This is a genomic window from Cellulophaga fucicola (assembly GCF_900119145.1).
Lineage (GTDB): Bacteria > Bacteroidota > Bacteroidia > Flavobacteriales > Flavobacteriaceae > Cellulophaga > Cellulophaga fucicola.
Genome location: NZ_FPIY01000001.1, coordinates 1,326,444 through 1,384,114 on the forward strand (window position 1 = coordinate 1,326,444; position 57,671 = coordinate 1,384,114).

Annotated in this window: 57 protein-coding genes and 1 other RNA gene (2 of these 58 cut by a window edge); 32 read left to right on the forward strand and 26 right to left on the reverse strand. The window is 32.0% G+C overall.

Annotated elements, in window-relative coordinates; all coding sequences use genetic code 11:
• From BT107_RS05805 to BT107_RS05830, 6 genes are all read left to right on the forward strand, one after another.
• Positions 1-244, forward strand: the 3' portion of a protein-coding gene (locus tag BT107_RS05805; protein WP_072302795.1) for a LacI family DNA-binding transcriptional regulator. 794 nt of this gene lie to the left of the window's left edge; only the last 244 of its 1,038 coding nucleotides appear in the window; its start codon lies off the left edge, out of view; it ends in the stop codon at positions 242-244.
• 135 nt (positions 245-379) lie between these two features.
• Entirely contained in the window at positions 380-1,756 is a 1,377-nt protein-coding gene (locus BT107_RS05810; protein WP_072302796.1) for an MFS transporter, read from the forward strand.
• A 1-nt stretch (position 1,757) separates the two neighbouring features.
• A complete protein-coding gene (pgmB, locus tag BT107_RS05815) occupies positions 1,758-2,414 on the forward strand; it encodes a beta-phosphoglucomutase (protein ID WP_072302797.1) in 657 nt (218 codons plus the stop codon).
• A 59-nt stretch (positions 2,415-2,473) separates the two neighbouring features.
• Complete coding sequence (locus BT107_RS05820; protein WP_072302798.1) at positions 2,474-4,780, forward strand: glycoside hydrolase family 65 protein; 2,307 nt, start codon at positions 2,474-2,476, stop codon at positions 4,778-4,780.
• Positions 4,781-4,795: 15 nt separating this feature from the next.
• On the forward strand, positions 4,796-6,712 hold the full coding sequence (locus BT107_RS05825; protein WP_072302799.1) for a glycoside hydrolase family 13 protein: 1,917 nt from the start codon (positions 4,796-4,798) through the stop codon (positions 6,710-6,712).
• A 1-nt stretch (position 6,713) separates the two neighbouring features.
• Complete coding sequence (locus tag BT107_RS05830) at positions 6,714-8,150, forward strand: alpha-amylase family glycosyl hydrolase (protein ID WP_072302800.1); 1,437 nt, start codon at positions 6,714-6,716, stop codon at positions 8,148-8,150.
• A 69-nt stretch (positions 8,151-8,219) separates the two neighbouring features.
• Here BT107_RS05830 and BT107_RS05835 read toward each other — a convergent pair whose 3' ends face one another.
• From BT107_RS05835 to BT107_RS05850, 4 genes are read right to left on the reverse strand one after another with little or no spacing between them, the layout of a single operon-like run.
• Complete coding sequence (locus BT107_RS05835) at positions 8,220-9,767, reverse strand: acyl-CoA carboxylase subunit beta (RefSeq protein WP_072302801.1); 1,548 nt, start codon at positions 9,765-9,767, stop codon at positions 8,220-8,222.
• A gap of 1 nt (position 9,768) precedes the next feature.
• Positions 9,769-11,247, reverse strand: coding sequence for an acetyl-CoA carboxylase biotin carboxylase subunit (gene accC, locus BT107_RS05840; RefSeq protein ID WP_072302802.1), 1,479 nt, complete (start codon positions 11,245-11,247; stop codon positions 9,769-9,771).
• The gene (locus tag BT107_RS05845; protein ID WP_072302803.1) at positions 11,244-11,729 is read right to left on the reverse strand and encodes a biotin/lipoyl-containing protein; all 486 of its coding nucleotides are present in this window, start codon (positions 11,727-11,729) and stop codon (positions 11,244-11,246) included. The genes accC and BT107_RS05845 overlap by 4 nt, the downstream gene beginning before the upstream one ends.
• A 46-nt stretch (positions 11,730-11,775) precedes the next feature.
• On the reverse strand, positions 11,776-13,812 hold the full coding sequence (locus tag BT107_RS05850) for an HD family phosphohydrolase (protein ID WP_072302804.1): 2,037 nt from the start codon (positions 13,810-13,812) through the stop codon (positions 11,776-11,778).
• Between the two features lie 129 nt (positions 13,813-13,941).
• On the opposite strand from BT107_RS05850, the gene BT107_RS05855 reads away from it, so the two are divergent.
• Positions 13,942-15,117, forward strand: coding sequence for an acetyl-CoA C-acyltransferase (locus BT107_RS05855; RefSeq protein ID WP_072302805.1), 1,176 nt, complete (start codon positions 13,942-13,944; stop codon positions 15,115-15,117).
• Between the two features lie 22 nt (positions 15,118-15,139).
• Entirely contained in the window at positions 15,140-15,892 is a 753-nt protein-coding gene (locus tag BT107_RS05860; protein ID WP_072302806.1) for a C40 family peptidase, read from the forward strand.
• 76 nt (positions 15,893-15,968) lie between these two features.
• Here the strand turns inward: BT107_RS05860 and rny are convergent, their stop codons facing one another.
• The 4 genes from rny to BT107_RS05880 all read right to left on the reverse strand — a co-directional run bounded on the left by rny (position 15,969) and on the right by BT107_RS05880 (position 18,356).
• Complete coding sequence (gene rny / locus BT107_RS05865; RefSeq protein ID WP_072302807.1) at positions 15,969-17,540, reverse strand: ribonuclease Y; 1,572 nt, start codon at positions 17,538-17,540, stop codon at positions 15,969-15,971.
• 46 nt (positions 17,541-17,586) lie between these two features.
• A non-coding RNA gene (gene ssrS, locus BT107_RS05870) (6S RNA) lies at positions 17,587-17,696 on the reverse strand.
• 56 nt (positions 17,697-17,752) lie between these two features.
• Positions 17,753-18,049 carry a cell division protein ZapA gene (locus BT107_RS05875; protein ID WP_072302808.1) on the reverse strand — a complete coding sequence of 99 codons (297 nt, stop codon included), beginning with the start codon at positions 18,047-18,049 and terminating at the stop codon, positions 17,753-17,755.
• A 16-nt stretch (positions 18,050-18,065) separates the two neighbouring features.
• On the reverse strand, positions 18,066-18,356 hold the full coding sequence (locus BT107_RS05880) for a hypothetical protein (RefSeq protein WP_072302809.1): 291 nt from the start codon (positions 18,354-18,356) through the stop codon (positions 18,066-18,068).
• 195 nt (positions 18,357-18,551) lie between these two features.
• On the opposite strand from BT107_RS05880, the gene BT107_RS05885 reads away from it, so the two are divergent.
• Genes BT107_RS05885 through BT107_RS05895 form a run of 3 tightly spaced genes read left to right on the forward strand, consistent with a single transcriptional unit; the run spans position 18,552 to position 23,375 of the window.
• Positions 18,552-20,243: a M23 family metallopeptidase gene (locus BT107_RS05885; protein WP_072302810.1), complete on the forward strand. Its 1,692-nt coding sequence runs from the start codon at positions 18,552-18,554 to the stop codon at positions 20,241-20,243.
• A 6-nt stretch (positions 20,244-20,249) separates the two neighbouring features.
• Positions 20,250-22,712, forward strand: a complete 2,463-nt coding sequence (locus BT107_RS05890) for a TonB-dependent receptor (protein ID WP_084639136.1) — start codon at positions 20,250-20,252, stop codon at positions 22,710-22,712.
• Between the two features lie 9 nt (positions 22,713-22,721).
• A complete protein-coding gene (locus BT107_RS05895) occupies positions 22,722-23,375 on the forward strand; it encodes a hypothetical protein (protein WP_072302812.1) in 654 nt (217 codons plus the stop codon).
• On the opposite strand, the gene BT107_RS05900 is transcribed toward BT107_RS05895, so the two are convergent.
• Positions 23,372-24,520 carry a cysteine desulfurase family protein gene (locus BT107_RS05900; protein ID WP_072302813.1) on the reverse strand — a complete coding sequence of 383 codons (1,149 nt, stop codon included), beginning with the start codon at positions 24,518-24,520 and terminating at the stop codon, positions 23,372-23,374. The two genes, BT107_RS05895 and BT107_RS05900, sit on opposite strands and share 4 nt — an antisense overlap.
• A 112-nt stretch (positions 24,521-24,632) precedes the next feature.
• On the opposite strand from BT107_RS05900, the gene BT107_RS05905 reads away from it, so the two are divergent.
• A complete protein-coding gene (locus BT107_RS05905; RefSeq protein ID WP_072302814.1) occupies positions 24,633-25,139 on the forward strand; it encodes a hypothetical protein in 507 nt (168 codons plus the stop codon).
• A 6-nt stretch (positions 25,140-25,145) separates the two neighbouring features.
• Here the strand turns inward: BT107_RS05905 and BT107_RS05910 are convergent, their stop codons facing one another.
• On the reverse strand, positions 25,146-25,691 hold the full coding sequence (locus tag BT107_RS05910; RefSeq protein ID WP_072302815.1) for a Smr/MutS family protein: 546 nt from the start codon (positions 25,689-25,691) through the stop codon (positions 25,146-25,148).
• Positions 25,692-25,803: 112 nt separating this feature from the next.
• On the opposite strand from BT107_RS05910, the gene BT107_RS05915 reads away from it, so the two are divergent.
• From BT107_RS05915 to BT107_RS05925, 3 genes are read left to right on the forward strand one after another with little or no spacing between them, the layout of a single operon-like run.
• Positions 25,804-26,103, forward strand: coding sequence for a DUF2752 domain-containing protein (locus BT107_RS05915; RefSeq protein WP_072302816.1), 300 nt, complete (start codon positions 25,804-25,806; stop codon positions 26,101-26,103).
• Between the two features lie 16 nt (positions 26,104-26,119).
• The gene (locus BT107_RS05920) at positions 26,120-26,446 is read left to right on the forward strand and encodes a CCC motif membrane protein (RefSeq protein ID WP_072302817.1); all 327 of its coding nucleotides are present in this window, start codon (positions 26,120-26,122) and stop codon (positions 26,444-26,446) included.
• Between the two features lie 16 nt (positions 26,447-26,462).
• A complete protein-coding gene (locus BT107_RS05925; protein WP_072302818.1) occupies positions 26,463-26,780 on the forward strand; it encodes a CCC motif membrane protein in 318 nt (105 codons plus the stop codon).
• A 74-nt stretch (positions 26,781-26,854) separates the two neighbouring features.
• Here BT107_RS05925 and BT107_RS05930 read toward each other — a convergent pair whose 3' ends face one another.
• Entirely contained in the window at positions 26,855-29,056 is a 2,202-nt protein-coding gene (locus BT107_RS05930) for a RecQ family ATP-dependent DNA helicase (protein ID WP_072302819.1), read from the reverse strand.
• A gap of 197 nt (positions 29,057-29,253) precedes the next feature.
• Between BT107_RS05930 and BT107_RS05935 the strand changes: the two genes are divergently transcribed.
• From BT107_RS05935 to lptB, 4 genes are all read left to right on the forward strand, one after another.
• A complete protein-coding gene (locus tag BT107_RS05935; protein WP_072302820.1) occupies positions 29,254-30,219 on the forward strand; it encodes a KpsF/GutQ family sugar-phosphate isomerase in 966 nt (321 codons plus the stop codon).
• On the forward strand, positions 30,219-31,061 hold the full coding sequence (tatC, locus tag BT107_RS05940) for a twin-arginine translocase subunit TatC (RefSeq protein WP_072302821.1): 843 nt from the start codon (positions 30,219-30,221) through the stop codon (positions 31,059-31,061). Before BT107_RS05935 ends, tatC begins: the two co-directional genes overlap by 1 nt.
• Positions 31,042-31,398: a carboxymuconolactone decarboxylase family protein gene (locus BT107_RS05945; protein ID WP_072302822.1), complete on the forward strand. Its 357-nt coding sequence runs from the start codon at positions 31,042-31,044 to the stop codon at positions 31,396-31,398. Before tatC ends, BT107_RS05945 begins: the two co-directional genes overlap by 20 nt.
• Before the next feature lie 63 nt (positions 31,399-31,461).
• Positions 31,462-32,202 (forward strand): LPS export ABC transporter ATP-binding protein, encoded by a 741-nt coding sequence (gene lptB, locus BT107_RS05950; protein WP_072302926.1) that lies wholly within the window; start codon positions 31,462-31,464, stop codon positions 32,200-32,202.
• A 16-nt stretch (positions 32,203-32,218) separates the two neighbouring features.
• On the opposite strand, the gene BT107_RS05955 is transcribed toward lptB, so the two are convergent.
• A complete protein-coding gene (locus BT107_RS05955; RefSeq protein ID WP_072302823.1) occupies positions 32,219-32,977 on the reverse strand; it encodes a CDP-alcohol phosphatidyltransferase family protein in 759 nt (252 codons plus the stop codon).
• Between the two features lie 178 nt (positions 32,978-33,155).
• Here BT107_RS05955 and BT107_RS05960 point away from each other — a divergent pair, with 178 nt between their 5' ends.
• From BT107_RS05960 to secA, 6 genes are all read left to right on the forward strand, one after another.
• Positions 33,156-34,340 carry an Lnb N-terminal periplasmic domain-containing protein gene (locus BT107_RS05960; RefSeq protein WP_170854702.1) on the forward strand — a complete coding sequence of 395 codons (1,185 nt, stop codon included), beginning with the start codon at positions 33,156-33,158 and terminating at the stop codon, positions 34,338-34,340.
• Positions 34,341-34,343: 3 nt separating this feature from the next.
• Positions 34,344-36,218: an ABC-F family ATP-binding cassette domain-containing protein gene (locus tag BT107_RS05965; RefSeq protein ID WP_072302824.1), complete on the forward strand. Its 1,875-nt coding sequence runs from the start codon at positions 34,344-34,346 to the stop codon at positions 36,216-36,218.
• A gap of 12 nt (positions 36,219-36,230) precedes the next feature.
• Positions 36,231-36,713, forward strand: coding sequence for a hypothetical protein (locus BT107_RS05970; protein WP_139254277.1), 483 nt, complete (start codon positions 36,231-36,233; stop codon positions 36,711-36,713).
• Positions 36,714-36,915: 202 nt separating this feature from the next.
• Positions 36,916-37,491, forward strand: coding sequence for a cob(I)yrinic acid a,c-diamide adenosyltransferase (locus BT107_RS05975; protein WP_072302826.1), 576 nt, complete (start codon positions 36,916-36,918; stop codon positions 37,489-37,491).
• 134 nt (positions 37,492-37,625) lie between these two features.
• On the forward strand, positions 37,626-37,850 hold the full coding sequence (locus BT107_RS05980; protein WP_013551418.1) for a DUF2795 domain-containing protein: 225 nt from the start codon (positions 37,626-37,628) through the stop codon (positions 37,848-37,850).
• 201 nt (positions 37,851-38,051) lie between these two features.
• Positions 38,052-41,420 (forward strand): preprotein translocase subunit SecA, encoded by a 3,369-nt coding sequence (gene secA / locus BT107_RS05985; RefSeq protein ID WP_072302827.1) that lies wholly within the window; start codon positions 38,052-38,054, stop codon positions 41,418-41,420.
• A 215-nt stretch (positions 41,421-41,635) separates the two neighbouring features.
• Here the strand turns inward: secA and BT107_RS05990 are convergent, their stop codons facing one another.
• The 5 genes from BT107_RS05990 to BT107_RS06010 all read right to left on the reverse strand — a co-directional run bounded on the left by BT107_RS05990 (position 41,636) and on the right by BT107_RS06010 (position 44,203).
• Positions 41,636-41,878, reverse strand: a complete 243-nt coding sequence (locus BT107_RS05990; RefSeq protein ID WP_072302828.1) for a hypothetical protein — start codon at positions 41,876-41,878, stop codon at positions 41,636-41,638.
• Between the two features lie 234 nt (positions 41,879-42,112).
• Positions 42,113-42,349 (reverse strand): hypothetical protein, encoded by a 237-nt coding sequence (locus BT107_RS05995; protein WP_072302928.1) that lies wholly within the window; start codon positions 42,347-42,349, stop codon positions 42,113-42,115.
• 261 nt (positions 42,350-42,610) lie between these two features.
• The gene (locus BT107_RS06000; RefSeq protein ID WP_072302829.1) at positions 42,611-42,847 is read right to left on the reverse strand and encodes a hypothetical protein; all 237 of its coding nucleotides are present in this window, start codon (positions 42,845-42,847) and stop codon (positions 42,611-42,613) included.
• Positions 42,848-43,099: 252 nt separating this feature from the next.
• Entirely contained in the window at positions 43,100-43,336 is a 237-nt protein-coding gene (locus BT107_RS06005) for a hypothetical protein (RefSeq protein WP_072302830.1), read from the reverse strand.
• A 183-nt stretch (positions 43,337-43,519) separates the two neighbouring features.
• Positions 43,520-44,203 carry a peptidoglycan DD-metalloendopeptidase family protein gene (locus BT107_RS06010; protein ID WP_072302831.1) on the reverse strand — a complete coding sequence of 228 codons (684 nt, stop codon included), beginning with the start codon at positions 44,201-44,203 and terminating at the stop codon, positions 43,520-43,522.
• Positions 44,204-44,290: 87 nt separating this feature from the next.
• Between BT107_RS06010 and msrA the strand changes: the two genes are divergently transcribed.
• Entirely contained in the window at positions 44,291-44,956 is a 666-nt protein-coding gene (msrA, locus tag BT107_RS06015) for a peptide-methionine (S)-S-oxide reductase MsrA (RefSeq protein WP_072302832.1), read from the forward strand.
• A gap of 7 nt (positions 44,957-44,963) precedes the next feature.
• On the opposite strand, the gene BT107_RS06020 is transcribed toward msrA, so the two are convergent.
• The 3 genes from BT107_RS06020 to BT107_RS06030 are packed head-to-tail and all read right to left on the reverse strand — an operon-like array spanning position 44,964 to position 47,419.
• On the reverse strand, positions 44,964-46,334 hold the full coding sequence (locus BT107_RS06020) for a hypothetical protein (RefSeq protein ID WP_072302833.1): 1,371 nt from the start codon (positions 46,332-46,334) through the stop codon (positions 44,964-44,966).
• Positions 46,315-46,893, reverse strand: coding sequence for a hypothetical protein (locus BT107_RS06025; protein ID WP_072302834.1), 579 nt, complete (start codon positions 46,891-46,893; stop codon positions 46,315-46,317). Before BT107_RS06025 ends, BT107_RS06020 begins: the two co-directional genes overlap by 20 nt.
• The gene (locus BT107_RS06030) at positions 46,877-47,419 is read right to left on the reverse strand and encodes an RNA polymerase sigma factor (protein WP_072302835.1); all 543 of its coding nucleotides are present in this window, start codon (positions 47,417-47,419) and stop codon (positions 46,877-46,879) included. Before BT107_RS06030 ends, BT107_RS06025 begins: the two co-directional genes overlap by 17 nt.
• Before the next feature lie 213 nt (positions 47,420-47,632).
• Here BT107_RS06030 and BT107_RS06035 point away from each other — a divergent pair, with 213 nt between their 5' ends.
• The 4 genes from BT107_RS06035 to BT107_RS06050 all read left to right on the forward strand — a co-directional run bounded on the left by BT107_RS06035 (position 47,633) and on the right by BT107_RS06050 (position 50,707).
• Positions 47,633-48,193: a DUF2911 domain-containing protein gene (locus BT107_RS06035; protein ID WP_072302836.1), complete on the forward strand. Its 561-nt coding sequence runs from the start codon at positions 47,633-47,635 to the stop codon at positions 48,191-48,193.
• A 2-nt stretch (positions 48,194-48,195) separates the two neighbouring features.
• Positions 48,196-49,233, forward strand: coding sequence for a methylmalonyl Co-A mutase-associated GTPase MeaB (meaB, locus tag BT107_RS06040; protein ID WP_072302837.1), 1,038 nt, complete (start codon positions 48,196-48,198; stop codon positions 49,231-49,233).
• A gap of 13 nt (positions 49,234-49,246) precedes the next feature.
• Positions 49,247-49,969 (forward strand): glycosyltransferase, encoded by a 723-nt coding sequence (locus BT107_RS06045; protein WP_072302838.1) that lies wholly within the window; start codon positions 49,247-49,249, stop codon positions 49,967-49,969.
• 75 nt (positions 49,970-50,044) lie between these two features.
• The gene (locus BT107_RS06050) at positions 50,045-50,707 is read left to right on the forward strand and encodes a hypothetical protein (protein WP_072302839.1); all 663 of its coding nucleotides are present in this window, start codon (positions 50,045-50,047) and stop codon (positions 50,705-50,707) included.
• Here the strand turns inward: BT107_RS06050 and BT107_RS06055 are convergent, their stop codons facing one another.
• The 6 genes from BT107_RS06055 to BT107_RS06080 form a co-directional block, all read right to left on the reverse strand.
• On the reverse strand, positions 50,708-51,277 hold the full coding sequence (locus BT107_RS06055) for a phosphatase PAP2 family protein (protein WP_072302840.1): 570 nt from the start codon (positions 51,275-51,277) through the stop codon (positions 50,708-50,710).
• Positions 51,278-51,286: 9 nt separating this feature from the next.
• Positions 51,287-51,514: a hypothetical protein gene (locus BT107_RS06060; protein ID WP_072302841.1), complete on the reverse strand. Its 228-nt coding sequence runs from the start codon at positions 51,512-51,514 to the stop codon at positions 51,287-51,289.
• Between the two features lie 2 nt (positions 51,515-51,516).
• A complete protein-coding gene (locus BT107_RS06065) occupies positions 51,517-52,890 on the reverse strand; it encodes an MATE family efflux transporter (protein ID WP_072302842.1) in 1,374 nt (457 codons plus the stop codon).
• 53 nt (positions 52,891-52,943) lie between these two features.
• The gene (gene mazG / locus BT107_RS06070; protein WP_072302843.1) at positions 52,944-53,720 is read right to left on the reverse strand and encodes a nucleoside triphosphate pyrophosphohydrolase; all 777 of its coding nucleotides are present in this window, start codon (positions 53,718-53,720) and stop codon (positions 52,944-52,946) included.
• Between the two features lie 99 nt (positions 53,721-53,819).
• Entirely contained in the window at positions 53,820-54,044 is a 225-nt protein-coding gene (locus BT107_RS06075; protein WP_072302844.1) for a VF530 family protein, read from the reverse strand.
• Between the two features lie 5 nt (positions 54,045-54,049).
• Positions 54,050-55,318 (reverse strand): DEAD/DEAH box helicase, encoded by a 1,269-nt coding sequence (locus BT107_RS06080; protein ID WP_072302845.1) that lies wholly within the window; start codon positions 55,316-55,318, stop codon positions 54,050-54,052.
• Positions 55,319-55,594: 276 nt separating this feature from the next.
• Between BT107_RS06080 and BT107_RS06085 the strand changes: the two genes are divergently transcribed.
• Complete coding sequence (locus tag BT107_RS06085) at positions 55,595-56,239, forward strand: GDSL-type esterase/lipase family protein (protein WP_072302846.1); 645 nt, start codon at positions 55,595-55,597, stop codon at positions 56,237-56,239.
• A 9-nt stretch (positions 56,240-56,248) separates the two neighbouring features.
• Positions 56,249-57,671 carry the 5' portion of a family 20 glycosylhydrolase gene (locus BT107_RS06090; protein WP_072302847.1) on the forward strand. It continues 188 nt past the right edge of the window, so only the first 1,423 of its 1,611 coding nucleotides appear in the window; its start codon is at positions 56,249-56,251; its stop codon lies beyond the right edge, outside the window.

Sequence of the window (57,671 nt, forward strand, 5' to 3'; positions counted from 1 at the left end):
AGAAAAAGATTTACAAATACCAAAGGACCTTTGTGTTGTTGGATTTACAGATGGTTTAATCTCTTCCTTCTCTACCCCTTCTTTGTCTACAATAGACCAACACGGAATAACAATTGGTGAACATGCAGCAGAATTATTATTAGACAGAATACAAAATAAAGAAGTGTATAGAGAGTACCAACGTAAGGTAGTTTCAACCGATTTAATTATTAGAAAATCATCAGAAAAAAATACTGATTTGTAATCCGTATTAAAATTTTTATATCTTTACCCCATCAAAATATTAAACTTAACACTTAATATTTTTATACTTCGCACCATATACACGCCACACTGATACTAATCTTGGCGCTGTATTTTTATATTAAATATTTACATTATGGAAAAACAGAAACTTGGTTTCTGGCAGATCTGGAACATGAGTTTCGGATTTCTGGGAATTCAATTTGGATTTGCCTTACAAGGAGGTTTTATGTCCAGAATTTTTCAGACGCTAGGTGCAGAAAAAGATGCTATACCCCTTTTATGGATTGCAGCTCCTTTAACAGGGTTGGTTGTACAGCCTATTATTGGGTATTTAAGTGATAGAACTTGGAGTGTACGCTGGGGAAGAAGAAAACCTTATTTTTTAATTGGTGCTATTTTAAGCTCTTTAGCTTTATTTATTGTGCCACACTCACCCTCATTATGGGTTGCTGCTGGTTTTTTATGGATTTTAGATGCATCTATTAATGTTTCTATGGAACCTTTTAGAGCACTTGTAGCAGATAAATTACCAGACTCTCAACGTTCTTACGGTTTTGTTATACAAACTTTAATTATTGGTATTGGTACGTGGGTTGCTAGTAACTTACCTTGGTTAGTTTCTAAGCTTGGTGTTAGTGACGCTGCACCATCTGGTATAGTTCCTATGTCTGTTAAAATTGCATTTGCTATTGGTGCATTCATTTTTTTAATAAGCATATTATATACCGTTTTTACCACATCTGAATATCCTCCGGAGGATATGGATGAGTTTAAAAAAGAAAAAGCTAAAAAGAATCAGTTTATTCTAGACATTGTAAATAACATTGGAAATATGCCTTCTACAATGAAAAAACTAGGAGTTATACAATTCTTTAGCTGGTTTGCCTTTTTTACAATGTGGAGTATGGCTAACCCCGCTTTAACAGAGCACGTTTTTAACGCCCCTGCTCCTATAGAAGCAAATTACAATATGGAGATCCCTGCACAACTGCAAGAATTTAATACGGTTAATGAGTCTTTTCAAAAAGCATCTAACCTTGTTGGTTCTTATATGGGTACTTATGGTTTGTCTTCAATGGCTTTTGCTTTAATTCTTGTTTTATATACATCTAAACGAAGAATTAATAGAAAAATAGTTCATATGTTTTCTTTAATCATAGGCGGTCTTGGATTTATACTTATGTATTTTATTCCGTCTCCAGAATACTTAACAGTTTGCTTTATTCTTATTGGTTTTGCTTGGGGTAGTATTTTATCTATGCCATATGCAATGCTTTCTAGCTCTGTAGACCCAAAACGAATGGGCGTATTTATGGGAATATTTAATATGTTCATTGTTATTCCCCAAATAATTGCTGCTATTGGCGGCATAAATATCATCTCTAAATTACTAGGAGAAGATGCTATAAACTCAATGATTATTGCTGGTATTAGCTTAATTATTGCTGGTTTATGCAATTTTTTAATTACTGAAAAAGGTGCAATTTCTTATCAAACAATAGAAGAATAAAATGAAAAGAAAAGGATTCATATTTGATCTAGACGGCGTTATTGTAGATACTGCCAAATACCATTTTTTAGCATGGCAAAAGCTTGCTAATTCTATTGGTGTAGATTTTACAAAAGAACAAAACGAGCAACTAAAAGGTGTAAGCCGAGTAAAGTCGTTACAAAAAATATTAGACTGGGGTAACATAACACTAGAAACAGAGGAGTTTAACAACTTAATGTCTAAAAAAAATGAAGATTATTTACAACATATAAAAAAAATGGATGCTTCTGAAATTCTACCAGATGTACCAAGAATACTAGAGTTGTTAGAAACAGAAAATCAAGGTATTGCCTTAGGTTCCGCTAGTAAAAACGCAGAAGTTATTTTACAAAAAGTAAACTTAATACAAAAGTTTAGCGCCATTATAGATGGTAATGGTGTTACAAAAGGAAAACCAGATCCAGAAGTATTTTTAAATGCTGCTAACGCACTTTCTATAGCTCCAGAAGATTGTATTGTTTTTGAAGATGCAACTGCAGGTATTAAAGCTGCTAATGCTGCAAATATGATTAGTATTGGTATAGGAGATGCTTCAATTTTACACGAGGCAGATTATGTTTTTACAGATTTTACAGAAATTTCATCAGACTTTATACAAGAATTAATAAAAAAATAAATGTAGATAATAGCTTACTCAAAAAGTAACATCTGCAAGAATCAATAGCATAAGAAATTATGAATCAAGATTATATTATACCAAACAACTGGTCTATCATAGAGGAAGGTTTTAATACAGACAGAGTTAAATCTTCAGAAAGCTTATTTAGTATTGGAAACGGTGCTATGGGACAAAGGGCTAATTTTGAAGAACATTACTCTGGTCCTACTTTTCAAGGAAGTTATATAGCCGGAGTTTATTACCCTGATAAAACAAAAGTTGGCTGGTGGAAAAAAGGATACCCTGAGTATTTTGCCAAAGTACTAAATGCTCCAAATTGGATAGGCATAGACGTACAAATTAATGGGGAAACATTAGATTTATTTACTTGTGCTAACGTAAGCAACTTTAAAAGAGAGCTTAATATGCAAGAAGGTTGGCTGTCTAGAAGTTTTACAGCAACCCTTAAAAACAAAGTTACCGTAACTGTAGAAACAAAACGTTTTTTAAGTCTAAACTTAGATGAAATTGGTGCTATTGCATTTACAGTTACACCAATTAACACAAATGCAAGGGTAGTTTTAAGTCCATATTTAGATGCTGGCATTACCAATGAAGATACTAATTGGGACGATAAGTTTTGGGAAATAACCAACATAAGTAAAGAAAATAATAAAGCATTTATAGAAGCACACACGTTAAAAACTGAATTTAGCACCTGTACTTTTATGGAGTCTGAGTGCTTTTTGAATAATGAAAAGGTTCAACTTACTCCCTCTATTCAAAAAGAAAGTAACAAAATTACATTTGAGTATTCTACAGATGTAGATGCAAATTCTTCATTTACTATTCACAAATTTGCGGGCTATACAGTTGATAGAAATCACGCTAAAGAAAACCTTATTTCTGCTGCCTCACAAACACTAGATAAAGCAACAAAAACAGGTTTTAATGCTTTATTAAAAGAGCAAAAAGAAGCTTGGGCTACTATTTGGGAAACATCAGATATTACAATAGACGGCGATGTTAAAGCGCAGCAAGGTATACGTTTTAATATTTTTCAATTAAACCAAACGTATTTAGGTACAGATGCTCAATTAAATATTGGCCCTAAAGGTTTTACAGGTGAAAAATACGGAGGTAGTACTTATTGGGATACAGAAGCATATTGCTTGCCTTTTTATATGGCTACTAAAGATCAAAATGTTGGTCGTAATTTACTTTCTTACAGATACAATCATTTAGAAAAAGCTATAGAAAATGCAGAAAAGTTAGACTTTTCTAACGGTGCTGCACTATACCCTATGGTAACTATGAATGGTGAAGAGTGCCATAACGAATGGGAAATTACCTTTGAGGAAATTCACAGAAATGGAGCCATTGCTTTTGCTATTTATAACTACTACAGGTATACTGGAGATTATAGTTATATTCCTGAAAAAGGTCTGGAAGTTCTTATTGGTATTGCCCGTTTTTGGTATCAAAGAGCTACTTTTTCTACCAATAAAAATAAATACGTAATTCTAGGTGTTACAGGTCCTAATGAGTACGAAAATAACATAAATAACAACTGGTACACCAACTATATGGCACAATGGTGTATTAACTACACAGCAGAAACTATTGCCAATGTAAAAGAAAATTATACAGAAGACTATAACAGAGTTATGGCTAAAGTTAATTTACCAAGTACAGAAATTGATAGTTGGAAAGAGGTAGCTGATAATATGTATTTTCCGTTTTCTGAAGAGCACAATGTGTTTTTACAACAAGACGGATTTTTAGATAAAGAGTTAACTCCTGTTTCTGATTTAGACACATCTCATCGTCCTATAAACCAAAAATGGTCTTGGGATAGAATTTTACGTTCTCCATACATAAAACAAGCAGATACATTACAAGGTTTTTACTTATTTGAAGATAACTTTAGCAATGAAGATATAGAACGTCATTTTGATTTTTATGAGCCTTTTACAGTACATGAAAGTTCTCTTTCTCCTTGTGTACATAGTATTTTAGCAGCAAAGCTAGACCGTATGGATCAGGCTTATAATTTTTATTTAAGAACTTCTAGATTAGATTTAGATGATTACAATAAAGAGGTAGAAGAAGGTTTACATATTACATCTATGGCAGGTACTTGGATGAGTATTATTGAAGGCTTTGGCGGTATGCGAGTACGTAACCACAAACTCTCTTTTAGCCCTAAAATACCTAAAGAATGGGAAGGTTATTCATTTAAAGTTAATTTTAGAAACCATACAATTAAAGTAAGTGTAACTCAGTCTAAAAATACTTTTGAACTATTAAAAGGTGAAGAACTAACTATACTAGTAAATGGTAATTCTATTACTATTAAACAGAATAATTTAATTACTGCTTAAAATACTATTTTAGTTATGAAAAAAGGATTTTTAAGTGTATTTGTTTTTGCTCTTTTTGTTTCTTGTTCTTCTAAAAAAGAGCAGAAACAAGAAGAAGCACTTATTACAGTTACTAATGATATAGAGCGCATAGAACCACCAAATTGGTGGGTTGGTTTTAAAAACAACAATCTACAACTACTGGTTAAAGATCCTAATATTGTAGAAGCTACCGCTACTATTTCTAAAACAGGTATTTCTATAAAAAAAGTGACTAAAGGTGATAGTCCTAACTATTTGTTTATTGATTTAGAGATTAATGAAACAGCAACCGCTGGCAAGTTTAATATTACTTTTACTGCTAAAGATAATTCTAAAAAAGTTCAGACATATGAACTTAAAGATCGAGATAAAAAAGCTGAAGATTATGTAGGCTTTTCTAGCGCTGATGCCGTTTACTTAATTACTCCAGACCGTTTTGCAAATGCTGATAGCAGTAATGATATAGACAGTACTTTAAATGAAAAAGCAATAGACCGAACTAATGATTATGCCAGACATGGAGGCGACATTAAAGGCATTACAAAAAATTTAGATTATATAGATAAATTGGGTTTCACCGCTATTTGGCCTAGTCCGTTACTAACTAATAATATGCCACAAGCATCTTATCACGGCTATGCAATTACAGATTTTTACGGTGTAGACCCACGTTTTGGAACTCTTGATGAATATAAAGAGCTTGCTGTAAAAGCGAACAAAAAAGGAATAAAAATTATTATGGATCAGGTAGCTAACCATTGCGGATTAGAACACTGGTGGATGAAAGATTTACCTTTTAAGGATTGGGTTAATTACCAAGATGAGTTTATAAATAATAAACCTGTAAAAATCTCTAACCATAAGAGAACTAGCAACCAAGATATTTACGCGTCTAAAGCAGATAATAAAATAATGACTCACGGTTGGTTTGGTAATCATATGCCCGATTTAAATCAGCGTAATTCTTTTTTAGCAGCCTATATTATTCAAAATAGCATTTGGTGGATAGAAACTTTAAAGCTTGGAGGCATACGCCAAGACACCTATCCTTACCCAGATAAAGACTTTATGGCTAATTGGGCAGGTTCTATAATGGAAGAATATCCAAATTTTTCAATAGTAGGAGAAGAATGGAGTTACAATCCTTTATTAATTGCATATTGGCAAAAAAACAACCCTAACAAAGATGGTTATGAGTCTAACTTAACTTCTACAATGGATTTTGCTATGCAAAAAAATATTGTAGACGCTTTAAATGAAGATGAAACTTGGGGAACAGGATTTGTAAAAGCTTATGAAGGTTTAGCAAATGATTTTGCATACCAATCTCCTAAAGACATTATGGCTTTTTTAGACAACCATGATATGGATCGTGTTTTTACACAGTTAAATGAAAACGTAGAAAACACAAAAATTGCTGTTACTTATTTAGCTTTATTGCCACGTATTCCTCAGTTTTATTATGGCACAGAAATACTAATGCAAAACACAGCAAAACCAGGAGATCACGGATTAATACGTACAGATTTCCCTGGCGGATGGGAATCTGATTCTTCAAATGCATTTACTGGAGAAGGCCTAACCTCTAATCAAAAAGAAATGCAAAATTTTATGAGGACTCTGCTAAATTTCAGAAAACAAAGCAAAGCCATACACAATGGTAAAACAATACATTTTGCACCACAAAATGGCGTTTATGTGTTATTTAGAATTTTAAATGATGAAATAGTTACCATCATTCTAAATAAAAATGAATCACCATACCAATTAGATCTTTCTTCTTTTTCTGAAATAGGATTATCAAATAAAAAAGTAACTAATATAAGTACAAAGCAATCTTTTATCTGGAAAGACAGTCTTCTTTTACCTACAAAAGGAGCTACAATACTAACAACAAAAATTAATCAATAAAATGAAAAAAATAATTACAATTTTATCCTTATTTGCAGTAGTACTATCCTGCAAGGAAAAAGTAAAAAAAGAAGAAAACAATGTAATTGTAGAAAAAGAACCAATTGCTATAACAGAAGTTATGGAAGATGGTGTTATTTACGAAGCCAACATTCGTCAATACTCACCAGAAGGTACGTTTAATGCTTTTACAAAAGACATTCCTGTACTTAAAAAACTTGGAGTTAAAGTTATATGGGTTATGCCAATTAACCCTATATCTAAGGTTAAACGTAAAGCTACAGATGGTCAATTTACTAGCGATATTAAAGACGAAGAAGAACGTAAAAAATACTTAGGTAGCTACTACTCTGTGTCCGACTATAAAGCTATAAACCCTGAGTTTGGAACGTTTGATGACTTTAAAAATATGGTAACCACTGCGCACGAAAATGACATTTTAGTTATTGTAGATTGGGTACCAAACCATACAGGTTGGGACCATCCTTGGATTAAAGATCACCCGGAGTATTATACTCAGAATGAAAAAGGAGAAATTATAGACCCTATTAACCCAGAAACAGGAGAATCATGGGGATGGACAGATGTTGCAGATTTAAATTACGATAATGAAAATATGCGTAAGGAAATGATTAGTGATATGAAATTTTGGGTAGAAAAAGCAGACATTGATGGTTTTAGAATGGATGTAGCGCATAAGGTACCTGCAGACTTTTTTAATATAGCTATTAAAGAAATGAAAACTGTAAAACCTGTTTTTATGCTGGCAGAAGCAGAACAACCAGATTTACTACAAAACGGTTTTGATATGCAATACGGCTGGGAAGCACATCATATTTTAAATGAAATTGCAAAAGGAGAAGCTAACGTTGCTAAGTTTGATGCCTATATGGTTAAACTAGATAGCATTTTAGAAGCTGATGATATTAATATGAATTTTGTTACCAACCACGATGAAAACTCTTGGAATGGCACACTTTTAGAAAGAATGCCTAATAATAAAGAAGTATTTACTGCATTAACATATGCAATGCCTGGAATGCCACTAATATATTCTGGTCAGGAATATGATATGGAACACAGATTACGCTTTTTTGAAAAAGACACAATTCCTAAAGCAAAAGGAGAATATTTTACTTTGTTAGAAAAACTAGGCGAATTAAAGAATACTAATCCAGCTTTAAATGGAGGAAAAGACGCCGCTAAATACACAAGAATTTCTACTTCTAACAACGAAACTACATTAGCATTTAAAAGAGATAAAGATGGAGAAACTGTTTATTTTATTGCTAATTTAAGTGATAAAGAGCAAGAAGCAACTATTGCTATAACAGGAGATTTTACAGATTACATCTCTAATACAGCTTTTAAAATTGATGAAAAAGTAGCCGTAAAATTGGCTCCTTGGGAATATCATATTTTGACTGCTAAAAAATAGAAAATAACACTCATTAAAAAAGCGCCAATTTTAGTTTAAAATTGGCGCTTTTGTTTTTTTGTATAAAACCTATAACGGAATATTACCGTGTTTGCGCTTAGGTACATTTACAACCTTATCCTCTAACATAGCCATAGCTTTTATAAGTTTTTTACGGGTATCTTTTGGCAAAATAACCTCATCTATAAAACCTCTTTGTGCTGCACTGTATGGATTTGCAAATGTATCTGCATACTCTTGTTCTTTTTCAGCTAGCTTAGCCGCAGGGTCTTCTGCTGCATGTATTTCTTTTCTAAAAATTATTTCACTAGCACCCTTGGCTCCCATTACTGCAATCTCTGCTCCTGGCCAAGCATAATTCATATCTGCACCAATGTGTTTAGAGTTCATAACATCATAAGCACCACCATAAGCTTTACGAGTAATAACTGTTACTTTGGGCACTGTAGCTTCACTTAATGCATATAACAATTTAGCTCCGTTTGTAATAATACCATTCCATTCTTGATCTGTTCCTGGTAAAAATCCTGGTACATCTACCAATACCAATAACGGAATATTAAAACAATCGCAAAAACGTGTAAAACGTGCTGCTTTTTTAGAACTATCTACATCTAATACACCAGCTAAACTCATTGGTTGGTTGGCAACTATACCTATGCTTCTACCAGCCAAACGAGCAAAACCAACAACAATATTATCCGCGTAATCTTTGTGAATTTCAAAAAAAGAATCTTTATCTATAATTCCGTTTATAACATTACGCATATCATATGGCTGATTTGCGTTTGACGGAACCATAGTTTCTAACTCTTCTCTAATTTCATCACCCAAAGTAAAAGGAAGCTTAGCAGGTTTATCCTCGCAATTTTGAGGCATATAGCTAATCATCTGTTTAATTTGGTTAATACACTCTATATCATTTGCAGCAGTTACGTGCGTAACACCAGATTTTGTTGCGTGTGTTTTTGCTCCTCCTAATTCTTCTGAGGTCACCTCTTCATTAGTTACTGTTTTTACCACATTTGGTCCAGTTACAAACATATAACTAGAATTTTCTACCATAAAAGTAAAATCTGTCATTGCAGGTGAATATACAGCACCACCAGCACAAGGTCCCATTATTGCTGAGATTTGAGGTATAACACCAGAGGACATTACATTTCTATGAAAAATATCTGCATAACCACCTAAAGATCTAACTCCTTCTTGTATTCTTGCTCCTCCACTATCATTTAAACCAATTACAGGTACACCTATTTTCATAGCCATATCCATAATTTTACATATTTTTTCTGCGTGCGTTTCAGACAGAGCTCCACCAAAAACTGTAAAATCTTGTGCAAAAACACAAACTTGTCTTCCGTTTATTGTTCCGTAGCCAGTTACAACACCATCTCCATAAAACTTCTGTTTGTCCATTCCAAAATCAGATGTTCTATGTGTTACTAAAATTCCTAACTCTTCAAAAGAACCTTCATCAACTAAAAAATGAATACGTTCACGAGCTGTTAATTTTCCTTTCGCATGCTGTTTTTCTATACGTGCCTTACCGCCACCTAATTTAGCTTGCTCTATTTTTGAGTGTAATATATTTTCTTTGTTTTGCTCTTCCATCTTACTTAGTGTTTCTATTAGTTCTCCAATTGGAAGTTTCTTGTTTTGGTGTTTTAACTATTTTGTTATGCTCGTTAAACAAATGCACACCTAATAGTGCTGCTACTTTATGTTCTGGCAAACGAGCCTCTATCAACTTATCTGAAGAATAATATTTTTTCACAAATTGAGTGTCAAAATTTCCAGATACAAATGCAGGATGTTCACAAACAAATTTTCCAAAAGAAAGTGTTGTAGACGCTCCTTCTATTTTATAATCTTCAATAGCAGAAATCATTAACTGTATAGCTTCTTCTCTTGTTTCGCCATACGTAATAAGCTTAGAAAGCATTGGATCGTAGTAAATAGGAATTTCCATACCCTCCTCAAAACCATCGTCTACTCTAATACCTTTACCTTCTGGTCTTTTATAGGTTGATAAAGTCCCTATACTCGGCATAAAGTTATCTAATGGATCTTCTGCATATACCCTAACTTCTAAGGCGTGACCTTTTATAGCCAAGTCTTTTTGTGCTATTTCTAATTTCTCGTTTCTTGCAACTTTAATTTGTTGCTCTACCAAATCTACCCCTGTAATAAGTTCAGTAACAGGATGCTCTACTTGTAAGCGCGTATTCATTTCTAAGAAATAGAAATTTTTATCTGCATCTAATAAAAATTCTACGGTACCAACACCTACGTAATCACAAGCCTTTGCAACCTTAATGGCTGCATCTCCCATTGCTTCTCTAATAGCAGGTGTAAGCACAACAGATGGTGCTTCTTCTACTACTTTTTGGTGCCTACGTTGTATGCTACATTCGCGCTCAAATAAATGAACTACATTTCCGTGGTTATCTGCTAAAACCTGAATTTCTATATGCCTTGGAGATGCAACATATTTTTCTATAAAAACAGATCCGTCTCCAAAAGCAGCTACAGCTTCACTAATGGCACGTTTCATTTGTTCTGGTAACTCTTCAATATTTTCTACAACACGCATTCCTTTACCTCCACCACCTGCAGCAGCTTTAATAAGAATAGGAAAACCTATTTCTTTAGCTATTTTTATAGCTAAATCAACATCTGTAATTGCTTCTTCTATACCAGGAACCATAGGAATATTATAATCTTTAACGGCTTCTTTAGCTGCTAATTTATTACCCATAATCTCTATAGCATGTGGTTTTGGCCCTATAAATGTAATGCCTGCATTTGTTACTTTTTTAGCAAATTCTGCATTTTCACTTAAAAAACCATATCCTGGATGTATACCATCTGCGCCTGTATCTAAAGCTGCTTTTAGTACTTTATCCATTACCAAGTAAGACTCTGAAGACGGAGCATTACCTAAGCACACAGCTTCATCTGCAAATTTAACGTGCGGTGCTTCTCTATCTACTTCAGAAAAAACAGCAACAGTTTTTATTCCCATTTTTTTAGCAGAACGCATTACTCGTAATGCAATTTCTCCTCTGTTTGCAACTAGAATTTTCTTCATCCTAATGATATTTCTATTAATAATTGTCCTTTTTCTACAGCATCGTCTTTTTTAACTTCAATCAATTTTACAACACCATCACTAGGCGCAGTAATAATGTTTTCCATTTTCATTGCAGACAATACTAGTACTTGCTCTCCTTCTTTAATTTCTTGGCCTTCAGTAACCAAAATATCTAGAATAAGACCAGGCATAGGAGCATTAATATTTTTTTCTTTTTTTGTACTAGCAGTCAGTAACCCCATTTGTTTTACCATTTGGTCATACTCATCTGCTATGGCAATAGTGTAATTATTACCATTTACCTCTACGGTAAGTTTTTTGGCCAAGTAGTCTGTGTGTAACAGTTTAGCGCTGTATTTTTTATTATCTTGTAATATATGATATTCTGTATCTGAATGTTTAACAATATCTAGCTCAGAGACTTCCTTGCTATTTAAAGCTATTTCTTCATTATTTACTGAAACAACGTATGTTTTCATAATACAATAGTTTATAAATTTTTATGGTTAGACAGAACAACTTTAATTATTCTGGATACTCTATTCTAAGATGATAAATATTGGTAAGCTTTAACTTTAGAACTTTTTTAATCTCTACTATTTCTTTAAAAGTAATATTTGCATTAGAATATTGATTGGCTCTCATTTGTCCGTCTATAATCTTATCTACAAACTCATCTATCATTAAAAACGTAGGATTTTTTAAACTTTTAGAAGCTGCTTCTACAGCATCTGCCATCATTAAAATTGCAGTCTCTTTAGAAAAAGGTAATGGGCCAGGATATCTAAAGTCGTCCTCGTTTACATTGTCGTCTATTTCTGTTTGCTTTTTATAAAAGTAATATACTTTAGAAGTACCATGATGAACTCTAATAAAATCTATGACTCTATCTGGTAAATTATTTTTTCGTGCTATTTCTATACCATCTATAACGTGGTTTATAATAATTCTTGCACTATCTATTGGCGTTTGTTCGTTATGCGGATTTACGTTTGTTACTTGGTTCTCTGTAAAGTACGTAGGGTTTTTCATTTTACCAATATCATGATATAAAGCCCCTACCCTAACCAACATTGCATTTGCACCAATCTCTTGTGCTGCTGCTTCTGCTAAATTAGCTACTTGTAAAGAATGATGAAATGTACCTGGTGCCTTGTTAGACAATTCTTTTAAAAGCTTAGAATTAGTATCTGATAACTCTAACAAAGAAACATCTGAAACTAGTCCGAATATTTTTTCATAGATATAAATTAATGGCTGCACAAAAAGTGTAATCATTCCGTTTAGTAAAAACACACCAAACGTAATAGCGCGCATATTGTTTAAATTACCCTCATGAATTATATGAAAAGCAAAATAGCCAACAATATATATTAAAGTAATTTGACCTACTGATATAAATAAATTTGCTCTTTTATATAACTGAGATACTGTAAGTATAGTAACTATACCTGCCATTATTTGCAAAAAGATATACTCAAAACTATTAGGAACAACAAAGCCTAAAATTAACAATGTTAGTACGTGTACAAAAAGCCCCAGACGTGCATCAAAAAAAGTTTTTAATATCAATGGCAAAATACATAACGGCACTACATAAACATAGGCTTCGTTATATTTTATAACCATGGTAGTTACAAAAACCATTAATAATATATTAAAAAAGATAAACGTAACTTTAGTATTATTTTTGTAAACAGACGCTCTATATTTATTTAAAAATAGCAGTAGCATTAACAATACTAACGCTACCAAAATAGTATACCCAGATACTATAACATAGTAATTATTTTCAGTCCAAAGTTCCGACTCAAATTCTTGTTTTAAGGAGTCTAAAATTTTATAATTTTCAGCCTCTACAACTTCTCCTTTTACTATAATAAGTTTACCTTCATCTACAGTACCGCGAGTTACAGATATTTTTGCAAGCTCTTCGTTTAAAGATTTTTTAGAAATATTATCGTTGTAAAAAACATTAGGCTTTACAATATCAAAAAACAGTTGTTTGTATTTAGCGGTATAACTAGTTAATTGCTTTTTTCTTAAAACAGAAACTATTGTTTTATCTATGCTTTGTAAGCTTGTAACATTTTTAAATTCTAATTCTTTTGCTTCATTATTACGTAGTAAAAAAAACGTTTTGGTTTTAGAAGTAACTTTTGCCTTTTTAATTATTCCGTTAGCATAAAGTTCCTTTAAGATTTCTTTTCCAACTGATTTTAGATAAGAATATTTATCCTCATCTAAGTTTAAAGAATTAAAAGTTTTTTCAAAATCAGCATAAAAACTATTAGACACAGCTTTAACCACTTCTTGATCATAGTTATAATAATCTACATGATTGTTTTTAACTACTTGCTTTTCAGCTTCAATTTCTGAAACATCCTTTTTTATAGAAAAATCAAAAGGCGCATACAAATTTTCATACTGCCATGGTTTTCCTTTTTGAAACTCATATTTAAACTTACCGCCCTTAGGAAAGAAGAATACGATTAAAAAGATGGTGCCCACATAGAGAAAGCACTTGTATATTAACGATTGATTTTTATAAATTTTCTCCAATATCTTTTTCTAGTTAAAATAACTTTTTCCAAAAATAGAAAATTATGCGCTTAAAAAATGGTTTTGACAAAAGAACCCTGCTCTATGTGCATTTATTTATTAATTTTGCAATATTAAAATTTAGAATTTATGAAAGATGTTGTTATAGTTTCTATGGCAAGAACTCCAATTGGGAGTTTTTTAGGATCATTATCTAGTGTTGCTGCTCCAAAATTAGGTGCAATTGCCATAAAAGGTGCGTTAGATAAAATAAAACTAGAGCCATCTCAGGTTCAAGAAGTTTTAATGGGTAATGTAGTACAAGCTGGCGTTGGCCAGGCTCCTGCAAGACAAGCTGCAATGTTTGCTGGCATACCCAATACAGTTCCTTGTACAACTATTAACAAGGTTTGTGCTTCTGGTATGAAAACTATTATGCAAGCTGCACAATCTATTGCTTTAGGTGATAATGATATTGTAGTTGCTGGTGGTATGGAGAACATGAGTATGGTACCACATTACGTACACTTAAGAAACGGACAAAAATTTGGACCAACATCTCTAGTAGATGGTTTACAAAAAGATGGTTTAGTAGATGCTTACGACCAAAACGCAATGGGCGTTTGCGCAGATGCATGTGCTACAGAATATGAGTTTAGTAGAGAAGATCAAGATAACTTTGCAATACAGTCTTACAAAAGATCTGCTGCTGCTTGGGAGCAAGGTAAATTTAATGATGAAGTTGTACCAGTAGAAGTTCCACAAAGAAGAGGTGAACCAGTTATTGTTTCTGAAGACGAAGAGTTTAAAAACGTTAAATTAGAAAAAATACCTGCTTTACGTGCTGCTTTTACTAAAGACGGTACTGTAACAGCTGCAAATGCATCTACAATTAATGATGGTGCTGCTGCACTTGTTTTAATGAGTGCAGAAAAAGCAAAAGAATTAAACTTAAAACCTTTGGCAAAAATTAAAAGTTATGCTGATGCTGCACATGAGCCAGAATGGTTTACTACTGCACCTTCTAAAGCTTTACCAAAGGCATTAGATAAAGCAGGAATTACTATTGGAGATGTAGATTACTTTGAGTTTAACGAAGCTTTTGCAGTTGTAGGTTTAGCTAATATGAAAATATTAGGGTTAACAGATAAAAATGTAAACGTAAATGGTGGTGCTGTTTCTTTAGGCCATCCGCTTGGATGTTCTGGAGCTAGAATAGTAATTACACTATTAAGTGTATTAGAACAAAATAACGCAAAAATTGGAGCAGCTGCCATTTGTAATGGTGGTGGTGGTGCATCTGCAATTGTTTTAGAAAAAGCTTAATATAGCAGATCAAAACAATTGTATGCAATACGGTATTTGTAATCTTAGTATAGTTCCCATAAGGTTAACTCCAGAAGAAACTTCAGAAATGGTCGCACAGCTTTTGTATGGCGACCATTTTAAGGTTCTAGAGCACCGTAAATTTTGGAGTAAAATAAGAATTGCTTTTGACGGTGTAGAGGCTTGGATTAGTAATAAACAATTTGTTTTTATTAAAGAAGAGCAATACAACACTTTAGACAGCAACAAAGAAGCTCCACTAAGTTCTGACTTAGTGGCATTTATATCGTCTACCAAAAACGATTTAATGCCTATTTTAGTTGGTTCTTGTATTGAAGGCGCTGCTTTATTAGATCACTATTTTGATGGTAACTATACGCATGGCATACAAAATAAGCCTCAGCTTATTGCTACGGCCTTATTGTATTTAAATAGCCCATTTTTATCTGGTGGAAAAACTCCTTTTGGTATAGATAGTTCTGGCTTAACACAAATGGTTTATAAAATTAATGGTTATAAATTATTAAGAACAGCACAAGAACAATCTGCGCAAGGCGAAGCTTTAAGTTTCATTGAAGAAAGTCAACCTGGAGATTTAGCCTTTTTTGACAATAAAGAAGGTGTAATAGACCACGTAGGTATTATTATGCAAGACAATTATATTATTCATTGCCACGGAAAAGTACGTATAGACCGTATTGACCATACCGGTATTTTTAATACAGAACTTAAAAACTACACTCACCAACTTAGAGTAATAAAAAAGATTATTTAAATAAAATAATTTTTAATGCATAAAAAAAGCCTTCATTTCTGAAGGCTTTTTTTATATCCAATATTGAATTAACAACCTATTTAGCAACGTTAACTGCACGTGTTTCACGAATTACAGTAACTTTTACTTGTCCAGGATATGTCATATCCGTTTGTATTTTTTGTGATATCTCAAAAGACAACTCTGCAGCTTTATCGTCAGTTACTTTTTCGCTCTCTACAATAACACGTAATTCTCTACCTGCTTGTATTGCATATGCTTTTTGTACACCTACAAAGCCAAAAGCTACTTCCTCTAAGTCTTTTAAACGTTGTATGTAAGAATCTAACACCTGTCTTCTTGCTCCTGGTCTTGCGCCGCTAATTGCATCACAAACCTGTACTATTGGTGCTATTAAAGTTTTCATTTCAATTTCATCGTGGTGAGCTCCAATTGCATTACAAACATCTGGTTTTTCACCATATTTCTCTGCCCACTGCATACCTAATATTGCATGAGGAGTTTCTACCTCTACTTCTGTATTTGGTACTTTACCTATATCATGCAACAAACCAGCTCTTTTTGCTGTTTTAGGATTTAATCCCAATTCGGCAGCCATTACACCACAAAGTTTTGCAACTTCTCTTGAGTGTTGCAGTAAGTTTTGTCCGTAAGAAGAACGATACTTCATACGACCTACAGCTCTAATTAATTCTGGGTGTAAACCGTGAATTCCTAAGTCTATAATTGTACGCTTACCAACTTCTACAATTTCTTGTTCTATTTGCTTTTCTGTTTTACGAACCACCTCTTCAATACGTGCAGGGTGTATACGGCCATCTGTGACTAATTTATGTAAAGACAAACGTGCTACTTCTCTTCTAACAGAATCAAAACAAGAAAGTATAATTGCTTCTGGTGTGTCATCAACAATAATCTCTACTCCTGTTGCAGCTTCTAAAGCTCTAATGTTTCTTCCTTCTCTACCAATAATACGTCCCTTAACATCATCAGATTCTAAGTTAAAAACAGAAACACAGTTTTCTACTGCTTCTTCTGTTCCTATACGTTGTATGGTATTAATTATAATTTTCTTAGCATCTTGCTCCGCAGTAAGCTTAGCTTCCTCCATTGCAGTTTGCATAAACGCCATTGCGTCTGACTTTGCTGTTTCTTTTAAAGAATCTACCAATTGAGCTTTTGCCTCTTCAGCAGAAAGTCCAGATATAACTTCTAGTTGCTGTACTTGGTTCTTGTGTAACTTATCTAATTCAGATTGTTTTTTCTCTAAGTAATCATTCTTATGATCTACAGATTGCATTTTAGATTGCAACTGATCATTTAACTTTTTACTCTTAGCTAGCTCATTACTTATTTGAGACTCTTTATCTCTAGTACGTTTTTCTGCTTCAGACATTTTTTTGTCTTTCGCATTTATTACTTTTTCGTGTTCTGCTTTAAGCTCTAAAAACTTTTCTTTTGCCTGTAATATTTTATCTTTTTTAATGCTTTCTCCTTCGGTCTTAGCATTTCTTAAAAAAGACTCTGCTTCAATTTTAGCTGATGCAACTATTTTAGAGGCTTTTCCTTTTTCTAAAAATTTTGCTATTATAAAGCCTATTGCTAAGCCCACTATAGCTCCTACTATTATAAATGTAATATTATCCATGGTTGTTTATATATATTAAAAAACCCACATTGGGGGTGTTTTGTACAAACTCCTATAAAACAGGATTAGGGCTAACAGCATGATCAAGGATCCTTATACTAGTAAGGCTTGCTTTTACAAACTAAACTCACCCTTTAAAACAAATTAATGTTGAGTTTGTCAAAAAAATACCAATGTGGGCAGTAACTTAATGTTATGTAATGAACGTTTTTTTATATAGTGCTAAGCTTAGAATCTACTATATGTTCTAGAGCTTTTAAACGCTCCGTAACTTCTGAAGTATCTTCTTGTTTATCAATACTCTTTTGTTCTATTTTAGAGGCAAACTGTAAGGCACACATTGCCAAAACATCTTGTTTATCTCTAACAGCATAATTTTGCTCAAACTTTTTTGCAAGCTGCTCTATATTTTTAGCTGCTTTACGCAAACCCTCTTCCTGACTAGGATCTATGGTTAAAGGATAAACCCTGTCTGCAATAGAAAGTTTAATTTTTAGCTTTTCTGCCATAAGTATTAATGCTACATTATTCAGCTAGTTGTGCAATGCAATGATCTAACTCTCTAATTAATGTATTTATTTTAAGCTTTGCTTCTGTTTTATTTGTATTACTGCCAAGCATAGAATTTGCAAGTTTAAGAGCATTGTACTTTTCTTCCCATTCTAAAACTAAATTAGAATTTGCTCTTTGCTCTGTTTTAAGCGAAACTAGTTCTTCTTGTAATTTTATATTAACCTGCTTTAACAACTCCATTTTATGAAGTAGCTTGCTAACTTTATTCTCTAAAGAATCAACAATTTCAACTAATTCGCTCATTTACAAAAATCGATGCATTTATCACAAAGTTAACATAGAATAAACTAGTTCGCAATACTTTTTGCAATTATTCTTGCAAAGAATTAAATCTCAGTTGTTAACCTATTGTAATGTCGACTTTTGTAATTTTAAAAACAGATTAGTTTTTTTCAATTAAACGGATTAGTTATTTTCGTATCAACTTTAAAAATACTTATGAGAGTTTACGCATTTATAGCTGTTTTATTTTTACTTAATTCAGTAAAAGGACAAGAAAAACATCCCCAGAATACTTTTCAGTCTCCTTTAGATATCCCTTTAATATTAGCAGGTAACTTTGGAGAGTTACGATCTAACCATTTTCATTCTGGTATAGACATTAAAACACAGCAAAGAGAGGGCTTAGCAGTACACGCAATAGAAAGTGCTTCTGTAACTCGTATTAAAATATCTCATTGGGGTTATGGTAAAGCTTTATACATAACTCACCCTAACGGATACACTTCTGTTTATGCGCATTTGCAAAAATTTTCCCCTAAGATTGAGGCTTATATTAAAAAATTACAATACAAAAAACAGTCTTACCAAGTAGAAGCTTTTCCTGATTTAGGAGAGCTAAAAGTTGAAAAAGGAGAAATTATTGCATATTCTGGAAATACAGGTGGCTCTTCTGGTCCGCATTTGCATTTTGAAATTAGAAGCAATACATCTAGCAAACCTACAAACCCGTTATTATTTGGGTACAACATTAAAGATGCTACAGACCCTACAATACTTAATTTATATGCATATCCTTTAAGTAATGATGCACAGGTTAATAAAAGCGAAAACAAAACTCAATTAAAGTTTAAAAAACAACCAGACGGGTCTTATTTAGCTGAAAAAGTATACGCCTTAGGTACAATTGGTTTTGGTTTTAATGGATACGATAGGCAAGATTTGGCTGCAAATAAAAACGGCATCTACTCTATTGAGCAACTTGTAAACGGAAAAACGTATTCTAAATTTAATTTTGATTCTTTTTCTTTTGCCGAATCTAGATACATTAACACTTTAATAGATTATTCTCATTTTGGCAGATACAACCAACGTATTGTAAAGCTTTTTAAAGAACCTAGTAATAAACTAAGTGTTTACTCTAAAATAAACAACAATGGTAAAATTGAAGTTAACAATGGCTTAAGCTATAAAGTAGAATTACTTTTAAAAGATTTAGAAAATAATACTACCAGAATTATTATACCTGTTGAAGGTAAAAAGCAAGAATTAAAGTCTACCAAGAAAGCAACCATTACAGACAATTATCTTATTGCTAAAAAACCAAACAATTACAACTTAGGTGGCGCAAAAGTATATTTCCCTGCAAATACATTTTATAACGACTTTTATATTGATCTAGAAAAAGGTGCCGACACGGTAAAAATACACAACAACCAAGTTCCTGCCCATCGTAATTTTACTATAACTTTTGATGCTTCTAAATATTCTGCTGCAGAGAAAAAGCAATTATTTATAGCTAGGTTTAATAGCAAAATGCAACCTATACACGCAACCACATATAAAAGAGGAAATACCTTTACAACTAGAACAAAAAACCTAGGAACTTACACCTTAGCAAAAGACACTGTTGCACCTGTAATTACTCCTAAAAACTTTAAAGACAAGCAGTGGCTTAATAATTACAAATATTTAAGCTTAAAAATTGTTGATGATTTAAGCGGAATAGACACATACAACGCTTATTTAAATGGTGAATGGATTTTAATGAGTTACGAGTATAAAACAAATACAATTACTTATGATTTTGATGATAAAATTCTAAATAAAAAAGAATGCAACTTAAAAGTGGTTGTAACAGATAACGTTGGCAATTCTACTACGTATGAATCTACTTTCTTTAGAAAATAAATAATTTTGAAATGTACTGTATACTTCTTTATAATTACACTTTTAAGTTCTTTTAATTTATTATTAGGACAAACAGCTACAATTACCGGTGTTGTATTTACAGAAAATAATAAACCTCTAGAAAACGTAAACATAAAAACAGAAACTAAAGGAGCCGTTAGCAATAGTAACGGCTTTTTTGCTTTAGAAGTTTCCGCAAACACAGAAATAACAATTACATTTTCTCATATAGGTTACAAAAACGTAGTTGTTAAAAACCTAATTCTTAACAACGCAGAAAGTTACGAGCTATACCCTGTTTTACAAACTACAACAGAACAAATAACCGAGGTTGTTATTACTGCCAACGGAGAAAGAAAAACACCTAACTTAACTACAATTTCACCCAGCATTGCTCGTAAAATTCCAGGTGCAAATGCAGGTGTAGAGAACACTCTAAAATTACTACCCAGCGTAATATCTAACAATGAGCTTAGTACACAATATGCAGTTCGCGGTGGCAATTATGACGAGAACCTTGTATATGTAAATGAAATTGAGGTGTACAGACCTTTTTTAATTAGATCTGGACAACAAGAAGGATTAAGTTTTGTTAATACGAACCTTACGCAAGAAATAAACTTTTCCGCTGGTGGTTTTCAAGCAAAATACGGAGATAAACTTTCTTCTGTTTTAGACATCACCTATAAAAAACCTATCAGTTTTTATGGCACGGTAAACCTTAGTTTTTTAGGTGCAGATTTAGCGCTAGAGACAGCATCAAAAAATAAAAAACTTACCACAATTTCTGGCGCTAGATACAGAGATAACAACTTATTTTTGAACAGCAAACAAACAACTGCAAATTACAAACCTACTTTTTTTGATCTACAAACGTATGCTATGTATAAATTTTCAGACAGGTTTCATCTAAACTTTTTAGGTAGTGCTTCTCTAAATAATTATACAAACGAACCACAAACTAGACAAACAAATTTTGGCACATTAAACAACCCTAAATCACTTACTGTATACTATAACGGACAAGAAAAAAATAAATTTAATACTGTATTAGGAGCATTAAAAGCAGAGTATTTTGCGAATAAAAATTTAAGCTTAAAGTTAATTTCATCACTATACCACACTACAGAAGAAGAATACTCTGATGTTTACGCACAATATGCTATTGGAGGTGTAAATACAGATTTAAGCAGTGATTCTTTTGGCAACGCTACTACACCTAAAATACTAGGATCACAGTTTAAGCGCACAAGAAACGATTTAGACGCATTGTTATTTAACATACAACACAAAGGAAAATACAGTAAAAATAAAACTACCATAGAATGGGGAATTGGTTACAAGTTTGAAAACATTCGTGATCAACTAAGGGAATCTGAATTTATAGATTCCGCCGGATACTTTATAAGACCTCCTTTAAAAGAGTTTCAAAATAATGAACCATATGCACCTAATACATCTCCCTTAGTAGCCTACTCTAGTTTGTTTGCTAAAAATAATGTTACCATTAACAAGTTAAACTCTTATGTACAGTTTAGCAAGCAGACTAATTACAAAAGCAATGCATTATACTACAATTTAGGAATACGTTTTCAGTATTGGAATGTAAACTCGGCCCCAAATAGCAATTCTTATGTAATAGTAAGTCCAAGAGCACAGTTTGCATTAAAACCTAATTGGAAAAAAGATATGCTTTTTAAAGCATCTATAGGAGTTTACCAACAAGCACCTTTTTACAGAGAGCTAAGAGATACAAACGGTACAGTACAAACCAATGTTAAAGCGCAAAAAGCAATACATTATGTATTAGGGAATGACTATAGTTTTCTACTATGGAAGAGACCATTCTCCTTAAAAACAGAAGCATACTATAAAAACATTGGTAATGTTAACGCCTATACATTAGAAGATGTACGTATACGCTATTTGGCAAACAATAATAGTACTGCATATGTATATGGTTTAGAGACTAGACTAAACGGAGCTTTTGTACCTGGAACAGAGTCTTGGGTTAGTATTGGTTTTTTAAAGACCGAAGAAAATCAAAATAACAAAGGTTATATAGCAAGGCCAACAGATCAACGTTTTAAACTAGGAGTTTTGTTTCAGGATTACTTACCAACAAACCCTAACGTAAAAATGTATTTAAACCTAGTTTACAACACTGGTTTACCCGGCGGATCACCAAATTATGCCGATCCTTATAAATATAACAATAGATTAAAAGATTATAAGCGTGCAGATTTAGGAATTTCATATATTTTTGCAGACAGAAACTCGGACACCAAAAAAGGTTGGTTACGCAGGTTTAAAAATTTTACTGTAGGAGCAGAAATTTTTAATCTTTTTAACACACAAAATGCAATTACCAATACTTGGGTTAGAGACGCAGATAGCAAACAGCAATATGCAGTTCCTAATTATATGACAAGTAGAGTTTTAAATTTAAAAATAGGAATGCAATTTTAGATACTAAAAATGAAAAAAATATTACCCTTAATACTTCTATTATCTTTTTGTACAATACAAGCACAGAAAAACATTTACGAAAATCAGCATTTTGACGCTATAAGTAAAGATCACAAAGTACTAGCTGTTATACCTTTTTTAGCTAATTTGGAGTTAAAAGACAATATTACAAATGAAGAACTTACAAAATTAGAACAAAAAGAAGGCTACGCAGTACAGAACGCTTTAGAATCTTACTTTTTAAGAGGTAAGAAAAAGAAAAAATACGCTGTAGAATTTCAAAACGTAAAAAATACAAATGCATTATTAGCAAAACATAACATTACGTTTAAAAATATAGATATACACACTACAAAAGAACTTTCTAAAATATTAAATGTAGATGGTATTATTAGTGGTAATATAGATTTAAATGTTTTATTATCTGATGGTGTCTCTACAGACTTTAACTTTTTTGACTATTTTGATGGTAATGCAAATTACGGTCGTATTGGTATAAAAGTTAGTGATGGCGACACAGGAAAATTACTTTGGAAATACGAAAAGGAAATTAACAAGAAGACTGGCAAAAACACCATTGACCTAATAGATGGTATGATGAAGAAAGCTGCTCGTAAATTTCCTTATGATAAAGAAAGAACTAAAAAGAGTAAAAAAGACTAACTCTCTATAAACTCTTTTAGTACTTGTATTGTATAATCTAACTCTTGTTTTGTATTAAACTTAGAGAAAGAAAAACGCATAGATGGTTTTTGTAAATCCTCAGCAGATAATACTTCTGTTAATACGTGAGACCCCATACTGCTTCCAGATTGACAAGCACTACCTTTAGAGCACGCAATACCTTTTAAATCTAAATGAAATAAAAGCATTAAAGCTTTTTTCTCATCTACAGGTAAATTAACATTTACCAATGTATATGTACTTTTATCTATATCTCCAGAAAGACCATTAAACTTAACACCTGGAACTTCTACTTGTATTTTATCAATAAAATATTGCTTTAAATCAGTAACATAAGCTTTTTCTTTAGCTAAGTTTTCATAAGACGTTACAAAAGCCTCTTCTAAACCAACAATATTATGGTATGGCTCAGTACCAGCTCTAAAACCACGCTCTTGAGAACCCCCAAAAATAAGTGGCTTAATAATTTTATCTCTTTTAATAAAAGCAAAACCAATACCTTTTGGTCCGTGAAATTTATGCGCTGCGGCAGTTAAAAAATCTATTGGTGTTTTTTGTACATCCCACTCATAATGACCAACAGACTGTACTGTGTCTGAATGAAAAAGAGCACCATACTCTTTACACAAAGCACAAACAGCATCTATATCTAATTTGTTTCCTATTTCATTATTAACGTGCATAAGACTTACTATTTTTTTAGTATCGTCTTGTGCTAATAATACTTTTAAATGGTCTAAGTCTGGGTTGCCATTGGCATCTAAATTTACATAATGCAATGCAACACCGTATTCCTTTTCTAATTCTTCAACGGTATGTAAAACTGCATGATGTTCTATTTTTGATGTTATAACTGTACGTACACCTAAATCCCTAACAGCACCACGCAATACCATATTATCTGCTTCTGTACCACCAGAAGTAAAAATAATTTCGGATGGATGGGCATTTAAGTATTTAGCAATTGTTTTACGTGTTTTTTCTATTGCAGTTTTAGCTGTTCTACCAAAACTATGTGTAGAAGATGGGTTCCCGTAACATTCTCCTAAAGCGTCTTGCATTTTTGCAATAACTTCTTCTCTTACCTGTGTTGTAGCTGCGCTATCTAAATAAACTTTTTGCATCAGAATTTATCAAAAATTATAATCCCCCAAAAATAGGGGATTTAAAATTAAATAAATCTAAAAAACGTTAAAATCTATATCTAATCAAAAGAAAAACTTTTACATTTGGAGTATGAAGAAATTTTTCCTTTTTAGCTCGCTTTTTACCTTATTATCTTGTAGTGATGGTGACTTGCAAATTGAAACTTTAGATTTTAGCGCTGTAACAGCCCAAAACTGCGGTACACTTACAGTAGATACAGAATTGTTTTTTAAAATAAATGATAATGAAACTCTAATTCTAAACTTACAAGATGGCGTTTTAAAGAATGAAGTTTCTACTGAAGAAATAACAAGTGCAATACCAGAATCATCTCAGTTAACATACCGCACCTTTTCTGGAACTGTAACAAGTAGTTATTTTTGTGATTCTCCACCACCTGCTACACCTTCAGTTTTAGAGGAAATTGAAGCAGCTGAAGGAATAGTAACAATCTCTACAGTTGCTGGTGAAACCGAAGGAACCTTTGTACACACTATAAAACTTAGCAATGTTACCCTACTTAATAATGATGATACACGTATTACAGATTTAAATATTGAAGATTTTGCAGTGATAACAACTACAATTGCTCAATAGTATTTTTTAACTCTGATAAATATAAACTTCTGTAGCGCCTAGTCCGTATTTTTGGTAATCTGCATCATAAAACTTTAAGTTATCGTATTTATTAAAAAGATAATGTAACTCTTCTTTTAATACACCCTCCCCTACTCCATGGATAAATACAATTTTTTGTATTCTTTTCTGAATAGCAAAGTTTAGCTTATGTTTAGCTGTCTCTAGTTGCAAATTAAGCATATCAAAATTACCCATTCCTTTACTAGATTTTACTAGTTGGTTAATGTGTAAGTCTACTTCCATTTTAGGAACATTTCGTTCTTTAGCCTTAACTACCGGTCTATTTTTACGCTTTGGCTGTTCTTTTTCTTGCTTAATTTTAGCAACTTCGTAATTAGAGACTCTAATTGTATCATTACTGGGCTTCTTAATTAATTCTTTAGAAGCATAAGAGATATAAAAACCCATATCTGTCTCTATAGTAATAGTATCACCCACAATCGCGGTTACAACACCCAAAAGAGTATCATCTAAAACTTCTACATTATCACCTACACTAAACTTTTTCATACCAAGATATTACATCTTTTATTTTTAAATTTTAAAAAATAACTAAGACGTTTATTTTCATTCAACAAAAATAGTAGTATTTTTCCGTTTCAAAAATAGAATACAAGCCTAAATGCCATTACCTAGCCTAGATTTTAACATTAACGAATATATGCTTCCTTGTATGAACAAGAAGTTGTTAGGCGTAGATTGTCCTGGATGTGGCATACAAAGATCATTAGCTTTAATATTACAAGGAGATTTTGCTGCTGCATTTAATATGTACCCTGCAATTTATACTTTACTATTACTTATGGGCTTTGTTGGCGTAAACTATTTTTACAAAATAAAATTTGCTAGTAAAATAATAACCGCTTTGGCCATTATTAATGTAATATTAATTTTGACTAACTATTTATATAAATTTATTTAACCAATCTTTTAAAATTATGGAACAAGAAAAATTACCGAATGGAACAATGATTATAGTACTTGGTATACTAGGATACTTATGTTGTTGTTTAGCAGGTCTAGGTATTATACCTTCTGCTATTGCATATTTTATGGCAACTAAAGCCGAAAAAATTTATGCAGAAAACCCAGAAGGGTATGACAATGCAGGTCAAATTAAAACAGGTAAAATTGTAGCATTAATAGCTGTTATTTTAAACGTATTAGTTATGATTAGATGGATTTACGTTTTCGCAACTGGAGGTATGGAAGCTATACAAGAAGCTATAAGCCAAATTCAGGAAGGAATGGATGCTGCTCAATAATTAGAGATTTAGAGATATGAAAGAAGAATTACCAGGTGCTAGTAGCGCCTTAACAATGGGAATATTAAGTATTGTATTAACACTTTTTTGTTGTGGACCTTTTGGTGCTATATTTTCATTCATTGGTTTTGCAAAAGCTAAATCTGCAAAAAAACTATTTGAAGAAAATCCAGACAAATATATAAGCGTAGATAGTGCCAATACTGGTAGAATACTATCTATAGTTGGCTTAATACTAGCTTGTTTATTACTTTTATGTATCTTATTATTTTTAGCTCCTATACTTGCTTTTATTGGTATGGCGGGCTATGAAAGCACACAATATCAATACTAAACTCATTTTCTTTAGAGTATAAAAAAATCCCAAAACATATGTTTTGGGATTTTTTAGTATATATCTTATTTAGTTTAGTTAGCTACTTCGCTAATAAATTTTAATCGGTATAAACGTAATTCTTCATCTTCATAATCACCATCAAACTCTTCTATAGCTGTTTCTATACTATCAGACTCTGCTTCTAAAAAATACTCATGTATCTCTTCTTGTTGGTCTTCATCTAAGGTTTCGTCTACCCAATATGTAATATTAAGCTTAGTTCCACTGTAAACTATCTGTTCCATCTCTTTTATTAACTCTGGCAACTCTATACCTTTTGCACTAGCAATATCTGTTAATGGTAACTTACGGTCTACGTTCTGTATTATATATAGTTTTAAAGCTGAATTTGCCCCAGTACTTTTTACAACTAAATCGTCTGGACGTGTAATATTATTATCATCTACATATTTAGTAATAAGCGCTAAAAATGGTTTTCCGTATTTTTTAGCTTTACCCTCACCTACACCGTGTATATTTAGCATATCCTCCATACTAATAGGATACTTAAGCGCCATATCTTCTATAGACGGGTCCTGAAAAACTACAAACGGAGGCACTCCGTGTTTTTTAGCCTCTGCCTTTCTTAACTGCTTTAATAACTGAGACAGCTCTTTATCTGCGACACCACCAGAACTTTTAGCGGCACTTACAATAGCATCGTCATTTTCTTGACTATATACATGGTCTTTTGTCATTAAAAATGATGTTGGCTTTTTTACAAATTCTGCCCCTAATGGAGTAGCACGCAAAATACCATATTGTTCTATTTCTTTTCTTAAATAACCCGCTACTAATGTTTGGCGTATTAAAGCCATCCAATAACCTGCATCTTTGTCTTTACCTATACCAAAGAAAGGTTTTTCATCTGTTTTATGAGATGATATTAATGCGTTCTTTTTACCTATTAAAGTATTTACTATTTCTTTAGACTTAAATTTTTCCATTGTTCCCTGAACAACACTAATAAGTTTAACCACATTTTCTTTGGCTTCTACTTTTTCTTTAGGTGTACGGGTATTGTCGTCCATATCTGCACCTTCACCATTTACCTCGTCAAAATCTTCTCCAAAATAATGAAGTATAAATTTTCTACGAGACATAGATGTTTCTGCAAAACCAACAACTTCTTGTAAGAGCGCATTACCAATTTCTTGCTCTGCAACTGGCTTACCAGACATAAATTTTTCTAACTTTTCTATATCTTTATAAGAGTAAAAAGCCAAACAATGGCCCTCACCACCATCTCTACCTGCTCTACCAGTTTCTTGGTAATAACTCTCTAAACTTTTTGGAATATCGTTATGTATTACAAAACGTACATCTGGCTTATCTATTCCCATACCAAAAGCAATTGTTGCAACAACAACATCTACCTCTTCCATTAAAAACATATCTTGGTAACGAGACCTTGTTTTTGCATCAAAACCAGCGTGATAAGGAACTGCACTTATACCGTTTACTTGCAATACTTGTGCTAATGCTTCAACTTTTTTACGACTTAAACAATAAATAATTCCAGATTTACCTACATTTTGCTTTACAAAACGAATTATATCTGCTTCTATATTTTGAGTTTTTGGTCGTACTTCATAAAATAAATTAGGTCTATTAAACGATGCTTTAAAAAGTTTAGCATCAGTAATACCTAAATTTTTTACAATATCTTCTTGTACCTTTGGTGTTGCTGTTGCTGTTAAACCTATCATAGGAATATTGTCTCCTAACCTACCAACAATAGCTTTTAGGTTACGGTATTCAGGTCTAAAATCGTGCCCCCACTCAGAAATACAATGCGCTTCATCTACTGCTACAAAAGAAATTTTAACAGAGCGTAAAAACTCTACATACTCCTCTTTTATTAAAGATTCCGGAGCCACATAAAGCATTTTAGTTACACCACTTAAAATATCTTCTTTAACTTCTTTTACTTGGGTTTTTGTTAAAGATGAATTTAAAACGTGAGCAACACCATAGTCTGGCGATATACCACGTATGGCATCTACCTGGTTCTTCATCAAAGCAATTAAAGGAGAAACCACAATAGCAGTACCTTCTTGCATAAGTGCAGGCAATTGGTAGCAGAGAGACTTTCCTCCACCAGTTGGCATTATAACAAAAGTATTATTACCCTGAAGCAAGTTATTGATAACACCTTCTTGAAGACCTTTAAACTTATTAAAGCCAAAAAACTTCTTTAGGGAAGCATGCAAATCAATTTTAGAATGACTCATAGTATATTATAGAGATTGTACGTATTGTTTAAATAAAATAAATTTCAAGATACTCAAATTTTAGGAAATCGTACAAAATTTAAAGCAATTTTAATTTCCATCAATTTACAGCATCACATAAAAATAAGTTTATGTAATTTTGTATTCTTAAAGATAATACATCTTTTTTAAAACAGAACATATAATTTAAGATTACATTGAGCAACTCCAAAACAATTCTAGATATTGCAAAGCGTACAATTTCTATAGAAGCTGAAGCTATTAAACATTTATCGACCTTATTAGACGCAAATTTTGTAGATGCAGTAAATAGCATTTACAATTCTAAAGGAAGATTAATTATTTCTGGTATTGGTAAAAGCGCCATTATAGCACAGAAAATAGTTGCTACTTTAAATTCTACCGGTACTCCATCTATATTTATGCACGCAGCAGATGCTATACACGGCGACCTTGGCACTGTATTAGATGACGATGTTGTTATTTGTATCTCTAAAAGTGGTAATACACCAGAAATTAAAGTTTTGGTGCCACTTATAAAAAGAGGAGGTAATATTTTAATAGGAATGACTGGTAATACAGATTCTTTTTTAGCACAACAATCTAACTACGTATTAAATACTTATGTAGAAAAAGAAGCGTGTCCTAATAATTTAGCTCCTACAACTAGTACAACGGCACAACTGGTTATAGGTGATGCAATTGCAGTATCTCTTTTAGAGCTAAAAAGATTTACAAGTAAAGATTTTGCTAAATACCACCCAGGTGGCGCATTAGGAAAAAAATTATATTTACGTGTAAACGATATTGTAAACAACAACCAGAAACCAGAAGTTACCGCAGACACGCCTGTAAAACAGGTAATTATAGAGATATCTGAAAAAATGTTAGGTGCTACTGCTGTTTTAGAGGGGAATAAAGTTGTAGGTATTATTACTGATGGTGATATTAGACGTATGCTAAACAAGCACGATAATATTGGTAATTTAACAGCTAAAGACATTATGTCTAAAAACCCTAAGACAGTAGATACAGATGTTTTAGCTGTAGATGCCTTAGAATTAATGCAACAACAAGGAATATCACAATTAGTTGCTGTAAGCGACTCTAATTATGTTGGTTTAGTACATTTGCATAACTTAGTAAACGAAGGCATTTTATAATGGCAAAAAATAAGAAGAGTCCGGACGAAATGTCCTTTTTAGACCATTTAGAAGAATTAAGATGGCACTTAATTAGATCTACATTAGCAGTAGTTATTATTGGTTGTGTTGCTTTTGCTATGAAAGAATTTATTTTTGACACAGTCTTATTAGGGCCTAAAAAAATGGATTTTCCAACCTATAAATTCTTTTGCTATATAGCTACATATCTAGGTATGGAATCTAGTTTTTGTGCCGAATCACTTCCATTTACCATACAAAGTAGAACTATGGCTGGGCAATTTTCTGCTCACATATGGACATCTGTTTGGGCAGGTTTTATAATTGGTTTTCCTTATATTTTATATGAAATGTGGCGTTTTATTAGCCCAGGTTTGTATGAAAAAGAACGTAACAACTCTAAAGGATTTATTTTTGCTGCATCATTCTTATTTTTCTCTGGTGTACTTTTTGGTTACTATATTGTAACCCCTTTCTCTATTAACTTTTTAGGTACATACCAAGTTAGTAAGGAAGTTTTAAACGAATTTGATTTGAGCTCCTTTATATCTACCGTAAAAGCATCTGTTATTGCCTGCGGTATAATGTTTGAGCTACCTATAATTATATACTTTTTAACAAAAGTAGGTTTGGTTACTCCAGAAGTGTTAAAGAAACACAGAAAAATAGCTTTGGTAGTTGTATTAATAGTATCTGCTGTTATTACCCCACCAGATGTTGCTAGTCAAATTGTAGTAACAATACCAGTTCTAATACTATATCAAATTAGTATTTATATTTCTAGAAGAGTATTAAAAAAAGAAGCCAAAAAATTAGGTAAGAATGTCACAAAATCCAGTTAAAGAGTTTAACGATTATCGTTCTAAGATGAATGATAAGATAGTAGCCGATAAAAATAAGGTTATTAATAGAATATTTAATCTAGACACAAATGCATACAGCAAAGGTGCCTTAGATGTTAAGACTAAAGAACTACTAGGTTTAGTAGCCTCTGCAGTTTTACGTTGTGATGATTGCGTTAAATATCATTTAGAAAGTTCGCACAGAGAAGGTGCAAACAAAGAAGAAATTATGGAAACCTTAAGTATTGCAACGCTTGTTGGTGGTAGTATTGTTATACCACATTTAAGACGTGCACATGAGTACTGGGAAGCTATAGAAGCAAACCACGAAGGTTAAAAAAACCGTAAATCTTCTCTGTTAATAAAAGAATAACTTAGATTTGGATATTCTATGGAAAAAATGAAGCTTAGTGCAGACAATATTATGAAGTCCTACAAAGGACGTCAAGTAGTTAAAGGCATATCTCTAGAGGTTAACCAAGGAGAAATTGTTGGACTATTAGGCCCTAATGGTGCAGGTAAAACAACATCTTTTTATATGATTGTTGGACTTGTTAAGCCAAATGGTGGTAATATTTACTTAAATGATAAAAATATTACGCAGTTTCCAATGTACAAAAGAGCACAGAACGGAATTGGATATTTAGCACAAGAAGCCTCAGTTTTTCGAAAACTAACAATTGAAAAAAATATTTTAAGTGTACTACAGCTTACAAAATTGAGCAAAAAAGAGCAACATATGAAAATGGAGTCTCTTATTGAAGAATTTAGCTTAGGACACATACGTAAAAACAGAGGAGATTTACTTTCTGGTGGGGAGCGTAGACGTACAGAGATTGCACGTGCACTTGCTACAGATCCAAAATTTATACTATTAGATGAGCCTTTTGCAGGGGTAGATCCTGTTGCTGTAGAAGACATACAGCGTATTGTAGCTCAACTAAAAAACAAAAACATAGGCATACTTATTACCGACCATAACGTACAAGAAACACTTGCTATTACAGAGCGATCTTATTTAATGTTTGAAGGTGGTATTTTAAAATCTGGAGAACCTGAAGAATTAGCTGCAGATGAAATGGTAAGACAGGTATATCTAGGTCAAAACTTTGAGCTACGTAAAACTAAGTTAGACTTTTAAAAACCTATTTAATTACCTAAGCCTTAGCTGTTCCGTTTCCTAATTTACTTACTACAGAAAGTAATATATATAAAATTATTATTACTGGCACTGCTAAGTATTTTAAGGTTACCAAAAACACGATACACAAAATTAAAAAGATATAGCGTATAGCATTGTCTTTAAAATTCCACGTTTTAAATTTTAAGGCAAATAAAGGCAAACTACTGTTTAGCAAATAAGTACTTAATACTGTTAACCCTATTAAAAACCATTGGTTTAAAATAATGCTATTTAAAAAATCGTTATTTTGATACAGTAAAATTAATGGCATTGCTATAATTAACAATGCGTTTGCTGGTGTTGGCAAACCAATAAAAGATTCAGTTTGGTTTTCATCAATATTAAATTTAGCTAACCTATAACAAGATCCTAAAGTTATCAAAAAACCTAAAAACGGAATTAGAGAAGAAAAATTAAATCCTGAAAATTGCATTTCACCTGCAAACATTCCAGAACTCCAACCACCAGTAGTAGCCATTAACAACAGCTTATACATTACCAATCCTGGCACTACTCCACTTGTTACCATATCTGCTAAAGAATCTAGCTGCAATCCTAATTCACTTTTTACATTTAGCATACGAGCTGCAAAACCATCAAAAAAGTCAAAAAATATACCTAAAAAAACAAATAACGCAACCATCTCAAAAAGACCGTGTACAGCAAAAAGAACAGCTAAACAGCCACAGAATAAATTTAATAATGTAATTAGGTTAGGTATATGCTTTTTCATTTGTATACTAATTTAGGTAAACGTTATACTAAACAAACTTTACAAGATAATATAGCCTGTTAGTTTTCGTAAAAATAGTATTTCTTTAAAAATTACAGCTTAAAAAGCTGCTTTTTTAAAAAGCATAGGTCTGTTCTGCTATTTTGTTCGATATTTGTTCTTCCTAAAATCAATAAAATTGAAAAATTACATTAAAACAATCATTTTTATATTTCTATTGGGTAGTTATAGTATTGTTTTTTCTCAAAACAATACTATTTCTAAAAATGCACAAATTAGCATTTTAACCTGTGGTTCTGGAAGCGAACTCTATTCTACTTTTGGCCATAGTGCCATTAGAATTTGGGATCCAGTTACTAGAACAGACAATATATACAACTATGGTATTTTCGATTTTAATGCACCTAATTTTTATTTAAATTTTGTAAAAGGAAAACTACTGTTTAAGGTTAACAAACAAGATTTTTCAAGGTTTTTATACGAGTATCAATATGACAAAAGGTCTGTTAAAGAACAGGTCTTGAACCTTAATTATACTCAAAAAGAACAACTATACAATTATTTAGAAAAAAACGTAAAGCCAGAAAATAGAGATTATTTATATGATTACCTATACAACAACTGCGCAACTAAAATAATAGGTGTTTTAAATTCTTCCTTAGGAAAGGATTTAAGTTTAAAAGAAGATCACTTAACAGAAAAATATACGTTTAGACAATTGTTAGATCAAAAACTAACAACAAACACTTGGTCAAGTTTTGGCATAGATTTAGCTCTAGGTTCAAGAATAGATAAAAAGGCAACAGCATTACAGCATACTTTTTTACCAGATTACGTATGGTCGCAACTAGAGAATAGTACTATTAAAGGAGAACCTTTGGTATTGTCTAACAGGTCTATATTAAAAGAAGAAGTAAAAGTAAAAAGCATTAATTTTTTGGTTACGCCATTCTTTTGGGTTTTTCTACTCCTTGCAGTAGTTTTATTTATAACTTATATGGATTTTAAAAATCATTTATGGTCTAAATGGTTAGACGGCATTTTACTTTTTGTTACCGGCATTTCAGGCTTAGTATTAACGCTACTATGGTTTGCTACAGACCATACTGCAACTGCTAACAACTATAATTTACTGTGGGTTGTTCCTTTTAACTTGGTGGCTCTTTATTTTATTTTTCGCAAAAAAGATTCAGCCTTAATAATACACAAATACAGTATATTTTTACTTATATTATTACTAGTAGTACCAATTATACAATTAACAGGAGTTCAAAAATTTCATCCTGCATTTATACCTGTATTACTATCACTTGCCATTAGATATATTTTTATATGGTACAAAACAAAAAATAACAAAAACTAGCAAATGAACCTACTTACGGTTGAAAACATATCAAAATCTTACGGAGAACACGCTCTATTTTCAGACATTTCTTTTGGCGTTAACAAAGATCAAAAAATTGCCTTAATAGCTAAAAATGGAAGTGGAAAAACCTCTATACTAAATATATTGTCTGGAAAAGATACTCCAGATAGCGGACAAGTGAATTACAGAAAAGGGGTTAGAGTTTCATTTTTAGAGCAAGAGCCTAATATGAATCCTGACTTAACTATTGAAGAAACCATTTTTGCCTCTGACAACGAGATTTTAACAGTTATTTCTAATTATGAAAAAGCGTTAGCTAACCCAGAAGATGCAGATAAATATCAATTAGCTTTTGATGCTATGGATAGGTTTGAGGCTTGGGATTTTGAAACACAATACAAGCAAATTTTATCAAAACTTAAGTTAGATGATGTTAGCTTAAATGTTGGTTTACTTTCTGGTGGACAAAAAAAGCGTTTAGCTATGGCAGACGCACTTATAAACAAACCAGATTTATTAATTTTAGATGAACCTACCAACCACTTGGATCTAGAGATGATAGAGTGGTTAGAAGAATATTTTGCTAAAGAAAATATTACCCTTTTTATGGTTACCCATGACCGTTACTTTTTAGAACGTGTCTGTAACGAAATTATAGAGCTAGATAACAACACTCTTTACCCATACAAAGGCAATTACTCTTATTATTTAGAAAAAAAAGAAGCACGTATTACACAAGAGGCTGTAGAGCAACATAAATCTAAACTTTTATATAAAAAAGAATTAGGTTGGATGCGTAAACAACCTAAAGCACGTACAACAAAATCTAAATCTAGAATTGACGATTTTAACGATATTAAAGCCAAAGCTCAACAACGCAGACAAGAACACAAAGTTGAGTTAGAAATTAATATGGAACGTATGGGTAGTAAAATTATGGAGCTTGTAAAAATCTCTAAAGCATACCCAAACAAGCCTATTTTAGACAAATACGAATACAACTTTTTAAAAGGAGAACGCATAGGTATCATTGGCAAAAATGGAACCGGGAAATCTACGTTTCTAAACATATTAACCGGCACAGACCAACCAGATAGCGGTAAAGTAATTGTTGGTGAAACAATTAAATTTGGTTATTATACACAAAAAGGTATCAAAATAAAAGAAGGTCAGAAAGTTATAGATGTTATACGTGAGTTTGGAGATTATATTCCGCTTAAAAAAGGACATCAAATTTCTGCTCAACAATTATTAGAACGCTTTTTGTTTGATAGAAAAAAACAATACGATTTTGTTGAAAAACTAAGTGGTGGCGAGCGTAAAAGACTGTACTTATGTACCATTCTTATACAAAACCCTAATTTTCTTATTCTAGATGAACCTACAAACGATTTAGACATTGTAACATTAAATGTTTTAGAAAGTTTTTTAATGGATTTTCCAGGTTGTCTATTGGTGGTATCTCATGATAGGTATTTTATGGATAAGATAGTAGATCACTTACTTGTTTTTAGAGGCAATGCTGTTATTGAAGATTTCCCTGGAAACTATTCGGACTTTAGATCTTATGAAGATAGTGTTGTTATAGAAAACAGAGAAACCAAAGAAAAGGAAGTTAAAGCAGATAAAAAGTCTTGGAAAACTGAAACCAAAACGAATAAACTCTCTTTTGAAGAACAAAAAGAATACAACAATATAGAAAACAAGATTAAAAAACTAGAAGAGAAAAAAGTAACATTACAAAATAAATTCTCTGATGCTAGTCTTAGTGGTGAAGAGATAGATAAACTATCTAAAGACTTACAAGAAGTTATAGACGAGATTGAAACAAAAACAGAGCGTTGGTTTCAGCTTTCTGCTATTGTAGAAGGTTAATTGTTTTTTAGTATGTTTCAATTTATTGCACATCTACGTTTTTTTGCAAAAGCAACTAATCAACATGGCGTACACTCTCCTTTTATATACAATTACGTAACAAAGTGTTTGTATATAAAGGGAAAGTTACATCAACAAAAAAACAAAAATGTTTTATTAAAGAGTATTGCTTACTTTAATCCTGAAACAGCTTTTATAGCTTCAGAAGACATTAAAAAAATAATACAAAAAGTAAAAACAAAGCTTAATTTTACGAGTAGCACTGTTGACTTAGCTTGTTTAGAACTACCCAACCTAAAAGAGTTTAATACTATAAAGTATCATAATAACACTATGGTTTTTATAGACAAAATTTATACAAACAAGGAGTCTTTAGAAGCTTGGGAACAGATAAAAAAATTAAAAAAAGTTACAGTAACCGTAGACTTATTCTATTGCGCTATTGTCTTTTTTAGAAAAGAACAAGCAAAAGAACATTTTAAAATTAGAATATAATACTGTATTTTTAAATTCAGAATATACTTATAATGGACAATACTATTTTTATAATTGGCGGTATAGCACTTGTATTATTTTTAGTCATAAATCTTAGAAATAAGAAAAAAACTAAAGATAGAAAGTCGCGTAAATTTATGGACAACTATAAACGTAAAGAATAATTAGTTTAGAGATTAAATAAGAAAATTATAAAAAGCCAATGAAAATATATACAAAGACAGGAGACAAAGGCACTACTGCCCTATTTGGTGGTACTAGAGTACCTAAGCATCATTTACGTATAGAATCTTATGGTACTATAGATGAGCTTAACTCTTGGATGGGGCTAATACGCGATCAAGAAATACACAACCATTATAAAGATATTATTGCTACTATACAAGATAAACTATTTACCGTTGGTGCTGTTTTAGCAACAGATCCTGATAAAATGGTATTAAAAAATGGAAAAGAGCGTTTAAATATTGAAAAAATTAGCAATGCAGATATAGAATTGCTAGAGATAGAGATGGATAAAATGAATGAAGCATTGCCACAAATGACACATTTTATTTTACCAGGAGGACACACAACCGTGTCATACTGTCATATAGCACGCACAGTTTGTCGTAGAGCAGAACGTTTAGCATCTCATTTAAACGAAAATGAACCTTTTGAAGCAAATGTTTTGTCATTTATCAATAGATTATCCGACTATCTATTTGTATTGGCTAGAAAATTATCAAAAGATTTGGATGCAAATGAAATAAAATGGATTCCAGAGAAAAAAGACTAATATTTCTATTTTTTTTACGTTATCAACATATTGAATATCAACTATTTTAAAAAAATAAATTAAAAAAGTTAAAAAAAGCTTGCTTTTGTTGTCTAAAAATTTATTTTTGCAAAAAATTAAAATTAACTATTACCATGTATTGGACATTAGAACTAGCATCTTACTTAAGTGATGCGCCTTGGCCAGCAACCAAAGATGAATTAATAGATTACGCAATTAGAACTGGTGCACCTTTAGAAGTTGTAGAGAATTTACAGTCTATGGAAGAAGAAGGCGGAGAAATCTATGAGTCTATTGAAGAAATTTGGCCAGACTACCCAACAGAAGAAGATTACCTCTGGAATGAGGATGAGTATTAAATAACAGAATTACATTAAAAAAGTCTCCTTGGAGGCTTTTTTTTTATGTAATTTTGGCAGACGCCGAGTGGTATTTCCTTGTTTTTAAAAACTGGAATACCTTTTGCGTAAGAAAATACATTCCGCAGTTTTACGGAACATTAATCTAAATAGTTATGTCTGTTTATCCTTAGACAGCAAACTTTATAAATTACATAATATATGAGTTTCATTAATTCCGTGCTAAAGGCCTTTGTTGGTGATAAAGCCAAAAAAGATGTTAAGCAACTACAGCCTTTAGTTGACCAAATTAAAGCGTTTGAGCAAAGTTTAGAAGCAATTAGTTTAGATGAACTAAGGGCAAAAACTGTAACGTTTAAAGAAAAGTTACAGGCTGATACTAAAGAGTTAAATGATAAAATAGATGCACTTAAGAAAGAAGTAGAAGCATCTACAGATATAGATAAGAACGAGGATATTTATACTGAAATAGACCGTTTAAAAGAAGAAGTATACAAAACATTAGAGGTTTCGTTAACAGAACTTTTACCAGAAGCTTTTGCTGTTGTAAAAGAAACTGCTAAACGTTTTACAAACAACACAACACTTACTGTTACCGCTACAGAATACGACAGACTTTTATCTGGCTCTAAAGACTACGTTTCTTTAGAAGGCGATAAAGCTCTTTGGAAAAACTCTTGGGATGCTGCTGGTAAGCAAGTAACTTGGGACATGATACATTATGATGTACAGTTAATTGGCGGTATAGCATTGCACCAAGGTAAAATTGCAGAGATGCACACTGGTGAAGGTAAAACATTAGTAGCAACACTACCTGTTTACCTAAATGCACTAACTGGTAATGGTGTTCACCTTGTAACAGTTAACGATTACCTAGCAAAAAGGGATAGTGCATGGATGGCTCCTATTTTTCAGTTTCATGGATTTACAATTGACTGTATAGACCACCACCAACCTAATTCTGATGCACGTAGAGCTGCATACAACGCAGACATTACTTATGGTACAAATAACGAATTTGGTTTTGATTATTTGCGTGATAACATGGCACATTCACCATCAGACTTAGTACAACGCCCTCAAAACTTTGCTATTGTAGATGAAGTAGATTCTGTTTTAGTTGATGACGCACGTACACCATTAATTATATCTGGTCCTGTACCAGAAGGAGATAGACATGAATTTAACGAGCTTAAACCTAAGGTTGCAGATATCGTTAAAATTCAAAAACAATATCTTACTGGTGTTTTAGCTGAAGCTAAAAAATTAATTGCTAGTGGAGATACTAAAGAAGGTGGTTTTCAATTACTACGTGTTTTCCGTGGTTTACCTAAAAATAAAGCTCTTATAAAATTCTTAAGTGAAGAAGGTATTAAGCAGTTGCTACAGAAAACAGAGAATTTCTATATGCAAGATAACAACCGTGAAATGCCTACGGTAGATGAAGAGTTGTTATTTGTTATTGATGAAAAAAATAATCAGATAGAATTAACAGATAAAGGAATTAAACACATCTCTGGAGATGTAGATAGCGATTTCTTTATAATGCCTGATATTGGTGTAGAAATTGCACAAATAGAGAATCAAAATCTTGACATAGAAAAAGAAGCTGAACTTAAGGAAGAGTTATTTAAAGATTTTTCTATTAAGAGTGAGCGTATCCATACTATGAACCAATTACTAAAAGCTTATACTCTTTTTGAAAAAGATGTAGAGTACGTAGTAATGGACAATAAAGTAATGATTGTAGATGAGCAAACAGGTCGTATTATGGACGGTCGTCGTTACTCAGACGGTTTACATCAATCTATAGAAGCTAAAGAAAATGTAAAGATCGAAGCAATGACACAAACATTTGCTACTGTTACTTTACAAAACTACTTTAGAATGTACCACAAGTTAGCAGGTATGACGGGTACAGCCATTACAGAAGCAGGTGAATTCTGGGAAATATACAAGTTAGATGTTATGGAAATACCAACTAACAGACCAATTGCCCGTGATGATAGAAACGATTTAATTTACAAAACAAAGAGAGAAAAGTACAATGCCATTATAGAAGAGGTAACAAAGCTTTCTCAATCAGGAAGACCAGTACTTATAGGTACTACATCTGTAGAAATATCAGAATTATTATCTAGAATGCTAACTATACGTAAAGTACCACATAATGTACTTAACGCTAAGTTACACAAGAGAGAAGCAGATGTTGTTGCAGAAGCAGGTAACGCTGGTATAGTAACAATTGCAACCAACATGGCAGGTCGTGGTACAGATATTAAATTATCTGATGCCGTTAAAGAAGCTGGCGGTTTAGCAATTGTAGGTACAGAAAGACATGACTCTAGACGTGTAGATAGACAGTTACGTGGTCGTGCAGGTCGTCAAGGAGATCCAGGAAGTTCTCAATTTTATGTTTCTTTAGAAGATAACCTTATGCGTTTATTTGGTTCTGATAGAGTTGCTAAGATGATGGACAGAATGGGCTTAGAAGATGGAGAAGTTATACAACATTCTATGATGACTAAGTCTATAGAACGTGCACAGAAAAAAGTTGAAGAAAATAACTTTGGAGTTCGTAAACGTTTATTAGAGTATGATGATGTTATGAACGCCCAAAGGGAGGTTATATACAAGAGAAGACGCCATGCATTACAAGGTGAACGTTTAAAGTTAGATATTGCTAATATGATTTTTGATACCTGTGAGGTAATTGCAGAAGGAAATAAAGGCGCAAATGACTTTAAGAATTTTGAATTTGAACTGATTAAGTATTTCTCTATAACATCTCCTATTTCTGAAGATGATTTTGCGAAAATGACTAGTCAGGATATTGCAAGTACCACTTACAAAGTGGTTTATGAGCACTACTTAAACAAAATGGAGCGTAATGCTGCTACTGCCCTGCCTGTTATTAAAAATGTATATGAAGATAACGGTAATAATTTTGAACGTATACAAGTACCTTTTACGGACGGAATTAAATCTTTAAATATTGTTACTAATTTAAAAGATGCTTACGAAAGTAATGGTAAGCAATTGGTAAACGATTTTGAAAAGAATATAACTCTTGCTATTGTAGATGATGCTTGGAAAACACATTTACGTAAAATGGATGAGCTTAAACAATCTGTACAATTAGCTGTTCACGAACAAAAAGATCCTCTATTAATTTATAAGTTTGAAGCTTTTGAACTTTTTAAATCTATGATAGAAAACGTAAACAAAGAGGTTGTTTCTTTCTTGTTTAAAGGAGAATTACCAACAGGTGAATCATCAGACATACAAGAAGCTAGAACTATAAGAAAGCCAAAGGTTAACTTACAGACTACTAAAGAAGAAATACCTAACAGTGATGAGCTTGCTGCACAGAATAGAGCTGCAGGCCAATCTACATCTGGTAACAATAGACCTGCTGTAACTGAAACTATTACAAGACAGAGTCCAAAAATTGGTAGAAACGATAGAGTTACAATTAAAAATGTAATGTCTGGAGATACTAAGGTTGTTAAGTTTAAACAAGCAGAGCCATTATTAACAAATGGTGAATGGGTATTAATTGAAGAATAAATACCTTAAAATATAAAATAAAAAAGCTGCTCTATAGAGCAGCTTTTTTATTTTATATACACAGTTAAAAATAACTGCTGTACAGTTATTGTGTTATTTCTTAAACCTCTTATTACGACGCACAGGAACTTTAATTGCACGTACAGATGGTTTATTGTTATGTAACAAACCAATACTAATGGCTGCTATACTTACTAAAGTTATATATATCATAATTAAACTAATTTTGCTTTATTTCCCTTTGTTACAAAAGATAACTCTTTTGTTATTTTGGCATTCTTAATTAAATACAAACGCACTACGCTATTGTTAACTGTTTTTTCTAAAATAGTAGAACTCTTTACAATTTTAGTTACCGCAACAGCAATTACCTTTTTTTGTGGCTGTCTATCAGCTTTTTGAGCTTGAACAGATAATGATACACATAAAATAAAAAATAATGTTGCTAAAGTTTTCATAACTAAGGTCTTAATTTTTATATAAAGTTAAGACGGGTAGCAACGCTCTCTTTTTCAAACTCGTTCAAAAACACTTTTTTATCGTTATACAGCAATAACTTGGATGAACTACCTAATTGTAAACCAGATAACTAACTACGTATATCTGTTAATCGGCATAATGTGCTTTTAATCGAACTAAAATACTAAACTCTTATTTATCAGTAGATTAAAATATAAACTCAATTCTAATTATTAAGCCATTTTAGACTTGCTACGCTTTGTAGAGAAGGCTAATGCGTTTTTCACCTTAGAGTTTTTAAACTTATACAAACGTGCTACTTCAGTTTCTTTGCTTAAAACTTCTTTCTTAGTTTCTGAAACTTTTACCTCTTTAGTTATTGTTTTTAATACTGGTGTAACATTAGCTTCTTGTGCTTGTGCTGCAACTCCAATAAAAAGAACGAATAATAAAGTAATAATAGTTTTCATAGTAACATTGTTTTGATACTGTAAAATTACTACCAACATAAGCCTGCAGAAATCTAAATCGCCCAAACACCCTCATTTTTCGGTATTTGACAAAAAGATAGATAAGGTGTAAAAAATCCTCGATAACGGTAAAATGAAAAAAATCTGCTAATCGGTGTTACGTGCAGTACAACTGATATTGTGTGGTGTAGAAAATAATTTTAAAAGAATAATGAGAAAAAAAATATGAAGAAAACAAAATTGAAAGCTGTACTTATTTAATTAAGCTACTTTAGACTTACTACGTTTTGTAGAGAAAGCCAACGCACTTTTAATTTTAGAATTTTTAAACTTATATAAACGTGCTACTTCTACTTTTTCTTGTAAAGCATCCTTTTTAACTTCTGTTGCTTTAACCTCTTTAGCTTCTATTTTTAAAACTGAAGTAGTTTTAGCTTCTTGTGCTTGAGCAGTAAATCCTAAAGTGATAATAAATAATAAAGAGATAATAGCTTTCATAATGTTTTTCTTTTGTTCTACAAATTTACAGACCATACAAGCCCAAAATGGACATCTGTAGTTTAGTACCGTTAAACTGTCTGTGAATGGTAATCTTATAAGTGTAGATGAAATTGACCGCTATTGGCTGACAAACAGTAAAAAACCTGTTACCGATAATTAGTGCATTTTATCTAGAAATGCTACTTATATCAACCCATAAAAAATGAAAAATGTGTTTCTCTAAAGAACTTAGAGATTTATTAAAAAGAATTAAGCTACTTTAGATTTGTTACGTTTTGTAGAGAAAGCTAATGCCTTTTTAATTTTAGAATTTTTAAACTTGTACAAACGTGCTACTTCTGCTTTTTCTTGTAAAGCATCCTTTTTAACTTCTGTTGCTTTAACCTCTTTAGTTTCAATCTTTACAACTGGAGTAACGTTAGCTTCTTGTGCCTGTGCAGATAATCCAATAAAAAGAACAAATAATAAAGTGATAATAGCTTTCATAGTAACATTGTTTTGATACTGTAAAATTACTACCAACCTTGTCCTTGTTAAATCTAAATCGCTTAAACCGACTTATTTTTCGGTGTCTGATAAAAGTATTGATGAAGTGTAAATTATCTTCGACAACGGTAAAAACACTAAAATCTACTAATCGATTTAAAGTGTATTTAAACCTATTTTCAACTACTTTATATGAAGTAAAAGATTTGGATTTGGGCAGTTTTTAGCATAAAAGGCAACATCTTTGGCACTGCAAACCCCTGGATAATCTCCTTTATTCTCCTCTATATCTACTATCAACTGAAAATGCAAATGTGGTGCGTAGCCTACATTAACATCAGCTGTACCCAAAGTACCTATAACAGATCCTTTACTGTATTCCTTACCTATATAAATGTTATCTAAGGATGAAAGCGCTAAATGACCATAAAGAGAATAAAAGTCTACACCATTTACTATGTGTTTTAAAATTATGGTTGGCCCGTAATCTCCAGTTACGGCATTATTCTTAAAACTATGTACAACTCCATTTAATGGCGCTATAACTTTAGTTCCTGCCTTAGCCCAAAAATCTACACCTAAATGTATATCTCTTGCAACCTCAACTTCTTTAGAGAAATTAGCATTTTTAGCATACAAATTTCTTTTTTCTAAATAACCACCATAAGCAACTGTACTATTAGTAGCTTCTAAAATTTTCTGAATATAAGATTCACAATCATCTGCATTTGTAATATCTACATTTTCTAACTCTTTATTAGTCGTAGATAAGTCTAATGCAACATATGTATCTGTACTATTATCTGTATCTAGAATAGAAACAAAGCCTGTAGTTATACTTTCTAATAATTTATCTATATTTTGCATAAAGCCAAAAGTTAATCTTTTCAAAAAAAGTTATACTAGTTGTAAGTATCTTTAATTGTAGGCCACTAAATTAAAAAAAGGAAGTTTATGAAAATAGCAAAAATTGCATTTGTATTATGCACTATATTAATATCTACAAGCTGTTCATCTAAAAACAAGATTAAAGATGAAGCAAAAGCTACTACAGAAACTGTAGATCAAGATTTAAGTAAATATGAAACTGCTTATTTTGCTAGTGGTTGTTTTTGGTGTGTAGAAGCCGTTTTTGAAAGTGTTAAGGGTGTTAAAGAAGTTGTTTCTGGTTACGCAGGTGGCACAGAAAAAAACCCAACTTACGAGCAAGTAGGTAGCGGAAAGAGTACACACGCAGAAGCTGTAGTTGTTTATTACAATCCTAAAGAAGTTTCTTTTGCTACTTTGGTTAAAGTATTCTTTGGCTCGCAAGACCCTACAACACTTAATCGTCAAGGACCAGATAGAGGTACTCAGTATAGATCTATTGCTTTTTATAAAAATAAGAGTGAGAAGAAAATAATAACAGATTATATTACTAAACTAACTAACGATAAGATATTTAGCAATAAAATTGTAACAGAGGTAACTGCTTTTACAACTTTTTACGAGGCAGAAGGATATCATCAAGATTACGAAAAGAAACACCCTAACAACTCGTATATTAAAAATGTATCTGTTCCTAGATTAAACAGATTTAAGAGTAAATTTCCTGATTTACTTAAGAAAAATGCTCATTAATTAGGTATTACTTTAGAACAACGTCGCTATAAGAGGCTTCTATATTTACAGACTTACTTGTATTTTTAGAAATATTATACCCTTTGTGTACTGTTATATTCTGATTTGTTGTTTTTGTTAAAGACAATGTTGCAGGTGATAATAAATTAGATGATTTACCTTTTACATATATAGAATAAGACGATTTTGGTAAAACGGCTTCTAATTCGCCACTTGTTATAGTGATGTCTAAATCTTCAAAATTTGAAGAAATAGATTTTATACGCACAGTACCAAAATCGTTTTTTATAAAAGCAGATTTTAATAAGTTCTCTATTTCTATATTAGAAGACACAGCACTTAAAGTTAATTCTCTCACTTGCTTTAAATCTACATTTTTAGCATAGCTAGTTTTAAGTTGCCCAACATTCCAATTAGTTACATAAACAGGAGAATAAGACGCATTTACATACGTCTTATCACCATTTATAGTTGTAGCTAGCAAACTTGCGTAAGACAAGTTTGCGTTAATATTAGTTGTATTCTCTGCTAGTTTTACTTTACCGTGACGTACGTCCATCTTAATTGTAGCAGACTTAGGCATTTTTATCTTAATCGTTTTTTTAATCTTTAAATTCTTTGCTTCGCCATCTAAAGAAATATAAAAGGTGTTTGGATTAGAGTAAAATGTATTTGTATTAAAATGTATTGTATCTAATTTAATGGCTTTAGATTTTATCTTTTCTGCCATAATTTTAGATTTGATCTTTATTAGTTCAGACTTTTTCTGAACCTCAGCTACCCATTTTTTTATTTCTGCTTCGTTTTTAGCTCCCATATCTTTTTGGAAGTTTTGTTGCCATTTAAGAATATATTCTTTCCCGTTTTTCTCATATTCTTCATAATCAAAATCAGCAAATTTAAAATCCTTGTCACTTAATAAAGAACTAATTACTATAGTGTCCATTTGCATATTATCTATATCAAACTGTATACTGTCTAAATCATAAGACATACGCAAAGGAAAACTAGAGCTATTAAAATGTATGGGACGCGAATTAACAAAGGTGTCTGTTTTACTATAAAATTTACTTGAGTTTCCTCCTGTAGATACACTCACCTTTTTAGAATTCCCTAGAATGTCCATTTGGTTGCGAGTAAAATATTTCTCTGCCTCTTCTTTAGACATCCCTTCTACTTCTATTGTAGCTTCAATTTGTATTACATCTTTGTTCCAAGTATCAAACTCTATGTCTGCATTGTTTGTATTTAGATCTAGTACAGCATCTTTATCAACATTAAAAACTTCTTTAAAAGTCTTTGTTTGTTTTTGCGCGTGCATATTTACACAAGTAAATAGGGTTACTACCACTAGGCTTTTATATACTAATTGTTTCATTTTTGGTGCTTTTTAATTCGTTTAACTTTTTTCTTAATTTTTGCAATAACTGTAAACGCAATTGCAGGTTGTTAATTAATGCAGATATTAATTGATCATTAGGCCCAATGGTATTTAATTCTGTATTTAGTTTTTGGTATTCTGTATGTAACTCTGCTAAGTGTAACATATAGCCATCTACCAATGCTTTGTTAGTGTCTGACACTTGTAATTGTGACAACTCTAAATTTATATGTACTTGATAATAATCTTCAATCTTTTTTAAATCTGGTGATAAGGCTCCTAACGTAATACCATCTTTTTCTTTAGCTGGTTTCTCTGTATCTACAATTGTAGTTTCTGTAGAAGTAACTTTAGTTTGCATTACATATACCATTAGAGATATGCCTAATAGTAAAATTATACTTGCAGCTACTTTATAAACAGACCAATTTATATTTTTAGATGCAAGTATACTTGCGTTTAACTTATCCTCAAACTTAGAGATATGTCCCGCTGGCATTTTATACTGTTCCTTAGCTCTTTCGGCTTCAAATAATTTTCTAAGATCCTGTCCCATATCTTTTTTCTTTTAAAAGTTCTTTTAACAAGCCTTTACCTCTTAATAATCTGGTTCTACAGGCAGATTCTGTTATGCTAAGTATATTAGATGTTTCAGAATGGTCATAACCCTCTATTAAATACAATTGAACTACGCATTTGTATTTTGTAGGTAATTGTGCAATTGCAAATTTAATTTGAGGTAGTGTAACCGTATCTTCAACCAACCAATTATCGTCCTCTACAACCCTTAAATTTGTTTCTGTCAACTCTAAATGTTTATCCTTTTTAGCTTTAATAAAATCCAAACATTTATGGACTACTATTTTTTTTAACCAAGCTCCAAAAGTAACATCGCCACTAAACTGATCTATTTTCTGAAATGCGTTTATAAAAGCTTCCTGTACCACATCTTGTGCATCGTCCTCGTTTTTTAAAAAACGCATAGCAACACAATACATACCATTACAGTACTGTTTGTAAAGCTGCATTTGAGCCTTACGGTTATTTGCCTTGCATTTGGTAATAATATCAGACGTAAACATTAATAACTTCTTGGTTTTGGTTTAGTTTGTTGTTATAAAGACGAGACAAAAAAGCAGATGTTGCAAAAACATAAATTATTTTCATTTTTCTTAGTAATCCCTATAAATTTAAAGCAATTTTACACTTTATATAAAACTCTAGTTAAAGTATAAAACAAGCAACTTCTAATTAAACAAGATTTAGTAACTTAGAAGAACAAAAACAACCACGCTATGAAAGTTATACAATGGATGATAATTACGGTAGTTGTATTAGGACTACTTACCATATTTGTTGGTATGCCTATGATGAAAGAACAGACAAAAAAATTTAGTCCTGAAGAAACTGCCTCTTATACAGAAAACGGATACAATTTAAATGTTGTTTATTGTAGTCCGGCTAAAAAAGATAGAGTCGTTTTTGGCGAATTAGTTCCCTACAATAAAGTTTGGAGAACAGGAGCTAATGAGCCTACCACATTTAAAACAGAATCCAACATAAAGGTTAACGGCAAAGAGTTACCTGCTGGCAGATACTCTCTCTGGACTAAACCAGGTAAAGAAACTTGGGATATAATTTTTAATAAAGAAGTCCCAGATTGGGGAGTTACAATTTTAAGTGGCGGCGCAGAAACAACTAGAAATTCTTCTAAAGACCTAGTTACAGTTACAGTACCTGTTAAAAATATAGATTCGGTTAAAGAAAGATTTACCATTAACTTTGAAAACAAAGAACAACCGTACTTAACCCTAGCTTGGGATAAAACTAAAGTTAACGTACCTATTAGCAAATAATATTGAATACTTCAAAAAATATAAGCGCAGAAAGTGCATCTAAAATCAGATCTTTTAGAAGAGAAACGCATACTACAGATAGTTTAACTAATGGCATTTTAAAGGGTGATAAAACTGCTTTAAGCAGAGCTATTACACTTATAGAAAGTACTAACGCGACACATACAAAACAGGCAAACGAAATTATAGAACGCTGTTTAACTCATAAAACTAAAAGTATTAGAATTGGTATTACAGGCGTGCCTGGAGTTGGCAAGAGTACTTTTATAGAAAGCTTTGGAAAAAGACTAACTACAGAAGGCCATAAAGTGGCCGTTTTAGCTGTAGATCCAACAAGTACAGTAACTAGAGGTAGTATTTTGGGCGATAAAACAAGAATGGAAGAGCTTGTTAAAGATGCAAACGCATTTATTAGACCATCGCCTTCTGGTAGTTCTTTGGGTGGCGTTGCACGTAAAACCAGAGAAACCATTGTACTTTGTGAAGCCGCTGGATATAACATTATTCTAATAGAAACGGTTGGTGTTGGCCAAAGTGAAACTGCTGTACATAGTATGGTTGACTTTTTTTTACTACTTAAACTGGCTGGTGCTGGTGACGAGTTACAAGGTATAAAAAGAGGTATTATGGAAATGGCAGATGCCATTGTTATTAACAAATCTGATGGTGACAACATACAACGTGCTAAAAAAGCGCGAGTAGAATTTGCTAGAGCATTACACTTACTAAAAACACAAGACAATGGTTGGGTACCAAAAGTACTAGCTTGCTCTGCTTTAGAAGACACTGGAATTAAAGACGTATGGGATACTATAGAAACTTATGTTGCTACTAATACCAAAAACAACTTTTTTAATACAAAAAGACAAGAACAAAATAAGTATTGGCTGTTACAAACTATAGAAGATCAATTAAAACAACAATTTTACCAAGATAAAAAGGTAAAAGCGCAGTTACAAGAATCTATAAATGCTGTTGTAAACAATAAAACATCGCCATTTGCCGCTGCAGATAAATTATTAAAGTTACACAGTAAGTAAAACAATTAGTTATATGACGTATGAGTTTACTATAATTGTACCTATTTACAACGAAGAAGGTAACATTCCTAGACTAGAAAAAGAGTTATCCAATTATATAAAAATTGCAATAAGGAAAACAAAAGTATTATTTGTTAATGATGGCTCAAAAGATCATAGTCAGTCATTATTAGAGGAAATTTGCGCAAAAAACACTCATTTTTCTTTTTTATTGTTTGATAAAAACTACGGACTAACACCAGCCATTAAAGCTGGTTTTGATGCCACAACAACAGAATTAGTTGGGTATATTGATGCCGACCTACAAACATCTCCGTTAGATTTTAATTTACTATTAGAGCATATACCAAAATACGATTTAGTTACAGGCGTTAGGCAAAATAGAAAAGATTCAACTTTTAAAAAACTCTCTTCTACTTTAGCAAATATTGTTAGACGGGCCTTTACCAAAGACGGTGTAGAAGATACCGGTTGTCCTTTAAAAGTAATTAAAACAAGTTACGCCCAAAGAATACCAATGTTTAGAGGTTTACATCGGTTTTTACCCGCAATGATTTTATTACAGAACGGAAAAATAAAACAAGTACCCGTACAACATTTTCCAAGAATTGCAGGCAAAACCAAATTTGGTTTTTGGAATAGGTCTATAGGTCCTTTAGCAGATTGTTTTGCTTATTTATGGATGAAACGTAAATACATAGATTACAGTATTAGCAAAAGAAGTTTCGATATTTAAAAGTTAAAATCTTAAAAAGTATAACCAACCTTTTAGAACCAATTATTACCTTTGGTTTTTACTAAAAAATTGAAAATGAAAACAAGAGATAAAATAGTATACGCAGTTTTATTTGTTATATGTAGTGTAGGCCTTTATTTTGGATTAACTGATAAAGAATTTTTTGACAAATCTTACGCACAAGAAGACGGACTAGTAGAATACGGTACTGCATTAATGCTTTTTTTAGTTAGTCTTGTCTGTATATTTAGATTATTTACAATACAAAAAGGAAAATCTATTACTTGGAAAATAGGAACGCTAATTTTTGCCTTATTATTTTTATTTGGAGCTGGAGAAGAAATTTCTTGGGGACAACGAATTTTAGATGTTCAATCTAGCGAGTTTTTTATAGAAAATAATGCACAAGGTGAAACTAACCTGCACAATATGGTTGTAGGTGAGACAAAAGTGAACAAATTCATTTTTAGTCAGTTACTTATGGTTGTTATGGTATTATACCTAATTGTTTCTCCTGTTTTATATAGAAAACAAGAATGGTTTAAAAACTTAGTAAATATGTTTGCAGTACCAATAGTAAAATGGCACCATACCATTGCTTTTTTAGTAGCAACAGCTTTAGTAGTAAGTAACACTTCTGGCAGAACTTGGGAGGTATATGAACTAGTTTTTGGAGCTATCTTTTTATTAATTTTTATAGATCCACTAAATAAGTTTATTTATAATAAAGAAAAGTAATTATAGCTTTAACCTGTTTGCCATTAACTGCATTAGCTTATAAAACACAAACCCCATAAAAGCACCTATTAAAATACCAGTGGCAACATCTAAAGTGTAATGCACTCCTATATAAATTCTGCTGTAAGCAACAAATGCCGCCCATACAATTAATAGGTATTTTATATACTTAAATTTGTCTTTTAATAAATTACCAAAAAATATGGCAACAGCAAAAGAGTTAGCTGCGTGCGCAGAAAAATAACCATATTTTCCACCACAAGAACTTTTAACTAAACGTACCAAGCCATCTATATCTGGATTATGACAAGGCCTTAAACGAGCTACGCCATACTTAAAAAAATTAGCCAATTGATCTGTGGCGCCAATTAAAATACCAACAGAGACTAATATTAGAAGTGTCTTTTTTAAACCTACTTGTTTGTATGCTAATAATAACAAAACAATGTACAGTGGTATAGAACTTACTTTATTGGTTACAAATAACCAAAACCCATCCCAAGTATCTGTACCAAGATTGTTTAAGTATAAAAAAACATCTGTATCGTATTGTATTAATTCTTCAAGCATAGTAAAATTTTATTCTTCGTAACGTTCTATTTCACGATCATAAAAAGCTGTTGCTTCTGCAATTAAGTTTTCTGCTTCATCTTCTAATTCTGCTTCATCATCTTTGGTAAAATCTTCTAACCATTCTACCTCATCATCCTCTAAATTAATAATAAACCTAGGGTACTCTGTATGTATAATAAATATAGCTGTAGGGTAATCTGTATTATCACCCAATAAAAACTTTGGAAACTCCATAATTATTCTTCTGTATTAACTATTAATTTTTTTGTTAAGTAATTAAATCTAATAAATAGTAAAATGGCAGATGCTGTTAAACCTGCTAATAAACCTATCCATATACCTGTACTTTTTAAAGGTGTGTACAATCCTAAATAAAAACAAATAGGAAAACCTATTAACCAATACGCTACAAATGTAATCGCTGTTGGTATTGTAACGTCTTGTAAACCACGTAAAGCACCAAGCACTACAACCTGTAGCCCATCAGATATTTGAAAAAATGCAGCTACTAATAATAACTGTGCTGCAATTAGAATAACTTCTGTATTATCTACAATGTTAGCAGTATCGTTTACATCTAAATAAACGGTTGGCAGCCAATTTCTAAATATTAAGAATAAGGCAGCAAAAACAACCTCTAATAAAAAGGTTAGAAAAAATATAGACTGCGCCATTCTACGCAAGTCTTTGTAATTACCAAGTCCTTTTTGGTTTCCTACTCTAATCATTGCCGCTACACCAAGCCCCATACCCACCATAAACGTCATACTAGACAGGTTTAAGGCTATTTGGTTTGCTGCTTGCGAGTTTTTACCTAACACACCACTAATCCATATAGCAGCTGTGAAAATAGCTACTTCAAAAAACATTTGTAATGCAGAAGGAAAACCTATTTTCATAATTTTTTGCATTACACTACTCTCTATTTTTCTAAAATTGAAACCAGTAACATAATCGTGGAATTTCTTAGTTTTCTTCAGCATCACCCAAATTAAAAATACCATTGCTACTCTTGACACCAAAGTACCTATTGCAGCACCAATAATACCCAACTTAGGAAAACCAAAGGTTCCAAAAATTAATAAATAGTTTAAAAGTATATTTATAGCGTTACCTACTAAAGTAACATACATAGGGTATTTGGTTTGTGATAAGCCATCTGAAAACTGTTTAAATGCCTGAAAAACAACTAACGGAACTAAAGAAAATGCAACTAAGTCTAAATAAGGTATTGCTAGTTCTACTACTTCTGGAGGTTGCTTCATTAAATACATTAATGGCTTGCCCAAAATAATAAGACCAAAAAGAAAAAGCCCCAAAACAGCACAAAGAATAAGACCGTGTTTTAATGCACTTTTAGCATCTTTAACGTTACCTGCACCATCTGCTTCTGCTACCAAAGGTGTTATAGCCGTAGAGAAACCGATACCAAAAGACATTGCAATAAATACAAAACTATTACCTAAAGAGACTGCTGCTAGCTCAGCTGTTCCCAACTGGCCTACCATAATGTTATCTGCAAAACCTACAAAGGTATGCCCTAGCAAACCAAGTATTACCGGAAAAGCCAGTTTTAGGTTGTATTTAAACTCTTTAGTGTATTGTTTCAATTTTTATTTCTTTAAAAAGATGAAGTTAAAATATTTATAAAAAATCAAGTCTTTTAATTTTCTTTTTTTGCTTGATTCCAAAAAACATCCATTTCTGCCAATGTCATATCTTCTAAAGATTTGCCCATTCCCTTAGCTTTGCTTTCTAAATATTGAAATCTTTTTATAAACTTTTTATTGGTTCTCTCTAAAGCATCTTCTGGATTAATTTTTAGAAAACGAGCATAGTTAATCATAGAAAAAAGTACATCTCCAAACTCAGCCTCCATTTTATCTTGGTTGGCTTCGTTTACTTCTACTTGTAACTCTGCTAATTCTTCTTGTACTTTTTCAAAAACCTGTTGTGGTTCTTCCCAATCAAAACCAACACCGGCAACTTTATCTTGTATTCTACTTGCTTTTACTAATGCTGGCAAACTTTTAGGTACGCCTTCTAGAACACTTTTTTTACCTTCTTTTAGTTTTAATTTTTCCCAATTTCTCTTTACTTCTTCTTCATCCTTAACCTCAACATCTCCGTATATGTGTGGATGACGATGTATTAATTTATCACAAATCTCATTTGCAACATCAGCAATATCAAAATCATTGGTTTCGCTACCAATTTTGGCATAAAAAACAATATGAAGTAATAAATCTCCTAATTCTTTTTTTACTTCTGGCAAATCGTTATCTAAAATAGCGTCACCCAACTCATATGTTTCTTCTATGGTTAAGTGTCTTAAAGTTTGTAGTGTCTGTTTCTTATCCCACGGACATTGCTCACGCAACTCATCCATAATGGTAAGTAACCTATCTACTGCTTGTAACTGTTTGCTTCTGGAATTCATCCTAAAAAAAGTTTTGGTAAAAGTACAAAGACTATCTTTTTAGAAGAATAAAATGTAGTAGTAATTTAGTGTTAAATGTAACTGAAGAGGAAAGAAAAATTAAGCTGACTTTTCTTTTAACATTTGCAAATACATTTCTTCTACTTTTGTACGTGCCCAAGGCGTTCTACGTAAAAAATGAAGACTAGATTTTACTGTTGGTCTATGGGTAAAACAGCGAACATTTACTGTATTACCCATATATTCCCAGCCGTAAAAGTCTACTAGCTCATCTATGATTTCTGCTAGTTTTACACCGTGTAAGGGATCGTTAGACTTTTGCATTTATATTAATTTCTATTGTTGTTTCGTTTTGGTCTACGACTACTAGAGCTATTTTTATTAGAACTAGCTCCTTTAGACCTACTATTAGAGTTTCTAGAACCACCACGTTGCCCTTGTTTAATAGGCTTTGTAGATGCATTAGGATCTGGCTCAAAACCTTCTACTATCTCAACAGGAATCTGCATTCCTATTAATTTTTGAATATCTTTAAGATATGTAGTTTCATCTGCACTTACTAAAGATACAGCCTCACCACTTGCTCCTGCCCTACCTGTTCTACCAATACGGTGTACATAGTCTTCAGACACATTAGGAATTTCATAATTTATAACGTGTGGCAACAATGGTATATCTAAACCACGTGCTGCTATATCCGTTGCTACTAATGCGCGTAATGTCCCTTTTTTAAAACCCTCTAATGCCTTTGTACGTGCTCCTTGACTTTTATTACCGTGTATTGCCGCTGCAGAAATACCTGCAGCACTCATTTTTTTACACAAGTTATTTGCTCCGTGTTTAGTTCTTGTAAAAACTAATACTTGCTGCCAATTACCGTCTGATATTAATTTTATAATTAACCCCGTCTTTTTCTCTTTTGCAACTCTATATACTTTTTGCTTAATAACTTCTACAGCAGTATTTTCTGGAGTTGCTTCAACTTGTATTGGGTTATTTAAAATACCGTGAGCTAATTTTTTAATATCTTTAGAAAATGTTGCAGAAAACATTAAATTTTGTCTTTTAGCAGGTATAAGCTTCATAATACGCTCTATATCGCGTAAAAAACCCATATCTAACATACGATCTGCTTCATCTAAAACAAAAATTTCTACTTTGTCTAAAGATAAAAAACGTTGATTAACAAGGTCTAGTAAACGTCCCGGTGTTGCAACCAAAACATCCATTCCTCTTTTTAAATTTGCTACTTGGGGTTTTTGATTTACACCACCGAAAATTACGGCTGAACGTATATCTAAAAACTCGCTATATTCTTTAACATTAGCATACACCTGCGCAGCTAATTCTCTTGTTGGTGTTAATATTAAACCACGTACTGGCCTATTTCTTAAAGGGTTTCCTTGAGATAATAAGTGTAATAATGGTAAGGTAAAACCTGCAGTTTTACCCGTACCTGTTTGTGCAGATGCTAAAACATCTTTACCCTCTAAAACAGGTGGTATTGCTTTTTCTTGTATCGGAGAAGGAGTAGTATACCCCTTTTTATCTATTGCTTTTAGTAAATTAGTAGATAAACCTAAATTTTTAAATGACATAAATTAGTATTGATGAACCATAACTTTTTAATAAAGTCTGTTCTTAGAATTAGATGCAAAAGTAATGCTATTTTTACGGTTAACCATTTCTTTTGGAAAATGTTAAGAAGCTAACGTTAATTTGTTTGCTAACTGTTTGTTATTTATTAACTAAGCTTGCTACTAATTAGTTTGTATAGTGCTAAAAAATACCTGTATCGGGTATACAATGCTACCTGTCGAAAAATATGAGCTCTATACAAGTAACAAACCTATATTAACCTTATATTTAAGAGTATGAAAACTTTATTATATCTATTTTTATTTACATCCATTCTTGGTTACAGCCAAACAACTCATAGATTCTACAATGAGGTTAAAGAAATTCAAAAAAAATATAAAATTCAGCAAAACAGCGATAAAAAACCTATAGTGTTTACTGGTAGTTCTAGCATAAAATACTGGAGAACAGTTGCAGATGATTTTCCTGATAAAAATATTATTAATACAGGATTTGGAGGTTCTACTACAGAAGATTTATTACTCTTTACAGACGAATTAATTTTAGCATATAATCCAAAGCAAGTTTTTATTTATGAAGGTGATAATGATATTGCAGGAAAAAGAAACTGTAGTTTAATAATTTCACAATTAACCTCTATCATTGATAAAATAAAAAAAGCAAATACTAGCACCCAAATAGTTTTAATCTCTGTAAAACCCAGTATTGCTAGGTGGGACTTAAAAAGAAACTATAAAAAACTAAACAGAAAATATAAAAGAATAGCTAAAAGAGACCCTGCTATTAATTATGTTGATGTTTGGAAACCTATGCTAAATGGCAAAAATATAAAACCCGATATTTTTACTGAAGACAACCTACATATGAACGCCAAAGGATACCAAATTTGGCAAAATGTAATTACAAACTATATTAACTAACCAGATTAAATGAGAAACTCTATATTATTTAGAACCCTGCTAGCCTTAATTGGAATTTTTAGCATTATTGCTTGTCAAGAAAAAAAAGTAATTATTAATTACCCTACAACTGACTTAGCAACTGAAAATATAATTCCTATACCGCTAAAAGTAACACCCACCAACAGTGCTTTTGGCTTAGATAAAAATACTGCTATTTACACAACTCAAGATTCAGATTTTGAAAAAGTTGGTTCTTTTTTATCTAATAAAATAAGTTCTAAAATAGATTTAGACGTTCCGGTTAACACAACCAGTACTACCACCAATAAAATAATATACATAAACAAAACAGATAGTTTAGAGTTAGATAATGTAGAGGCATACCAAATGTACATTACGCAAGATTCTATTATTATTAATGCTAAAACAGCTGCTGGTGCCTTTAGAGGTATACAGACATTAAGACAAATTATACCTGAAGAAAGTAACGATACACTTACAGCACATAAAATGTGGTTGGTACCTACTGGCAAAATTTTAGATCAACCTAATTTTGAATATAGAGGAGCTATGTTAGATGTTGCTAGACACTTTTTTAGTGTTGGCGATGTAAAAAAGTACTTAGACATTTTAGCTTATTATAAATTTAACGCCTTGCATTTGCACTTAACAGACGATCAAGGTTGGCGTATAGAGATTAAGTCTTGGCCTAAACTTACAGAAATTGGAGCAAGTACAGAAGTTGGTGGTGGTCCAGGAGGTTTTTATACACAAGAAGATTATAAAGAAATTGTACGCTACGCTGCAGAAAGACACATAATTATTGTGCCAGAGGTAGATATGCCAGGACACACTAACGCAGCTACTGTTGCTTACCCACAACTAAATGGCAACGGAAAAACACCAAAGGTATATACAGGGATGCGTGTAGGCTTTAGTACTTTTGATGCTAATAAAGATATTGTTTACGCTTTTATAGATGATGTTGTAAGAGAAATTTCTGCTATTTCTCCTGGTCCATATTTTCATTTGGGAGGCGATGAAAGTCACGTTACCAAGAAAAAAGATTTTAAAAAATTTGTTCTAAAGGTTTCTAAAATTGTAGAGAGCCACGGAAAAATTCCAGTTGGATGGGACGAGATTGCAAATACCGAAATTAGCAGCTCTTCTGTTGCCCAATTCTGGAGTAGTGAAAAAAATGCAACTAGAGCTATTGAAAAAGGAATGAAACTTATTCTTTCTCCTGCTAAAAAAGCATACCTAGATATGCAGTATGATACGCTATCTAAACACGGTTTACACTGGGCAACTTATATACCTGTAGACTCTGCTTATATATGGACACCAGAAACATTTGTTAAGGGATTACCCAAAGATAAAATATTAGGTATTGAAGCTCCTCTTTGGTCTGAAACTATTAGCAATATTGAAGAATTAGAATACTTAGCTT

Bases quoted from the DNA above. Each gene is read 5' to 3' on its own strand.
- BT107_RS05920 (WP_072302817.1), top strand. From the start codon at position 26,120: ATGGAACAAGAAAAATTACCGAATGGAACAATGATTATAGTACTTGGT.
- BT107_RS05810 (WP_072302796.1), top strand. From the start codon at position 380: ATGGAAAAACAGAAACTTGGTTTCTGGCAGATCTGGAACATGAGTTTC.
- BT107_RS05875 (WP_072302808.1), bottom strand. From the start codon at position 18,049: ATGGCAGAAAAGCTAAAAATTAAACTTTCTATTGCAGACAGGGTTTAT.
- BT107_RS06025 (WP_072302834.1), bottom strand. From the start codon at position 46,893: ATGGGACAGGATCTTAGAAAATTATTTGAAGCCGAAAGAGCTAAGGAA.
- mazG (WP_072302843.1), bottom strand. From the start codon at position 53,720: ATGAATTCCAGAAGCAAACAGTTACAAGCAGTAGATAGGTTACTTACC.
- BT107_RS05860 (WP_072302806.1), top strand. From the start codon at position 15,140: ATGCAATACGGTATTTGTAATCTTAGTATAGTTCCCATAAGGTTAACT.
- BT107_RS05910 (WP_072302815.1), bottom strand. From the start codon at position 25,691: ATGAAAAAGTTTAGTGTAGGTGATAATGTAGAAGTTTTAGATGATACT.
- BT107_RS06035 (WP_072302836.1), top strand. From the start codon at position 47,633: ATGAAAGTTATACAATGGATGATAATTACGGTAGTTGTATTAGGACTA.
- BT107_RS06000 (WP_072302829.1), bottom strand. From the start codon at position 42,847: ATGAAAGCTATTATCTCTTTATTATTTATTATCACTTTAGGATTTACT.
- BT107_RS05900 (WP_072302813.1), bottom strand. From the start codon at position 24,520: ATGCAAAAAGTTTATTTAGATAGCGCAGCTACAACACAGGTAAGAGAA.
- tatC (WP_072302821.1), top strand. From the start codon at position 30,219: ATGGCAAAAAATAAGAAGAGTCCGGACGAAATGTCCTTTTTAGACCAT.
- BT107_RS06050 (WP_072302839.1), top strand. From the start codon at position 50,045: ATGAAAACAAGAGATAAAATAGTATACGCAGTTTTATTTGTTATATGT.
- rny (WP_072302807.1), bottom strand. From the start codon at position 17,540: ATGGATAATATTACATTTATAATAGTAGGAGCTATAGTGGGCTTAGCA.
- BT107_RS06055 (WP_072302840.1), bottom strand. From the start codon at position 51,277: ATGCTTGAAGAATTAATACAATACGATACAGATGTTTTTTTATACTTA.
- lptB (WP_072302926.1), top strand. From the start codon at position 31,462: ATGAAGCTTAGTGCAGACAATATTATGAAGTCCTACAAAGGACGTCAA.
- BT107_RS06020 (WP_072302833.1), bottom strand. From the start codon at position 46,334: ATGAAACAATTAGTATATAAAAGCCTAGTGGTAGTAACCCTATTTACT.
- BT107_RS05880 (WP_072302809.1), bottom strand. From the start codon at position 18,356: ATGAGCGAATTAGTTGAAATTGTTGATTCTTTAGAGAATAAAGTTAGC.
- BT107_RS06085 (WP_072302846.1), top strand. From the start codon at position 55,595: ATGAAAACTTTATTATATCTATTTTTATTTACATCCATTCTTGGTTAC.
- BT107_RS06030 (WP_072302835.1), bottom strand. From the start codon at position 47,419: ATGTTTACGTCTGATATTATTACCAAATGCAAGGCAAATAACCGTAAG.
- msrA (WP_072302832.1), top strand. From the start codon at position 44,291: ATGAAAATAGCAAAAATTGCATTTGTATTATGCACTATATTAATATCT.
- BT107_RS05930 (WP_072302819.1), bottom strand. From the start codon at position 29,056: ATGAGTCATTCTAAAATTGATTTGCATGCTTCCCTAAAGAAGTTTTTT.
- BT107_RS05995 (WP_072302928.1), bottom strand. From the start codon at position 42,349: ATGAAAACTATTATTACTTTATTATTCGTTCTTTTTATTGGAGTTGCA.
- secA (WP_072302827.1), top strand. From the start codon at position 38,052: ATGAGTTTCATTAATTCCGTGCTAAAGGCCTTTGTTGGTGATAAAGCC.
- BT107_RS05895 (WP_072302812.1), top strand. From the start codon at position 22,722: ATGAAAAAAATATTACCCTTAATACTTCTATTATCTTTTTGTACAATA.
- BT107_RS06045 (WP_072302838.1), top strand. From the start codon at position 49,247: ATGACGTATGAGTTTACTATAATTGTACCTATTTACAACGAAGAAGGT.
- BT107_RS05975 (WP_072302826.1), top strand. From the start codon at position 36,916: ATGAAAATATATACAAAGACAGGAGACAAAGGCACTACTGCCCTATTT.
- BT107_RS05955 (WP_072302823.1), bottom strand. From the start codon at position 32,977: ATGAAAAAGCATATACCTAACCTAATTACATTATTAAATTTATTCTGT.
- BT107_RS06010 (WP_072302831.1), bottom strand. From the start codon at position 44,203: ATGCAAAATATAGATAAATTATTAGAAAGTATAACTACAGGCTTTGTT.
- BT107_RS05980 (WP_013551418.1), top strand. From the start codon at position 37,626: ATGTATTGGACATTAGAACTAGCATCTTACTTAAGTGATGCGCCTTGG.
- pgmB (WP_072302797.1), top strand. From the start codon at position 1,758: ATGAAAAGAAAAGGATTCATATTTGATCTAGACGGCGTTATTGTAGAT.
- BT107_RS05885 (WP_072302810.1), top strand. From the start codon at position 18,552: ATGAGAGTTTACGCATTTATAGCTGTTTTATTTTTACTTAATTCAGTA.
- BT107_RS05820 (WP_072302798.1), top strand. From the start codon at position 2,474: ATGAATCAAGATTATATTATACCAAACAACTGGTCTATCATAGAGGAA.
- BT107_RS05990 (WP_072302828.1), bottom strand. From the start codon at position 41,878: ATGAAAACTTTAGCAACATTATTTTTTATTTTATGTGTATCATTATCT.
- BT107_RS05905 (WP_072302814.1), top strand. From the start codon at position 24,633: ATGAAGAAATTTTTCCTTTTTAGCTCGCTTTTTACCTTATTATCTTGT.
- BT107_RS05845 (WP_072302803.1), bottom strand. From the start codon at position 11,729: ATGAAAACATACGTTGTTTCAGTAAATAATGAAGAAATAGCTTTAAAT.
- accC (WP_072302802.1), bottom strand. From the start codon at position 11,247: ATGAAGAAAATTCTAGTTGCAAACAGAGGAGAAATTGCATTACGAGTA.
- BT107_RS06080 (WP_072302845.1), bottom strand. From the start codon at position 55,318: ATGTCATTTAAAAATTTAGGTTTATCTACTAATTTACTAAAAGCAATA.
- BT107_RS05965 (WP_072302824.1), top strand. From the start codon at position 34,344: ATGAACCTACTTACGGTTGAAAACATATCAAAATCTTACGGAGAACAC.
- BT107_RS05830 (WP_072302800.1), top strand. From the start codon at position 6,714: ATGAAAAAAATAATTACAATTTTATCCTTATTTGCAGTAGTACTATCC.
- BT107_RS05825 (WP_072302799.1), top strand. From the start codon at position 4,796: ATGAAAAAAGGATTTTTAAGTGTATTTGTTTTTGCTCTTTTTGTTTCT.
- BT107_RS05855 (WP_072302805.1), top strand. From the start codon at position 13,942: ATGAAAGATGTTGTTATAGTTTCTATGGCAAGAACTCCAATTGGGAGT.
- BT107_RS05835 (WP_072302801.1), bottom strand. From the start codon at position 9,767: ATGGAAGAGCAAAACAAAGAAAATATATTACACTCAAAAATAGAGCAA.
- BT107_RS06075 (WP_072302844.1), bottom strand. From the start codon at position 54,044: ATGCAAAAGTCTAACGATCCCTTACACGGTGTAAAACTAGCAGAAATC.
- BT107_RS05915 (WP_072302816.1), top strand. From the start codon at position 25,804: ATGCCATTACCTAGCCTAGATTTTAACATTAACGAATATATGCTTCCT.
- BT107_RS05925 (WP_072302818.1), top strand. From the start codon at position 26,463: ATGAAAGAAGAATTACCAGGTGCTAGTAGCGCCTTAACAATGGGAATA.
- BT107_RS05945 (WP_072302822.1), top strand. From the start codon at position 31,042: ATGTCACAAAATCCAGTTAAAGAGTTTAACGATTATCGTTCTAAGATG.
- BT107_RS06005 (WP_072302830.1), bottom strand. From the start codon at position 43,336: ATGAAAGCTATTATCACTTTATTATTTGTTCTTTTTATTGGATTATCT.
- BT107_RS06060 (WP_072302841.1), bottom strand. From the start codon at position 51,514: ATGGAGTTTCCAAAGTTTTTATTGGGTGATAATACAGATTACCCTACA.
- BT107_RS05970 (WP_139254277.1), top strand. From the start codon at position 36,231: ATGTTTCAATTTATTGCACATCTACGTTTTTTTGCAAAAGCAACTAAT.